This window comes from Novosphingobium sp., assembly GCF_040079535.1.
Classification (GTDB): domain Bacteria; phylum Pseudomonadota; class Alphaproteobacteria; order Sphingomonadales; family Sphingomonadaceae; genus Novosphingobium.
Map to the genome: position 1 here is coordinate 56,314 of NZ_JBEBKB010000004.1, position 52,623 is coordinate 108,936.

At 61.9% G+C, this 52,623-nt stretch carries 53 protein-coding genes (1 of these 53 only partly in view); 31 read left to right on the forward strand and 22 right to left on the reverse strand.

Annotated elements, in window-relative coordinates; all coding sequences use genetic code 11:
- Positions 1 to 30, forward strand: partial view of a type II CAAX prenyl endopeptidase Rce1 family protein gene (locus ABL914_RS02490; RefSeq protein ID WP_391561568.1) — the 3' portion only. It extends 681 nt beyond the left edge of the window; 30 of the gene's 711 nt are visible here — the last part of the coding sequence; its start codon lies beyond the left edge, outside the window; it ends in the stop codon at positions 28 to 30.
- Here ABL914_RS02490 and ABL914_RS02495 read toward each other — a convergent pair.
- The 4 genes from ABL914_RS02495 to ABL914_RS02510 are packed head-to-tail and all read right to left on the reverse strand — an operon-like array spanning position 27 to position 1,509.
- A complete protein-coding gene (locus ABL914_RS02495) occupies positions 27 to 527 on the reverse strand; it encodes an arsinothricin resistance N-acetyltransferase ArsN1 family B (protein WP_391561569.1) in 501 nt (166 codons plus the stop codon). The genes ABL914_RS02490 and ABL914_RS02495 overlap by 4 nt on opposite strands.
- Complete coding sequence (locus ABL914_RS02500) at positions 524 to 841, reverse strand: heavy metal-binding domain-containing protein (RefSeq protein WP_391561570.1); 318 nt, start codon at positions 839 to 841, stop codon at positions 524 to 526. The genes ABL914_RS02495 and ABL914_RS02500 overlap by 4 nt, the downstream gene beginning before the upstream one ends.
- Before the next feature lie 55 nt (positions 842 to 896).
- Entirely contained in the window at positions 897 to 1,133 is a 237-nt protein-coding gene (locus tag ABL914_RS02505) for a DUF2312 domain-containing protein (RefSeq protein ID WP_391561571.1), read from the reverse strand.
- 40 nt (positions 1,134 to 1,173) lie between these two features.
- Positions 1,174 to 1,509 carry a DUF1244 domain-containing protein gene (locus tag ABL914_RS02510; RefSeq protein ID WP_391561622.1) on the reverse strand — a complete coding sequence of 112 codons (336 nt, stop codon included), beginning with the start codon at positions 1,507 to 1,509 and terminating at the stop codon, positions 1,174 to 1,176.
- A 175-nt stretch (positions 1,510 to 1,684) separates the two neighbouring features.
- Here ABL914_RS02510 and pyk point away from each other — a divergent pair, with 175 nt between their 5' ends.
- From pyk to ABL914_RS02525, 3 genes are all read left to right on the forward strand, one after another.
- The gene (pyk, locus tag ABL914_RS02515; RefSeq protein ID WP_391561572.1) at positions 1,685 to 3,142 is read left to right on the forward strand and encodes a pyruvate kinase; all 1,458 of its coding nucleotides are present in this window, start codon (positions 1,685 to 1,687) and stop codon (positions 3,140 to 3,142) included.
- Positions 3,135 to 3,317 (forward strand): hypothetical protein, encoded by a 183-nt coding sequence (locus ABL914_RS02520; RefSeq protein ID WP_391561573.1) that lies wholly within the window; start codon positions 3,135 to 3,137, stop codon positions 3,315 to 3,317. The genes pyk and ABL914_RS02520 overlap by 8 nt, the downstream gene beginning before the upstream one ends.
- Positions 3,318 to 3,559: 242 nt before the next feature.
- A complete protein-coding gene (locus ABL914_RS02525; RefSeq protein WP_391561574.1) occupies positions 3,560 to 4,540 on the forward strand; it encodes a DUF4238 domain-containing protein in 981 nt (326 codons plus the stop codon).
- A 96-nt stretch (positions 4,541 to 4,636) separates the two neighbouring features.
- Here ABL914_RS02525 and ABL914_RS02530 read toward each other — a convergent pair whose 3' ends face one another.
- From ABL914_RS02530 to ABL914_RS02540, 3 genes are all read right to left on the reverse strand, one after another.
- Positions 4,637 to 4,963: a GIY-YIG nuclease family protein gene (locus ABL914_RS02530; RefSeq protein ID WP_391561575.1), complete on the reverse strand. Its 327-nt coding sequence runs from the start codon at positions 4,961 to 4,963 to the stop codon at positions 4,637 to 4,639.
- A gap of 85 nt (positions 4,964 to 5,048) precedes the next feature.
- The gene (locus ABL914_RS02535) at positions 5,049 to 6,773 is read right to left on the reverse strand and encodes a class I adenylate-forming enzyme family protein (protein ID WP_391561576.1); all 1,725 of its coding nucleotides are present in this window, start codon (positions 6,771 to 6,773) and stop codon (positions 5,049 to 5,051) included.
- 47 nt (positions 6,774 to 6,820) lie between these two features.
- Positions 6,821 to 7,483, reverse strand: coding sequence for a YggS family pyridoxal phosphate-dependent enzyme (locus ABL914_RS02540; RefSeq protein ID WP_391561577.1), 663 nt, complete (start codon positions 7,481 to 7,483; stop codon positions 6,821 to 6,823).
- Between ABL914_RS02540 and ABL914_RS02545 the strand changes: the two genes are divergently transcribed.
- Positions 7,482 to 8,009 (forward strand): thiamine phosphate synthase, encoded by a 528-nt coding sequence (locus ABL914_RS02545; protein WP_391561578.1) that lies wholly within the window; start codon positions 7,482 to 7,484, stop codon positions 8,007 to 8,009. The genes ABL914_RS02540 and ABL914_RS02545 overlap by 2 nt on opposite strands.
- Positions 8,010 to 8,095: 86 nt before the next feature.
- Positions 8,096 to 10,447: a DNA translocase FtsK 4TM domain-containing protein gene (locus tag ABL914_RS02550; protein ID WP_391561579.1), complete on the forward strand. Its 2,352-nt coding sequence runs from the start codon at positions 8,096 to 8,098 to the stop codon at positions 10,445 to 10,447.
- Between the two features lie 125 nt (positions 10,448 to 10,572).
- On the opposite strand, the gene ABL914_RS02555 is transcribed toward ABL914_RS02550, so the two are convergent.
- Positions 10,573 to 11,313: a kinase gene (locus ABL914_RS02555; RefSeq protein WP_391561623.1), complete on the reverse strand. Its 741-nt coding sequence runs from the start codon at positions 11,311 to 11,313 to the stop codon at positions 10,573 to 10,575.
- Between the two features lie 372 nt (positions 11,314 to 11,685).
- Here ABL914_RS02555 and ABL914_RS02560 point away from each other — a divergent pair, with 372 nt between their 5' ends.
- From ABL914_RS02560 to ABL914_RS02570, 3 genes are read left to right on the forward strand one after another with little or no spacing between them, the layout of a single operon-like run.
- Positions 11,686 to 13,203 (forward strand): DUF4153 domain-containing protein, encoded by a 1,518-nt coding sequence (locus ABL914_RS02560; RefSeq protein ID WP_391561580.1) that lies wholly within the window; start codon positions 11,686 to 11,688, stop codon positions 13,201 to 13,203.
- A 31-nt stretch (positions 13,204 to 13,234) separates the two neighbouring features.
- Complete coding sequence (locus ABL914_RS02565; RefSeq protein WP_391561581.1) at positions 13,235 to 13,963, forward strand: response regulator transcription factor; 729 nt, start codon at positions 13,235 to 13,237, stop codon at positions 13,961 to 13,963.
- Positions 13,964 to 14,001: 38 nt separating this feature from the next.
- Positions 14,002 to 15,573: a sensor histidine kinase gene (locus ABL914_RS02570; protein ID WP_391561582.1), complete on the forward strand. Its 1,572-nt coding sequence runs from the start codon at positions 14,002 to 14,004 to the stop codon at positions 15,571 to 15,573.
- Between the two features lie 14 nt (positions 15,574 to 15,587).
- Here ABL914_RS02570 and ABL914_RS02575 read toward each other — a convergent pair whose 3' ends face one another.
- On the reverse strand, positions 15,588 to 16,046 hold the full coding sequence (locus ABL914_RS02575; protein WP_391561583.1) for an Lrp/AsnC family transcriptional regulator: 459 nt from the start codon (positions 16,044 to 16,046) through the stop codon (positions 15,588 to 15,590).
- A gap of 135 nt (positions 16,047 to 16,181) precedes the next feature.
- On the opposite strand from ABL914_RS02575, the gene ald reads away from it, so the two are divergent.
- Both ald and ABL914_RS02585 read left to right on the forward strand, forming a co-directional pair.
- Positions 16,182 to 17,297, forward strand: a complete 1,116-nt coding sequence (ald, locus tag ABL914_RS02580) for an alanine dehydrogenase (RefSeq protein ID WP_391561584.1) — start codon at positions 16,182 to 16,184, stop codon at positions 17,295 to 17,297.
- 87 nt (positions 17,298 to 17,384) lie between these two features.
- Positions 17,385 to 19,121 (forward strand): diguanylate cyclase, encoded by a 1,737-nt coding sequence (locus ABL914_RS02585; RefSeq protein WP_391561585.1) that lies wholly within the window; start codon positions 17,385 to 17,387, stop codon positions 19,119 to 19,121.
- On the opposite strand, the gene ABL914_RS02590 is transcribed toward ABL914_RS02585, so the two are convergent.
- The 4 genes from ABL914_RS02590 to ABL914_RS02605 form a co-directional block, all read right to left on the reverse strand.
- Entirely contained in the window at positions 19,118 to 19,537 is a 420-nt protein-coding gene (locus ABL914_RS02590; RefSeq protein ID WP_391561586.1) for an acyl-CoA thioesterase, read from the reverse strand. The two genes, ABL914_RS02585 and ABL914_RS02590, sit on opposite strands and share 4 nt — an antisense overlap.
- Positions 19,534 to 19,719 (reverse strand): hypothetical protein, encoded by a 186-nt coding sequence (locus ABL914_RS02595; protein ID WP_391561587.1) that lies wholly within the window; start codon positions 19,717 to 19,719, stop codon positions 19,534 to 19,536. Before ABL914_RS02595 ends, ABL914_RS02590 begins: the two co-directional genes overlap by 4 nt.
- Positions 19,720 to 19,787: 68 nt before the next feature.
- The gene (locus ABL914_RS02600) at positions 19,788 to 20,081 is read right to left on the reverse strand and encodes a hypothetical protein (protein ID WP_391561588.1); all 294 of its coding nucleotides are present in this window, start codon (positions 20,079 to 20,081) and stop codon (positions 19,788 to 19,790) included.
- Between the two features lie 25 nt (positions 20,082 to 20,106).
- The gene (locus ABL914_RS02605) at positions 20,107 to 22,173 is read right to left on the reverse strand and encodes a S9 family peptidase (RefSeq protein WP_391561589.1); all 2,067 of its coding nucleotides are present in this window, start codon (positions 22,171 to 22,173) and stop codon (positions 20,107 to 20,109) included.
- A 38-nt stretch (positions 22,174 to 22,211) separates the two neighbouring features.
- On the opposite strand from ABL914_RS02605, the gene ABL914_RS02610 reads away from it, so the two are divergent.
- The 5 genes from ABL914_RS02610 to ABL914_RS02630 all read left to right on the forward strand — a co-directional run bounded on the left by ABL914_RS02610 (position 22,212) and on the right by ABL914_RS02630 (position 27,430).
- Entirely contained in the window at positions 22,212 to 24,038 is a 1,827-nt protein-coding gene (locus tag ABL914_RS02610; protein ID WP_391561590.1) for an aminopeptidase P family protein, read from the forward strand.
- A gap of 42 nt (positions 24,039 to 24,080) precedes the next feature.
- Entirely contained in the window at positions 24,081 to 24,449 is a 369-nt protein-coding gene (locus ABL914_RS02615) for a VOC family protein (RefSeq protein ID WP_391561591.1), read from the forward strand.
- Between the two features lie 180 nt (positions 24,450 to 24,629).
- Positions 24,630 to 25,256: an EF-hand domain-containing protein gene (locus tag ABL914_RS02620; protein WP_391561592.1), complete on the forward strand. Its 627-nt coding sequence runs from the start codon at positions 24,630 to 24,632 to the stop codon at positions 25,254 to 25,256.
- Between the two features lie 28 nt (positions 25,257 to 25,284).
- Positions 25,285 to 26,013: a response regulator gene (locus ABL914_RS02625; protein ID WP_391561593.1), complete on the forward strand. Its 729-nt coding sequence runs from the start codon at positions 25,285 to 25,287 to the stop codon at positions 26,011 to 26,013.
- Positions 26,014 to 26,089: 76 nt separating this feature from the next.
- The gene (locus ABL914_RS02630) at positions 26,090 to 27,430 is read left to right on the forward strand and encodes a sensor histidine kinase (RefSeq protein ID WP_391561594.1); all 1,341 of its coding nucleotides are present in this window, start codon (positions 26,090 to 26,092) and stop codon (positions 27,428 to 27,430) included.
- Here ABL914_RS02630 and ABL914_RS02635 read toward each other — a convergent pair.
- Positions 27,427 to 30,102, reverse strand: a complete 2,676-nt coding sequence (locus ABL914_RS02635) for a M1 family metallopeptidase (RefSeq protein WP_391561595.1) — start codon at positions 30,100 to 30,102, stop codon at positions 27,427 to 27,429. The two genes, ABL914_RS02630 and ABL914_RS02635, sit on opposite strands and share 4 nt — an antisense overlap.
- 100 nt (positions 30,103 to 30,202) lie before the next feature.
- The gene (locus ABL914_RS02640) at positions 30,203 to 31,777 is read right to left on the reverse strand and encodes a helicase HerA-like domain-containing protein (RefSeq protein WP_391561596.1); all 1,575 of its coding nucleotides are present in this window, start codon (positions 31,775 to 31,777) and stop codon (positions 30,203 to 30,205) included.
- A 115-nt stretch (positions 31,778 to 31,892) separates the two neighbouring features.
- Here ABL914_RS02640 and pabB point away from each other — a divergent pair, with 115 nt between their 5' ends.
- Genes pabB through arfB form a run of 4 tightly spaced genes read left to right on the forward strand, consistent with a single transcriptional unit; the run spans position 31,893 to position 35,920 of the window.
- On the forward strand, positions 31,893 to 33,692 hold the full coding sequence (pabB, locus tag ABL914_RS02645; protein WP_391561597.1) for an aminodeoxychorismate synthase component I: 1,800 nt from the start codon (positions 31,893 to 31,895) through the stop codon (positions 33,690 to 33,692).
- On the forward strand, positions 33,689 to 34,855 hold the full coding sequence (locus tag ABL914_RS02650; RefSeq protein ID WP_391561598.1) for a pyridoxal phosphate-dependent aminotransferase: 1,167 nt from the start codon (positions 33,689 to 33,691) through the stop codon (positions 34,853 to 34,855). The genes pabB and ABL914_RS02650 overlap by 4 nt, the downstream gene beginning before the upstream one ends.
- Complete coding sequence (locus tag ABL914_RS02655; protein ID WP_391561599.1) at positions 34,852 to 35,520, forward strand: RluA family pseudouridine synthase; 669 nt, start codon at positions 34,852 to 34,854, stop codon at positions 35,518 to 35,520. Before ABL914_RS02650 ends, ABL914_RS02655 begins: the two co-directional genes overlap by 4 nt.
- On the forward strand, positions 35,501 to 35,920 hold the full coding sequence (arfB, locus tag ABL914_RS02660; protein WP_391561600.1) for an alternative ribosome rescue aminoacyl-tRNA hydrolase ArfB: 420 nt from the start codon (positions 35,501 to 35,503) through the stop codon (positions 35,918 to 35,920). Before ABL914_RS02655 ends, arfB begins: the two co-directional genes overlap by 20 nt.
- A 13-nt stretch (positions 35,921 to 35,933) precedes the next feature.
- Here arfB and ABL914_RS02665 read toward each other — a convergent pair whose 3' ends face one another.
- The gene (locus ABL914_RS02665; protein WP_391561601.1) at positions 35,934 to 36,155 is read right to left on the reverse strand and encodes a hypothetical protein; all 222 of its coding nucleotides are present in this window, start codon (positions 36,153 to 36,155) and stop codon (positions 35,934 to 35,936) included.
- Positions 36,156 to 36,240: 85 nt separating this feature from the next.
- Entirely contained in the window at positions 36,241 to 36,453 is a 213-nt protein-coding gene (locus ABL914_RS02670) for a hypothetical protein (protein ID WP_391561602.1), read from the reverse strand.
- Between the two features lie 164 nt (positions 36,454 to 36,617).
- On the opposite strand from ABL914_RS02670, the gene ABL914_RS02675 reads away from it, so the two are divergent.
- Genes ABL914_RS02675 through metH form a run of 5 tightly spaced genes read left to right on the forward strand, consistent with a single transcriptional unit; the run spans position 36,618 to position 42,697 of the window.
- Entirely contained in the window at positions 36,618 to 37,592 is a 975-nt protein-coding gene (locus tag ABL914_RS02675; RefSeq protein WP_391561603.1) for an ArsR/SmtB family transcription factor, read from the forward strand.
- Positions 37,592 to 38,521, forward strand: coding sequence for a methylenetetrahydrofolate reductase [NAD(P)H] (gene metF / locus ABL914_RS02680; RefSeq protein ID WP_391561604.1), 930 nt, complete (start codon positions 37,592 to 37,594; stop codon positions 38,519 to 38,521). Before ABL914_RS02675 ends, metF begins: the two co-directional genes overlap by 1 nt.
- Positions 38,518 to 39,564 (forward strand): homocysteine S-methyltransferase family protein, encoded by a 1,047-nt coding sequence (locus ABL914_RS02685; RefSeq protein WP_391561605.1) that lies wholly within the window; start codon positions 38,518 to 38,520, stop codon positions 39,562 to 39,564. Before metF ends, ABL914_RS02685 begins: the two co-directional genes overlap by 4 nt.
- On the forward strand, positions 39,564 to 40,097 hold the full coding sequence (locus ABL914_RS02690; RefSeq protein ID WP_391561606.1) for a GNAT family N-acetyltransferase: 534 nt from the start codon (positions 39,564 to 39,566) through the stop codon (positions 40,095 to 40,097). Before ABL914_RS02685 ends, ABL914_RS02690 begins: the two co-directional genes overlap by 1 nt.
- Positions 40,094 to 42,697 carry a methionine synthase gene (metH, locus tag ABL914_RS02695; RefSeq protein WP_391561607.1) on the forward strand — a complete coding sequence of 868 codons (2,604 nt, stop codon included), beginning with the start codon at positions 40,094 to 40,096 and terminating at the stop codon, positions 42,695 to 42,697. The genes ABL914_RS02690 and metH overlap by 4 nt, the downstream gene beginning before the upstream one ends.
- Positions 42,698 to 42,834: 137 nt before the next feature.
- On the opposite strand, the gene ABL914_RS02700 is transcribed toward metH, so the two are convergent.
- Positions 42,835 to 43,839: a DUF4424 family protein gene (locus tag ABL914_RS02700; RefSeq protein WP_391561608.1), complete on the reverse strand. Its 1,005-nt coding sequence runs from the start codon at positions 43,837 to 43,839 to the stop codon at positions 42,835 to 42,837.
- Positions 43,840 to 43,980: 141 nt separating this feature from the next.
- Here ABL914_RS02700 and ABL914_RS02705 point away from each other — a divergent pair, with 141 nt between their 5' ends.
- The 6 genes from ABL914_RS02705 (at position 43,981) to ABL914_RS02730 (ending at position 49,328) form a co-directional block, all read left to right on the forward strand.
- Entirely contained in the window at positions 43,981 to 44,775 is a 795-nt protein-coding gene (locus ABL914_RS02705) for a hypothetical protein (protein WP_391561609.1), read from the forward strand.
- On the forward strand, positions 44,772 to 45,974 hold the full coding sequence (locus ABL914_RS02710) for a serine hydrolase domain-containing protein (protein ID WP_391561610.1): 1,203 nt from the start codon (positions 44,772 to 44,774) through the stop codon (positions 45,972 to 45,974). The genes ABL914_RS02705 and ABL914_RS02710 overlap by 4 nt, the downstream gene beginning before the upstream one ends.
- Positions 45,975 to 46,000: 26 nt before the next feature.
- Positions 46,001 to 47,791, forward strand: coding sequence for a DNA helicase RecQ (gene recQ, locus ABL914_RS02715; RefSeq protein ID WP_391561611.1), 1,791 nt, complete (start codon positions 46,001 to 46,003; stop codon positions 47,789 to 47,791).
- Positions 47,792 to 47,880: 89 nt separating this feature from the next.
- A complete protein-coding gene (locus tag ABL914_RS02720) occupies positions 47,881 to 48,792 on the forward strand; it encodes an SPFH domain-containing protein (RefSeq protein WP_391561612.1) in 912 nt (303 codons plus the stop codon).
- Between the two features lie 7 nt (positions 48,793 to 48,799).
- Positions 48,800 to 49,012, forward strand: coding sequence for a toxin-antitoxin system HicB family antitoxin (locus ABL914_RS02725; RefSeq protein ID WP_391561613.1), 213 nt, complete (start codon positions 48,800 to 48,802; stop codon positions 49,010 to 49,012).
- Positions 49,005 to 49,328: a hypothetical protein gene (locus ABL914_RS02730; protein WP_391561614.1), complete on the forward strand. Its 324-nt coding sequence runs from the start codon at positions 49,005 to 49,007 to the stop codon at positions 49,326 to 49,328. The genes ABL914_RS02725 and ABL914_RS02730 overlap by 8 nt, the downstream gene beginning before the upstream one ends.
- Here ABL914_RS02730 and ABL914_RS02735 read toward each other — a convergent pair.
- The 4 genes from ABL914_RS02735 to ABL914_RS02750 form a co-directional block, all read right to left on the reverse strand.
- Positions 49,325 to 49,834: a GNAT family N-acetyltransferase gene (locus ABL914_RS02735; RefSeq protein ID WP_391561615.1), complete on the reverse strand. Its 510-nt coding sequence runs from the start codon at positions 49,832 to 49,834 to the stop codon at positions 49,325 to 49,327. The genes ABL914_RS02730 and ABL914_RS02735 overlap by 4 nt on opposite strands.
- Positions 49,831 to 50,904, reverse strand: coding sequence for a GTP cyclohydrolase II (ribA, locus tag ABL914_RS02740; RefSeq protein WP_391561616.1), 1,074 nt, complete (start codon positions 50,902 to 50,904; stop codon positions 49,831 to 49,833). Before ribA ends, ABL914_RS02735 begins: the two co-directional genes overlap by 4 nt.
- 22 nt (positions 50,905 to 50,926) lie before the next feature.
- Positions 50,927 to 51,718, reverse strand: a complete 792-nt coding sequence (locus tag ABL914_RS02745) for an exodeoxyribonuclease III (RefSeq protein ID WP_391561617.1) — start codon at positions 51,716 to 51,718, stop codon at positions 50,927 to 50,929.
- A gap of 292 nt (positions 51,719 to 52,010) precedes the next feature.
- Positions 52,011 to 52,623 (reverse strand): outer membrane lipoprotein carrier protein LolA (locus ABL914_RS02750; RefSeq protein ID WP_391561618.1); only part of this gene is annotated, 613 nt, incomplete at its 5' end.

The following is a 52,623-nucleotide window of genomic DNA, read 5'->3' on the forward strand; positions in this document are numbered from 1 at the left end:
ACGATTGGACTGGCGCTGGCGTTTGGTTAGAGCAGCCTCTGCCACCAACCGACATCACGCCAACTGCCAAGCTTCCAGCCCACCTCACGGTAGACCCCCAGAGCCGTAAATCCCATGGCTTCGTGCAATGCGATGCTCCCAGGGTTGGGCAGGGCGATCCCGGCAAATGCGGCGTGGAACCTGCGATCCTTGAGCCAGGGCAACAAGCTGCCGTAAAGTGATCGCCCCAATCCCCGGCGCGCAAAGGCGGGGTCAATATAGACCGCGACATCGGCTGAAGAGGCATAGGCCTGGCGCGTCCGGTGGGGCGATCCATAGGCGTAGCCGGCTATCTGCCCGCCTACTTCCGCCACCACCCAGCCGTGGGTGGTGGCATACGATTCTATTCGCCCGGCCATTTCCGCAGGATCGGGCGCGGTTAGCTCAAAACTGGTCCAGCCATCAGTAACAAACGGAGCATAGATTTCGGCGCAGCGCGGTGCATCGGCGGCTGTAGCGGCGCGAATTTGACCCGCGCCGTGGGTCACACAAGCACGGCCGTGCCTGAAATGCTGACCATCAACATCGAACCGGCTTTGCCCAGAACTTCATAATCGATATCGACCCCGATCACCGCATTGGCCCCCATCGCTGCGGCCTTAGCCTGCATCTCGGCCATTGCCTCGTCACGGGCGCGGGCCAGAACTTCTTCGTACTTGCCAGAGCGGCCGCCGAAAAAGTCTGAGAACGAGGCAAAGATATCGCGCACCACATTGGCCCCTGCGATGACTTCGCCGGTGATAATGCCAAGATATTGCTGAACCGGACGCCCTTCAATCAGCGTAGTGGTGGTGACAATCATGGATGATCCTTTCGGTTGGGCTTGGCGTCACACACTAAGGCGATCGGGATCTGGATCAACCCAGTCCCAGTGCCGCTTTGTAGAGATCAAGGATTGCTTCCATTTCGGCGCGGTCGTCGGGCTTCATCTTGCGCAGGGCAACAACCTTGCGCATGATCTTGGCATCATAACCAACCGCCTTGGCTTCGGCATAGACGTCCTTGATATCATCACCGATGCCCTTTTTCTCTTCTTCGAGGCGTTCGACACGCTCGATCAAAAGGCGCAGGCGGTCGTCGGTGGCATCGGCCATGTGGGGTCACTCCGGTGAGATGAGAATCGGTTGCCCGCTCTTAGTGGGCGGGGGCGTTCAACTTCAAGCTCTCGGCCATACGATCAAGCTGTTCCTGGGTCGCTTCCCTGTGGAAACGTGCTTTCCATGTCGCGCTGGGCATCCCGTGGATCAGTTCGCGCGCGGCTTCTTTGTCAAACGGCGCACCGGCATCACGGATCCAGTCGGCCAGGCAATTGCGGCAGAACCCGGCCAGCCCCATCAGTTCGATGTTCTGGGCGTCATGGCGGTGGCGCAAATGCAGGACCAGGCGGCGAAACGCCGCCGCCGCGATGGCATCATCGAGCGATTCAAGCGGATCGCCAGCAGTCACATTCGTATTTTCAGAGCAACTCATCGGTGATTCCTTGGGTTTGTCATGCAACTTTGCCATAGAGCGTTTGCAGTTTCCACTGACGTGGAGATGCAACACCGGTCCGCTCCCCCGGACCGACCGTCCTCAGGGTACCATTGACGGGTGGTTGGTCCGGGGGAGCGGGCCGGTGTTGCCCACAGAATACAAAGAGGCAACAGTGGCAAAGATTGATCCGCGCGGACGCAAAGTCAAAATTCTGGCCACCTTGGGCCCAGCCAGCCGCACGCCCGAAATGATCGAAAAGCTGCTGCGCGCCGGGGCCGATGCGTTTCGCGTCAACATGAGCCACGGCGATCACGAAACCCACGCTGCCACGATCGCCGCGATCCGCGAGGTGGAAAAGGCGGTAGGCCGCCCGGTTGCGGTGTTGTGCGATCTGCAAGGGCCCAAGCTGCGCGTTGGCCAGTTCAAGGATGGCAAAGCCGTCATCCGCCATTCTGGCCACTTCACCTTTGACCGCGATCCTGCGCTGGGCGACGAAAACCGGGTCTGCCTGCCGCACCCAGAACTGTTCGGCGTGCTCCACAAGGGGCAGCGCCTGCTGATCGACGATGGCAAGCTGCGGCTGCGGGTGATCGAGGCCAGCCCGGACAAGATCCTGTGCAGCGCCGAAGTGGGCGGGGTGATTTCAGACCGCAAGGGAGTCAACGTTCCCGATGCGGTGGTGCCGATCCCGGCCCTGACCGAAAAGGATCGCCGCGATCTGACCTTTGCGCTTGATCAGGGAGCAGACTGGATCGCGCTGTCATTCGTCCAGCGGCCCGAAGACGTGGCCGAGGCGCGCAAGCTGATGGGCACTTCGCAAACCGCGCTAATGGCCAAGATTGAAAAGCCCGCAGCGGTTGAGCGGCTGGAAGAAATTATCGAACTGGCCGATGGCATCATGGTTGCGCGCGGCGATCTGGGGGTTGAATTGAACCCTGAGGAAGTGCCGCCGATCCAGAAGCGGATCGTTGCGATCACCCGGCGCAGCGGCAAGCCGGTGGTGGTCGCCACGCAAATGCTCGAATCGATGATCGAAAGCCCCGCACCAACCCGCGCCGAAGTGTCAGACGTGGCCAATGCGGTTTATGACGGCGCCGATGCCGTGATGCTCTCGGCTGAAACCGCCAGCGGGGCCTGGCCGGTCGAAGCGGTTACGATCATGCACCGGATCGCCGCCCAGGTGGAAAGCGATCCGGGTTATTCGGAACGGATCCACTTCACGGTTGTGCGGCCTGAGGCAACCACCGCCTCCGCGCTGGCCCAAGCCAGCGCCGCGATTGCCGAAACGATGACCGTTGCCGGGATCATCATCTTCACCGGATCGGGCAGCACCGCCCGCCGCGTGGCGCGCGAGCGCCCGCGCGTGCCGATGCTGGTGCTCACCCCGTCGCAGCGGATCGCCCGGCGGCTGGCCCTGCTGTGGGGCACCCACGCGGTAACCACCAAGGATATCGGCAGCTTTGAAGAAATGATCGCCAAGGGCAAGCGGATGGCGCTGCGCCAGGGGTTCGGCCAGGCCGGCTCAAAGCTGGTGGCACTGGCCGGGGTCCCGTTTGGCACGCCCGGATCGACCAACCTGCTCCATGTGGTGACGCTGAGCGGGGATGAGCTGAGCAAGCACGGTGACTGATAACGGTTCCGTTCAGAACGGCGATGCCTGCGAAGTGATCGCGGGCACCCACAAGGGGCGGTGCGGCACGGTGGAAGACTGGAAACTGAGCAAGACCGGCCACGCCACGATCACCGTGCGCGAGGCGAGCGGCGAGCGGTTCAAGACCTTGGCGCGGAATGTGCAGGGGGTTTGAGTCTCAAATTCCAGATTCCAGAACTCCAAATCCGCTCGTCCTGAGCTTGTCGAAGGACTGCCCTTTTCTTCAAGCGTCACCGCGCGCGGCACGAAGAACAGGACAATCCTTCGACAAGCTCAGGATGGGCGGAATGGGGGAGGGGATCTTTTCGGTTGAGTTCGCAGCCTCAGAAATGAAGGCGGGCAATTTGGACTGAACAACATTGCGGACGTACCCGCTGCCAGTCTAACCTTGGATACATGCCGCTCGATCATTTCGTTTCCCAAGTCCACTTGAAACGCTTCTACGCGTCAGACCTTGGCGGGAAAAAGATGCACGCCATTCGAAAGACGGATGGGCGAAAGTTTCCTTGTGGTTCCGAGGATGTGTGTCGGATCGAGGACGGCAACACTAATACCTTTTTGTCCGAGCCACGAATGATCGAGGAGTTCGCAAAGCTGTTTGAGCCTAAGTACAACTGGGCTTGCGCGGCCCTGGAAGAAGGCCAAGTTCATCCCAACGTGGTGTTCGTCATTGCGGGCTTCGCGGCCTTTGTGATGTGCTGCTCGCCAACAGGCATGCGGCTTGGAAGTGCGCCGCTCGAAGCACTAGTGCCGATTGAAGCGCAGTTGATGGACCGCATGGGACTATTTGACATTGTACCGCCGGAGCTCGGCGAGAAATCTGTGACAGAACTGATCAATGAGGGCTCGCTTGTATTCGACATAGACGGTCGTTACCCGCAGGCGATCGGCATTCGCAATATTGTTGATCATGTCACCGCATTCGGGAATTTTCATTGGGATATCCTCATAAACAAGCATGCTGATACCCCATTTTTTACGAGCGACTTTCCGGTTGCAATTGAAGAGAATAGCGACCCTCGCATTGCCAATCGGATCGTTCCTCTGACGCCTTGGCTTGCCATTAGAATCTGCCCTCGTGTCGAATTGTCGGGAAAGAAACTTGAGCCGACCTTCGAGCATTTCAGCTATACGGCGATGACCCCGTCGCGTCACGAAATCCTGACCCTCAATCGGACGATCGTTCGATCAGCTGAGACGATTGTATTCTACCCGCTGATCGCGCCGTGGGTTGAAGGGTTTGTCCGCAAGCATGCTAAATTTAGAGTGGAGATCGAGACCACAAACATTGGCATTGGCACCGGATTTCTAAGCACGTCGCGAACCGTGGTGCGACCGCGCAACGCGCCACCCAAGCCAGACCCATTGGTTGCGTAGGACGCCTGGTCATCGAAGTTCGGACAGCTGCCCTCTGAATCGCTGCCTGATCACAACAAAAAACCCTCGTCGCCCCGTGCTTGCCACGGGGCTTGGCTACCTTTCGGCCTCGCCGCCTGGCCCCTGCCCCGCCGGATACCACTGTTCCCACAGGTCCAGCCATTCAGGGTTATCCGTCTCGATCAGCGCGAACTTCCATTCGCGGCGCCATTTCTTGACCAGTTTCTCGCGTGCAATGGCGGGTTCGATTTCTTCGTGGCGTTCGGCGTAGACCATCATGGTCTTGTTGAAGTCGTTGACGTGGGCCGAGCCTTCGCCTTCGCGGTGCTGCCACACGCGGCGAATCAGATCGGAGGTTACGCCGACGTACATCCCGCCGCGATAGCGGTTCGCCATGATGTAGGCCCAGCCGCCCTTTTTCATTCTGCCTTCATGGCAAACGTTAGGCCGCAAGGAAAGCCAAGCCCCGTGTCAAGCACGGGGCGACGGGGTGGGTTATGGGGTTGCCCTACCCAAACAACCCCCGCAGCTCCTTCTTCAAGATCTTGCCATTGGCGTTCCTCGGCAAAGTCTCTGCCAAAAACAGCACCTTCACCGGCACCTTGAACTTGGCCAGCTTGCCCCGCACCAGAGCCTGCAATTCCGCCTCGCTCGCCTCGGTCCCGGGCTTTAAATACACAACCGCCGCCGGTTCCTCACCCAAAGTCCGGTGCGGGATACCCACAATCGCAGCGTCCATCACCGCCGGGTGTTCGTAAAGTACGTTCTCTACCTCAGACGAATAGATGTTCTCACCCCCGCGGATCACGATGTCCTTGGCGCGGTCGGCGATGTGACAGAAACCTTCCTCGTCCAGCCAGGCCAGGTCGCCGGTGCGGACCCAGCCATCGATGAAGGTTTCGGCGCTGGCCGCGGGGTTGTTCCAGTAGCCCGCGACGATCATCGGGCCGTTGGCCCACAGTTCGCCCACTTCGCCCTGCGGCACTTCATTGCCATCGGGGTCGGTGATCTTGAGGCGCGATACCGGCACCGGGGGGCCGGCGCTTTCAGGACGGTTGAGGTAATCCTCGGCGCCGTGCTGGGTGACGGTGGCTGTGGTTTCGGTCATCCCCCAGCCATTGCCGGGCAGCGCGCCGAACACTTCGCGGATTTTGCGGACCAGTTCTGGCGCGCTGGGTGCGCCGCCATAGCCGATCGATTCGATGCTGGAGAGATCGTAGCTTTCGCGGGCTGGATGCTCGATCAGCTGCCAGGCGATGGTCGGCACGCCTCCCGTGGCGTGGACCTTTTCGCGCTCGATGATCTGGAAGGCCTTTTCCGGGTCCCACTTGTACATGAAGATCATCGTGTGCCCGCCCGCCAACGCGCCCATCATCGTCGCGCTGCAGGCGGTGGCGTGGAACAGCGGGATCACGGTCAGGATCGTGCGCGGCTCGGGATCGGGCAAAGCCTCGCCCCGACGCAACACACTCCGCGCGGCGGTGTAGCCCGATGAGAAGATGTTGCTGAGGAAGTTACGGTGCGTGCCCAGCGCACCTTTGGGATTGCCGGTGGTGCCGCTGGTATAGAGGATTGTAGCGGGGTCATCGGTGGCGATCTCTACGGTGGGCAGCGCGCGTTCGGGCAAGGCGGCCCAGGCCGCGCTCTGTCCGATCACGTCTTCCAGGCGGCTGGTATCAGGCCGCGCCACGGCGAGCCGCGAGACTAGAATGTGCTCAAGCCCCGGCAGTTCGGCGCGGTGCGGCAGGATCCGGTCAAGCCGTTCGGCATCGCAGACCAGCAGCCTGGCGCCCGAATGCTCCAGCCCATAGGCCAGTTCCTGCCCGGTCCACCACGCGTTAAGCGGTACACAGATCGCGCCCAGCGTAATCGTGGCAAAAAACACCACCGGCCATTCGGGCAGGTTGCGCATGGCCAAGGCAATCCGGTCACCCTTCTGGATGCCCAGTTCCTCGAAATGCTCTGCCAGCGTCGCCACGGCGCGGTACCACGCATCATAGCTGATCCGCTCATCCTCATAGATCGTGAACAGGCGATCGCCGTGGCCGCGCGCCAGTTCAACCAAAGCGGAAAGGTGCGGCGGCGCATTCTTCCACACGCGGGTCGGCACACCGCGAATCTCGACCGTCTCAATCTCGAATTTGCTGCCGGGAATGCAAAGCGCAGCTTCACATTCGGGCAATGTCATCGCCGGCCAACCAGCCGGGATCCATTCCTTGAAACTGTCGCCCATCATCTCTCCATGGCCGCCTGTGTGCGCGCCCTGGAGCCGAACCTATGCTAGCCGCGCGCGCCGAACAAGGCCGAGCCGACGCGCAGATGCGTTGCGCCCATCATCACCGCCGTTTCGAAATCGTCTGACATTCCCATCGAACGTCCGGCCAGCCCATGATCGGCCGCCAGCTTGTCCAGCAGCGCAAAAAACGGAGCGGCTTCAAGATCGGCTGGCGGAACGCACATCAGCCCGCTAACCGGCAGGTTGGCGCCGCGCGTTTCGATCAGCAAGGCGGGCAGATCGGCAATCGCGCAGCCACCCTTCTGGTCCTCGGCCCCGATGTTGACCTGGATGAAACAGGGCACCTGCCGCCCGGCCTTGTCCATCGCCTTGGCCAATGCAGTGACCAGACTGGGCCGATCAAGCGAATGGATGCAATCGAACAGCGCCACTGCTTCTTCAGCCTTGTTGGATTGCAGCTGGCCGATCAGGTGGAGTTCGATTTCGCGATGCTCAGCGCGCAGGGCGGGCCATTTGCCCTGGGCTTCCTGCACCCGGTTTTCGCCAAAAATCCGCTGCCCGGCCCGGATCAATGGCTCGATTGCGGCGGCGGCGTGGGTCTTGCTGACGGCGATCAATGCAATCTCGTCCACTTGCCGCGCTGCCACTTTTGCGGCGTGGGCGATACGGGCGTTTATGGCTGCGAGGAGTTGGGCTGGATCGGTCATGGCGCGGTGCTATAGCGGTCCGGTGCCGCGTTTGAAGCCCCTGCCTGCAATCTGGCTGTTTTCCGATGCCCGCAACGCTGCGGGGCTTGCTGCAGCCTTGCGGGCATTGCCGCGCGGCAGCGGGTTTGTGTTCCGCCATTATCATCTGGATTCGGTTGATCGCCGGGCCGAATATGATCGGCTGGCACGGCGCGCACGTGCGCACGGTCATTTGGTGGTGCTGGCCGGTAGCAGGCCCTTGGCCCGCCGCTGGGGGGCGGATATGGCCTATGGCCCGCGCAGCGATCTGGTCCCGGTCCATTCGCTGCGCGAGCTTGCGCGGGTCGGCGCGGGGCAGGTCGCAGTGCTCTCACCCGTATTCCCAACCCGCTCGCATCCCGGCGCGGCCAGCCTTGGCCCGCTGCGGTTCCGCCTGCTGGCGGCCCGCGCACCGGTCCCGGTAATTGCGCTGGGCGGGATGAATGCAAAAGTGGCGCGGCGGCTGAACTGGCCGATCTGGGGCGGGATAGACGCTTTTTTGCGATGAGCCGTCACGCTGATTCCCAAGGATTCTTGACGCGGAGTCGACCCAAGGCGCATAACGCCTGACCAGACTAGGGGAGCATCAGGCAAATGGCCACCAGACCATCTTCGGCCAGCCATCGCGGCGCGCGCGTCAATTGGCGCGCCGCGATGAAGCGCGCAGCGCGGCGCAGCGCCGAAATCGGCGGTGCAGTGCTGCTGTTGGCGGCGATGGCGTTCTTTGCCCTGGCCCTGGTCAGCTATCACCAGACCGACCCCTCGGCCTCGACCGCGGCCGGCGGACCGGTACAGAACTGGATGGGCGGGGCTGGGGCCTGGCTGGCCGAGCGCGCATTCTTCCTGTTTGGCTGGATTTCGGTGCTGTTCCTGCCGCTGTTCTATGTCTTTGCGCGCAAGCTTTGGCGGCTGGTCGAGGAAGAAGACCACGATCTGGAGCATGCCAATCACGCCTGGTGGCGCCCGATCGGCTTGTTGCTGTTCGCGATGGCGTTGATTTCCACCACGATCGCAATTGTGGTTCCGCAAGGCGGTGATGCCTATCCGGCCGGGTGGGGCGGGATCGCCGGGCTGCTGGGATCGGGCGCCGTGCACTGGGTGGCAGGCAGCATGCCTGACGGGTTTGGCTGGATTTTCACCACCTTGGCGGCGCTGATTGCACTGGGTGCAGGCGCGATCATAGCCGGGCGGATCTTTGCGATCGATTGGGCCAGCCTGCTCACTTTACCGCGTTTCATGCTGCGCGAACGCCGCACTGCTGCGGATGACGGCAGTTTTATTTCAACTGCCCCGGCCCGTACCAAACGGGATCGTGCGCAGCCGCCGCAATTGCTGGGCGAACCACGCAAAGCGCCTGAAATCACCGATCCGGCCCGCGCCGCCCGGCCCGCACCGCCGGTTGGTCCGGGCCGTCAGCGCGATCGGTTCGACGCCTCTACGCTGCCATCGCTTGATCTGCTGCGCGATCCGCCCCCGGCTTCGCTGCAAAAGATCGACAAGCTGGCGCTGGAACGCAACGCCCGGCTGCTGGAAACCGTACTGGATGATTTCAACGTCAAGGGCACGATCGATGCGGTCCGGACCGGCCCGGTGGTGACCATGTACGAATTGGAACCCGCGCCCGGCACCAAGGCCAGCCGGGTGATCGGCCTGGGCGATGATATCGCCCGCAATATGAGCGCGATTTCGGCACGGATCTCATCAATTCCGGGCCGAACCGTGATGGGGATTGAACTGCCCAATGCCGATCGGCAAATGGTCAGCTTCAAGGAACTGGTCGCCTGCGAAAAGTTTGCCAATTCAAAGGCGCAACTGCCGATCATTCTGGGCAAGGATATTGCCGGCGAACCGATCGTGGCCGATCTGGCTACCATGCCGCATTTGCTGGTGGCGGGGACCACCGGATCGGGCAAGTCGGTCGGGCTCAACTGCATCCTGCTCTCGCTGCTCTACCGGCTGACCCCGGCACAGTGCCGGATGATTCTGGTCGATCCCAAAGTGCTTGAACTCAAAAGTTATGACGATATCCCGCACCTGCTTTCTCCGGTGGTTACTGAACCCGCCAAGGCGGTCCGCGCACTCAAATGGGCGGTGGAAGAGATGGAGCGGCGCTATCGCCAGATGAGCGAGCTTTCGGTGCGCAATATCACCGGATTCAATGAAAAGGTCACCGCCGCGATCGCCAAGGGCAAGCCGCTGGGCCGGCGCGTCCAGATTGGCTTTGATCCCGAAACCGGCGGCGAACTGTTTGAAGAAACCCAGCTTGATTATCAGGTGCTGCCGCAGATTGTGGTGATCGTCGATGAACTTGCCGATCTGATGGTGACAGTTGGCAAGGAAGTCGAAGTTCTGATCCAGCGGTTGGCCCAAAAAAGCCGTGCGGCCGGGATCCACCTGATCATGGCAACCCAGCGCCCCTCGGTTGATGTCATCACCGGGGTAATCAAGGCCAATCTGCCAACCCGGATCAGCTTTGCCGTAACCAGCAAGATCGATAGCCGCACGATCCTGGGCGAACAGGGCGCCGAACAGCTGCTGGGCAAGGGCGATATGCTCTACAAGCCCGCCAGCGATGCGATCAAGCGGGTCCACGGTCCGTTCGTTTCAGACGAGGAAGTGGAAATGATCGCCGATTTCTGGCGCGGACAAGGCACTCCCGAATATGTCGATAGCGTCACTGAAGAGCCAGAGGACGGCGGCTTTGGCTTTGACGATCTTGATGGGGCCGCCAGCGATAGCCCGGATGAGCGCAAATACCGCCAGGCCTGCCAGATCGTGTTCGAAAGCCAAAAGGCATCAGCCTCGTGGCTTCAGCGGCAATTGGGCGTGGGCTATAACACCGCCGCCAAATGGGTTGAACGGATGGAAGCTGACGGGTTTGTTGGCCCGGCCAACCACGTCGGGCGGCGCGATATCTACCGCGATAAGGACGGGAGCCCGCTTTGACAGGCTCCCGCCGGATCAATCTCAGCTAAACGTATCGGCAGGATCGCTGCCCAGTGGATCGGGGCCGTACTGGTTGAAAACGAATGTTCCGCCGGGCCCGGCAAGGTTGATGCACTGCTTCCAAATCAATCGGCTGAACCAACTTTCAAGACCTCACGCGCCGCACCCAGCCGCACCACCAGATCGGCGCGGGCGGGCATTTCGGCCAGGATCCAGCGCGTCAGCCGCTGATAGTGCTGAATAAAGCGGGCCAGCGCGGCGCGGTCCATCGCGCGGGCCGCGCCGCTGCGGCGCAGCTTGTCTTCAGCCTCCTCGCGCCAGCTGGCCACCACATCCCAGCTCGGCGCGGCCAGCAGCACCAAAAGGTCAATCCGCGCGAACAGGGTCTGGTATGGGCCGGCCAGCGCGGTGTTGGCATGGGTTCGCCAGACCGCACCCGGATCCTCATCGGCCTCCAGCGCGTTTACCGGGGCGGCCAGCGCGGCACCGGGCTGGGGTGCTGCGCCCAGGCACCAGCCTTCAAGCAGCAGCACCTGCGTGCGCGCCGGGGCATGCGGCCATGATTGCGGCGGAGCGCGATCATCGGTGCCTTTGTCAAACCGGGGCAGCGGCGCAGGCTGTTTGCGGTCAAGCGCGGCGATCACTGCCAGCCCCAGCGCGGGATCGTGGGTGCCCGGCACTCCGCGGGTGCAGAACAGCGGGTGGACTTGCTGGGCCAGCGCCTGCCGCTCGGCCAGAGTCAGGTATAGATCATCAAGCGATAGTGTGGCGGCGGCCGCGCCCTGTGCGGTTAGTGCGGCTTCCAGCGCCGCGCACAGCGTGGTCTTGCCGCTGCCCTGCGCGCCGCAGATGCCCACCACCAGCATGCCGCCATCAGCCGGAATGGCCGCGCAGATGCGGGTCAGGAGGAGGCCGAGCAGTGCGGGATCGGGTGCGGACACGGGGACTATATCGCACAAAGACACAAAGATGCGATGCTGATTGGCGCATGAAGGGGTTTCACCATCCGCGTCATCCCCGAGAAGGCTGGGACCCAGTGTTGGCCCGCCCTGGGTCCCCGCCTTCGCGGAGATGACGAGATGGGGGGGGTGGCAAAACGGACCACCAGCTTTGTGTCTTTGTGCGCGGCAATATGAATGCACCGCCTCTGCACACAAACCCCACTGCAACGGCACCCCCGCACCCAAACGATTTTCACCGCAACGTCACAAACCCCCCGCAACAAGGAGGCAAATCTGATGGCATTGTTAGGCAAGACCCGTTGGCACGGTTCGCTGGCACTCAAACTGGCAATGGCGGCGCTGGTGGTGATGCTGGGTGATCTGGTGTTTTGGCAGTGGAGCCAGGCGATGGGGGTGCAGGGGCTGTTCGGCTTTGCGCTGGTGGCGGCGCTGTTTGCGGCGCGTCCGGCAGTGCGGCAAGACAAGCGCGCGTTGATCGCGCTGGCTTTCGCCGCGCTTTATGCAGCGGCCCAGCTGTGGGATCCCAGCCCGCTGGCCTTCGCCCTGTTCTGGATCGCGATCGGCACGGCTACTATCCTGCCCGGCGTCGCCCGGTTTGGCGATGGCTGGGGCTGGTTCCAGCGGCTGATTGTCCATGGCTTCAAGGCGCTGGTTGGCCCGCTGATCGATTTGAACATTCTGGGCAAGGTCCGCCGCAAGCGCCCGGCCGGTCAAACCGGATTGCGCCGCGTGATCCCGCTGATCGCCTTGCCGCTGGCCGGCGGTGCGGTGTTTGTAACACTGTTTGCCCAGGCCAACCCGGTGATCGCAGAGCTGCTGGCCCGGCTTAGTCTGCCCGCGTTCGATTGGGAGCTTTTGCCACGCCTGATTTTGTGCGGATTGTTCTTCGTTATGGCCTGGGTTGTGCTACGGGCCCGGCCGCCGCGCCGCCTGGCGGCCACGCTGGATGCCACCGGCGATGTCGCCTTGCCGGGCTTTTCGCTTGGTTCAATCACGCTTTCATTGATCCTGTTCAACGCGCTGTTCGCAGTCCAGAACCTGATGGATTTCGCCTACCTGTCCAGCCTGATCGCCTTGCCGCCGGGGATCACTTTGGCCGACTATGCCCACCGGGGGGCCTATCCGCTGGTGGCAACGGCACTGCTTGCCGCGCTGTTTGTTCTTGTCACCTCACGCCCCGGATCGAGCACTGCAGCCAGCCCGCTGGTGCGCCGGTTGGTCGCCGGCTGGATCGCGCAGAACGTGGTGCTGGTGCTTAGCGCGGCCTGGCGAACGTGGGATTATGTTGAAGCCTATTCGCTAACAACATTGCGGATTTCGGCCCTGCTGTGGATGGGGCTGGTGGCGGCGGGACTGATCCTTGTGCTGGTTCGGATGCTGCAGGCCAAAAGCCTGGGCTGGCTGATCAACGCCAATCTCGCCAGCGCCGGCTTGCTGCTGACCGCGGTCTGCTTCATCGATCTGGGCGCGGTATCGGCCAGCTGGAATGTCCGCCATGCCCGTGAGATCGATGGCGATGGGGCGCAGCTTGATCTGTGTTATCTGAATGAGCTTGGCGGATCGGCCTTGCTCCCATTGATCGAGCTGGAGGGCCGCAACTTGGCCGAACCGCTCAAAGGCCATGTCCGGGCCACCCGCCACTATCTGTTTGAACGGTTGAAACACCAGCGCGATGATGGCGGCTGGACCTTGCTGCTCGATACCAGGCTGGCCCAGGCCACCCGTTTGTCAGGATCGCAATCCCAAACCCCGCCAGCCGGTGAAAGGCCTTGCTATGGAAGCTATGATGATTGACGCGGGGCCAGAAATCGCGCCATCTAGCCCAATGACCCGCACTGTCCTTTTGGTTGATGATGATCCGCATATCCGCGAGGTTTTGGCGTTCGCCTTCGACAAGGCCGGCTTCGCAGTGCGCACGGCCGCGGATGGTGAAGCTGCTCTGGCCGATGTGGCGGCCCAACTGCCCGATCTGGTGGTGCTGGATATCAACATGCCGCGGATGGACGGGCTTGAGGTCTGCCGCCGCCTGCGCGGATCCGGCGATGTACCGGTACTGTTCCTGTCCAGCCGCGACGATGAATTTGACCGGGTGCTGGGGATTGAGCTGGGTGCGGACGATTATGTAGTCAAGCCATTCTCCCCGCGCGAAGTGGTGGCGCGCGCCAATGCAATCCTGCGCCGATCTGCCCGCAGCGTTTCCGCCCCGGCGGCAGGCGCGGCATTGGAAAAGGGCTTGCTCAGCCTGGACACCGACGGCTGGAGCGCACGCTGGCAAGGCCGCGAAGTGGCGCTGACGGTCAGCGAGTTCAATCTGGTTCGCGCGCTGGCCGCCGCGCCTGGCCGGATCCTGAGCCGCGATCAGTTGATCGATCAACTTCATGGCCCCGGCTTTGCGATTACCGATCGAACGGTGGATAGCCATATCCGCAACATCCGCCGTAAGTTCGCCGAGGCTGACGCGCATGATGTGATCGAAACGCGCGCCGGTGTGGGCTATCGGCTGGGGCCCTGCAACGGATCGATCGGCAGCGGGGGCGCCAAATCCGGCGGCTGATCGCCAATTTCAGGCGCGCCGCACGGGCGGCCTGGCCGGTGCCGCGGCTGCGCTGGTTGTTGCTGGCAGTTCTGCTGTTTGCCGCAGCGTTGCCCGGCGTTGCCGCGCTCAGCCTAAGGGTCTATGAAAACGCGCTGGTCCGCCGGACCGAGGCTGAGGTTTCGGCACAGGCCGCCGCAATCGCCGCTGCCGCCGCGCTGGTCTGGCCGGGCAGCCCGATCAGCAGCGCACCACCGGCAGACAGCCAGATCCCGCAAGAGGCGAGCCGGCTCGATCCTTATGCCGCCGCTGCTGCAACCGGGATTGATTTGCGCTCCACCCCCATTCTGCCCGAACGCCCGCTTGCTGCACAGGCGCTGCTGCCGTCCGATCCTGCCGCGCTCGAGATGGCCCGCCGGATCGCCCCGGCACTGGCCGAAACCAAGCGCGCGACCCTGGCATCAATCGTCTTGCTGGACCGCGAGGGGACCATGGTCTCGGGCAGTCAGATCGGCCTGTCGCTGGGCACCTTGCAGGAAGTGCGGGCGGCGCTTGCCGGGGGATCCATCACAGTGATGCGGCGCAATTCCAGCTATGGCCGGGGCTGGCTGGTTCATTGGCTTAGCCCCGCCACCGATATCCGCCTGCACCACGCGCGCGCGATCAGCCTGAGCGGCAAGGTGGTTGGTGTGGTCCTGGTTTCACGCTCACCCAGTGCATTGTTCAGGGGGATGTGGGAGGATTGGGGCAAGATCGCGTTTGGGGTGGTGACGATTTTTGGCTTGCTGCTGATGATTGCTGCGGTGCTGGCCCGCGCTATTGTGGTTCCGGTTGAGCGCCTTTCCGCTGCTGCGCGCGCCCTGGCCCAGGGCCGCAGTGCCCGCTTGCGCAGCCCAACCCTGGAAGTGCGCGAGATCCGCAGCCTCAACGCCGATTTTGCGGCCATGGCCGAAGCGATCAACCGCCGCAGCCGCTATCTACGCGATTTTGCTGCCAGCCTCAGCCACGAATTCAAGACTCCGCTGGCCGGGATCAGGGGCGGGATTGAGCTGTTGCAAGATCACGGCCCCACTATGAGCGAAGCTGAGCGTGCGCGGTTCCTTTCCAACATCGAAGGCGATGCGGATCGGCTTGCGCGTTTGGTCAGCCGCCTGATGGAATTGGCCCAGGCCGATATGGGCACCGGGCATACGCGCGCAGGTGAACACGCCAGTGCCGATCTGCAGGCGGTTCTGGCCCGGCTGACGCTGGCCCACTCTGTTCCCGGCTTTGTCGTTACTGCCACGCTGGAGCCCGATTATCCGGTGCTGGCAATCGAAGCCGAAGTGCTTGAAACCGTCCTTGCCACCCTGATCGAAAACGCCCGCCAATCTGGCAGCAGTGCGTTGGCGATTACCACTGGCCATCGCGGAAGATTCGCCAGTATCGCCCTTACCGACAACGGGCCTGGCGTACCCGAAGCAGACCGGGTCAAGGTGTTCGACCCATTCTTTACCTCGCGCCGCGAAACTGGCGGGACCGGGCTTGGCCTGCCGATCGCGCGCGCGTTGGCCGAAGGGCGCGGTGGATCGCTGGAACTGGGCGATGTCAGTGCGGGGGCTTGCTTCGTACTGACTTTACCAGTGGGCTAGGGCGTGCGGTATCACTATCCCCGAAGTGGATACCCGCGCCAGCGCTTGATCCGGCGGATCGCGAAGGCTGAGCGCATCGATGAGACGCCGGGCAGTGCGGCCAGGCAATCGCGGTGGATGTGGTCGTATTGCTCAAGATCTGTGGCGGCGATCCGCAGCAGGTAATCGGCTTGGCCCGCCATCAGGTGGCAATCGAGAATTTGGTCAAACCGGGCGACCGCACTTTCAAACCGTTCCATCGCCTCGCGGCTTTGGCTGGTCAGGGTGATCTCAACAAAAGCCTGCAATTTGAGACCCAGCGCGTGGGGATCGATCTGCGCAGCATAACCGGTGATCACACCGCTGGCTTCCAGCGCCTTGATCCGGCGATGACAGGCCGAGGGCGAGACGCCCGCCAGTTCAGCCAGCTCAGCAACCGAGCGCGAGCTGTCTTTCTGAAGCGCCTCCAGGATCAGCACATCGTTGCGGTCCATGGTGAAATATTCCGTTTTAGAGCTTGCGAAAGGGAAATATCACCGATCAAGGCGGTTGAACAGGCAAACTTTGGTGAAACATTTGCATAGCGCTGGCGTATCCTGCAGCCAACAGGCAAGCTTAGGAGAGGCTCTATGCGCGTTGGTACCGTCAAGGAAATCAAGAACCACGAATACCGTGTGGGTCTGACCCCGGAAAGCGCGCGTGAGCTGGTGGCGCATGGCCACGAAGTATGGGTTGAAACCGCGGCCGGCAACGGGATCGGGGCTTCTGATGCCGATTACGTTGCTGCCGGAGCTTCGATCCGGGCCACAGCGGCAGAGATTTTCGCGGGATGCGAAATGGTTGTGAAGGTCAAGGAACCGCAGCCGGTGGAACGCGCGCAGCTGCGCAAGGGCCAGGTGCTTTACACCTATCTCCACCTTGCCCCCGATCCAGAGCAAACTGCCGATCTGGTCAAATCAGGGGTCACTGCGATCGCCTATGAAACTGTGACCGGGATCGACAATTCCCTGCCGCTGCTCAAACCGATGAGCCAGGTCGCTGGCCGGATGTCGATCCAGGCCGGGGCAACCGCGCTGGAAAAGGCCAATGGTGGACGCGGCGTGCTGCTGGGCGGCGTGCCGGGTGTGCTGCCGGCCAAAGTGGTCGTGATCGGTGGCGGCGTGGTGGGCTTCAATGCGGCACAAATGGCGGTTGGCATGGGCGCCGATGTGACCATCCTCGATCGCGATCCGGCCGTGCTGGAGCGGCTCGACAGCCATTTCCAGGGCCGTGCCCGCACGCTCTATTCGGGCCGCGCGGCATTGGCAGCCGAAGTGGCTGCGGCTGATCTGGTAATTGGCGCCGTGCTGGTTCCCGGTGCGGCAGCACCCAAACTGGTGACCCGCGACATGCTGAAGACGATGAAGCCCGGCGCGGTGCTGGTCGATGTTGCGATCGATCAGGGCGGCTGTTTTGAGACCGCCAAGGCCACAACCCATGCCGATCCGACCTATGTGGTGGACGGGATCGTGCACTATTGCGTGGCCAACATGCCAGGCGCAGTGGCGCGCACCAGCACTTATGCGCTCAACAACGTAACCTTGCCCCATGCGCTCAAGATCGCCGATCTGGGCTGGAAGGCGGCGCTGAAGGCCAATCCGCACCTGGCGGCCGGGCTAAATGTCCACGAGGGCAAGATCACTTACGAGGCTGTGGCCCGCGATCTGGGCTATGATTACGTACCCCTGGTAGATGTACTTGGCTGAATGATCGGGAAATAGTCGGGACTTTTGCGCGAGCGTTAACCATGGCGCGTCATGAATTGGCATGGCTGTAACGCTAGAAGGCAGCGGATGAGAGCCGCGCCGGTTAATCTTAAACGTTTCTTGCTGATGCTGCTGCGGCTGCTGGCTGGCCTGTGGCTGGTGGCCGCAGCACCCGCTCTGGCCGGTCAGGCCGATGCTGATGGCCTGGCTCCGGTTTGCCATGGCTATGCCGAAACGGAGCAACAAGCCCAGGCGCTGCGTGATGGCAAAGCCGCATGGATTTGCGCCGATCGCGATTGGCAGGCCAATTCGCGCCATGCCTTGCTCCGCTTTGATCTGGGCAATGGCGGGTTGGTGCCAGCCCAGCTTGCTGTCCGACTTGGCCGCTTCGAGGCGGTCCGGATCGATATCACACAGCCAGATGGCACCAACGCAACCCACAGGTTCTTGCCGCGCGATTTTGCTCCGCAAGGCAACATGGGGGCGGCGCTGGGCATGCCTGATGCGGGCACTGCGGCGCGCCAGATCACTGTCGAGCTTGTCACTCCTACGGTGGCAGGAATGGTCGGCGGGGTTCGGCTGCATGCCAAGCCGCAGCCGCTGATCGGCACAGAGCAGTTGTGGATCGCGGTATTGACCGGACTGCTGCTGGTGCCACTATTCTTCAATCTTGCGCTCTACCGGGTGCTGCGCGATCGCTTTTTGCTGTGGCACGTCGGGGTTGTCGGCTTCATGCTGATGCATACTTTGGTGACCTCGGGCTTTGCTCCGCTGATCGGGGCTATTCCGGTCAATGTTCTTGCGCTGCTGGTAGCCTTGACATTCAGCGGCGGTGCGGCGTGTGCGCTGATGATGGCCAGCGAATTCATCGAAGCTGACAAGCTGGGTCCAAGGCTCCGTCTGGCGCTGCGTCTGGCGGCACTTTGGGTGGTGCTCAATGCCGGGTTCTATGTCTCTACCGTCGATTGGCTTCAGGGCCGCGGCTCAAGCATTTATCTTGGCAACTGGATTGTTGTGATCGCGGTTCTGGCTGCCGCGACCGGCAGTGCGGTGCTGCGTGGCAGCCGCTCTGCCAAATTCCTTGTCGCTTCGTGGCTGCCCCTGATTTTGACCGGCGTGTGGCAAATCGGGGAAAGCCTGCTTGGTGATCAAAGCGAACCGATGATCCTGTTCATAATCCAGCGCTTCGCAATCGGCGCCGAAGTGCTGATCACTTCGGTTGGCATTGCCGATCGCTTTATCCAGCTGCGCCGCGATCATGAAAGCCATCGTGCGCTGGCGAGCGAACTGACCCGTTTGGCAGAGCGTGATCCGCTAACCGGGTTGCTCAATCGCCGAGCGATCGAGGCGCGCTTTGCGGCGCTGCGGGCTGATGGATTTGCCACCTTGGCGCTGCTCGATCTCGATCAGTTCAAGTCAGTCAATGATCGCTTTGGGCATGCCACCGGTGATGCTGTGCTGCGGGCCGTTTCGGCTACCCTGCCTGAGGACCGCGACGCACTGGCCGTGCGAATGGGCGGCGAAGAATTTATGCTGCTTTTGCGGGGCAGGGACGCGGTGCAGCGCGCTGAACAGGTCCGTCAGGCGCTGACCGCGCGGGTCGCGCATGAGGTTGCAGGGCTGGATGGGCCGGTCACCGCGAGTATGGGCCTGGTCGAAATTCCATCTGAGGTAATGCCGGATGCCACTTTTGCCTCGATCTACGCCCGCGCAGATGGATTGCTATATCAGGCCAAGCGGGCCGGACGAAATCGCACGGTCCGTGAACGGATGACCATATTTGCGCGCAGCCCGGCAGCGCGGGGCAAGTCAGCCGCAGCTTAGCCTGCGGCATCCTCATCCGCGAAGGGTCGGAACGGCGCTGTCACTTCGGCCCGCACTCTGGCAAGCCGCCCGCTGGCGCGTTCGAGCATGGCCCAGGTGGTATTGGCTGCGACAATCACCTTGCCAGCGGCATTGTGGAAATCGACCCGCCGATCGAACCGCGCGCCGGTCGGCGCGTTGGGGATGAACGTCTCGGCAGTCACGCGCTCGCCCACGCCGACATTGCCGCGATAGTCGATCTCGTGCCGGGTCACGACCCAGAAATAGGCTTGCTGGTGTTCGGGGCTGGCCACGCTGGTCCAGTGGGCGATCGCCACCTGCTGGATCCAGTCAACCCAGACTGCATTGTTGACATGGCCCAGCTCGTCGATGTGCTCGCTCTGGGCGGTGAAGGTCAGGCTGTGGCGGTTGGTCACAGGCAAAATCCGCGTGCGCATTGGACGAACAACGTGGCCCACATGCCCAGCGGCAGCACCATTGGCAGCGCAAAGATCAGCAGCCACCATCGCCGGGTCTGCCAGATAGACCAGGCCAGGCAGGCCAAGCCAAGCAAGTGCAAAGGAAAGAATCCCAGTATCAGCTCGAAACGGCCCGTCATGAGGAGCAATGCTGAGGCCAAGGCGCACAGCATTCCCCCGATTGCGGCCCAGCCTAGATCCTTGATGCTCATCGCGGGCCCAGTTCGAAGAATCCGGTGGCGACCGCGATCATGGTGCCGATCAGCATCGCGGTCGAGCCAAGCAAAAGCTTATCGCGGTAACGGTCTGGAAAAGCCCCGCGCAGCCCATAGACGCTCCACAGGATCAGTCCGCTGACCAGCGTGAGCGGGAAGCCGATAATCATCGCTGCTAACTGGGCATAGGATTCGCCGCTGCGCGGCTGCGACCAGAACATTACCATCATCAGGATCATGACGGCCGCCTGGGCGACCAGCAGGGCCAGGCCCAACCAGCCCTTCAAGGCTGCCTCCCCGCCGAAAGATGTTTCATCCCGCCACCTCCAGTTGCCACAGGATAAAGGCAAATTCCTCAGCTGTCTCGCGCAGGCTTTCAAACCGGCCGCTTTTGCCGCCGTGGCCCGCGCCCATGTTGGTTTTCAAGAGCAGTTCGTTGTCGCCGGTTTTAAGCTCGCGCAATCTGGCGACCCATTTCGCGGGCTCCCAATAGGTCACGCGCGGATCGTTGAGGCCGGCGGTGACCAGCATCGGCGGATAGTGTTGCGCCTTGACCTGGTCGTAGGGCGAATAGCTGCGGATCAGTTCGAACGCCGCCCTGTCTTCAATCGGATTGCCCCATTCGGGCCATTCGCCGGGCGTCAGCGGGAGGCTGGCGTCCAGCATGGTATTGAGCACATCGACGAACGGCACGTGCGCCGCGACCGCACCCCACAGGCCGGGATCGGAATTGACCACAGCGCCCATCAGTTCGCCGCCAGCCGATCCGCCCGCAATCGCAATATTGCCAGCTTCGGTCAGCCCGCGATCAATCAGGCCTTTCGCCACATCGACGAAATCCTGGAAGGTATTGGTGCGGTGCTCCAGCTTGCCGGCTTTGTACCAGGCCCGACCCAGATCATCGCCGCCACGGATGTGGGCGATGGCATAGGCAAAACCGCGATCGACCAGGCTAAGCCGGGTGGTAGAAAAGCCCGGCTCCATTGCGATCCCGTAAGCGCCATAGCCATAGAGATAAAGCGGGCCGCCGCCCACCCGGTCCTTGCGCTGCATGATGGACACCGGGATCATCGTGCCATCGCGCGCGGCGATCTCCACGCGCTCGGTAATATAAAGCGAGGCATCATAGCCCGACGGGATCTCTTGGACCTTCAGCGTGGTCATCGCCTTGCTGGAGACGTCATAGTCGATCACCGATGCCGGGCTGACCATGCTCTCATAAGACAGCCGCAGCACATCCATGGCCCATTCGGGATTGTCACCAAGGCCTGCTGAAAAGCTCGCTTCGGGGAACCGGATCGGCTCGATCCTGGCTGGATCGTCATAGTAACGCACCTCAACCCGGTCGAGCCCGCGGACCCGCCCTTCGATCACGTAGAAATCGCGGAACAGGTCAAACCCGGTCAGGTAAAACTGGTCACTGCCCTCGATCAGCGTGGTCCAGATGCCCGGATCTGACATCGGCGCGGTGGCGAGGCGGAAGTTTTCGTGGGTATCATTGGTGTGGATGAAGAGCGTGCTTTCATGCAGATCTACATCGTATTCAACACCGCTTTGACGGGCGCGGACCAGCACCTGTCTGGCAAGCGGATCAGCGGCAGGAACCAGCCGGATCTCGCTGGTTTCATGATCGCCGGTGGACAGGATCAGCCATTGCTCATTGGCCGAAAGCCCGGCGCTGGCGCGAAAGCCCTCGTCATGTTCGTGGTACAACTCAACATCGCTTGATCCTGATTGGCCAATCCAATGCAGACAGACCTTGTCGGTGCGCCACTGCTCGTTAGCTGGGGTATAGACCAGCCCGGTATCGCCGGCGACCCAGACCAGCGAGCCGATTGTCCCGGTAATCTCATCAGTCAGCAGCAAGTCGGTATCAAGGTTCTTGATCCGGGCGGTGAAGCGTTCAGAGCCGTTGTCGTCAAACGAGTAGGCCAGATGATGGCCGTCCATCGAGATCGAAAAGGCTTCGAGCCGGAAGTATTCTTTGCCCGCTGCCAGTGCGCCTTCATCCAGGATCAGCTGATCTTCGCCTGCATCGTCTTTGGCCGTCACGGGCCGCCGCCACCATTTCTTGTATTCGGCACCTTCCTCGAATTCGATCCAGTAGAGGTAGAGGCCGTCTTTTTGCGGGACCGACCGGTCGGCCTCTTTGATCCGCGCACGCATTTCCTTGAACAGAGCATCGATCCGGGCCTGCTGCGGGGCCATCCGGCTTTCAAACCAGGCATTTTCAGCATTCAGATGACCCAGCACGGCCGGATCGGTAACTTCGGGATAGCCCGGATCGCGCAGCCAGGCGTAGTCATCGCTGACCGCAATCCCGTGGTGGGTTTCGACGTGCGGCTTTTTGGGTGCGACGGGGGGAGTGGTAACGGCCATTGGCTCGCTCTATGGTGCGCGCAGAAGGACTGCAAGCCATGCTGATGAACACCCATGAAGCGCGCCTTGATGCGCTGCGCAAAGAATTGAAAGCCCGGGGGCTGGACGGATTTGTGATTCCGATCTCGGATGAACATATGAGCGAATATGTGGGCAGCTATGCCCAGCGGCTGCACTGGCTTACCGGATTTGGCGGATCGGCTGGCAGCGCGGCGGTGCTGGCGGATCGAGCGGCGGTTTTCGTTGATGGGCGCTATACCATCCAGGTTCGCGATCAGGTTGATGGACGGCTGTTTGAACATCAATCCAGCCTGGTAACCTCGGCTGGGGCCTGGCTGGCACAGCATGCCGGCGAAGGCGCAAGGATTGGCTTTGATCCATGGCTGCATGGCCGGCCTTGGGCCGAACAGACCAGAACGGCCTTGGAAGCCCAGGGGGCCGAACTGGTTCCAGTCGATGGCAATCCGATCGATGCGATCTGGTCCGATCAGCCAGCGCCATCCCCGGCACCGGCGGTGGTCCACAACAGCATCCTGGCGGGGCAGGCAAGCGAAGCGAAGCGCAGTGCTGTGGCAGAGTGGCTGGCTGCCAAGGGGCTTGATGCGGCGGTGGTTTCTGCGCTGGATAGCGTCGCCTGGTTGCTCAACATTCGCGGGGCAGACGTTGATCGCACGCCAGTGGCGCTCAGCTTTGTGCTGGCCCATGCCGATGGCACTGCCGAACTGTTCATCGCAGAGGAAAAGGTAACGCCTGATCTGCGTGCGCATCTGGGCAATGCTGTAACCATCCGCCCGCGCGAGGCGTTTGTTCCGCAGTTGCAGGCACTGGCCGGCAAGAAGGTGGCGGTTGATCCGGATCGCACCGTGCAGGCGGTGTTCGCGGCATTATCCGGAGCGGGGGCAACAATCGTGGAACTCACTGATCCAACCATTATGCCCAAAGCGATCAAGAACTCTGCTGAGCAGGCCGGACAGCGCGCATCGCAGGCCCGCGACGGGGCGGCAGTCGCAAGGTTTCTGCACTGGCTGAGCGTTGAGGCCCCACAGGGCGGGCAGGATGAACTTTCGGCGGCGGCACGGTTACAGGCTTTCCGTGCGGAAAGCCCCGAACTGCGGGATCTATCGTTCGATACCATTTCTGCCGCCGGGCCCAATGGCGCGCAGTGTCATTACAAGGTTAGCGAAGAAACCAACCGGAAAATTGACCCCGCATCAGTCTATCTGGTCGATTCGGGCGGGCAGTATGCCGATGGCACCACCGACATTACCCGTACCGTCTGGATCGGGACGGCTGATGGACTGGGGGCGCCAAGCGCAGAGCACAAGGATCGCTTCACCCGTGTGCTCAAGGGCCATATCGCGCTGGCCATGGCGCAGTTTCCCAAGGGCACAGTGGGCGCGCAGCTCGATACGCTGGCGCGGATGCATTTGTGGGCCGTCGGGCTCGATTATGCGCACGGCACAGGCCACGGGGTTGGCAGTTTCCTGTCGGTCCACGAAGGGCCGCAGCGGATCGGCAAGCTGCTGGGCGGACAGGCTGGAACCGCCACCGAACTGGCAACAGGCATGATCCTTTCGAACGAGCCTGGCTATTACAAGGAAGGCGAATACGGCATCCGGATTGAAAATCTGGTGCTGGTTGAGCGCCGCGAAGCGCCCGGCCAGGAAGGCGAGTATTTCGGCTTTGAAAACCTGACCTGGGTGCCGATCGACCGGACATTGGTGGATACCGGGCTGATGACCCGTGATGAGCTGCGCTGGTGGGATGATTATCACGCCAGGGTTGAGGCGATCCTGGCCCCGCAGCTGGACGGCGCGGCGCTGGATTGGCTGAAAGCTGCCTGCGCGCCCTTGCCAGCTTTTTGATGTTCGCTTAATGTTCCGCTTCGAATCGGATGGAGAAAAGCAATGATCGGATATGTAACCGTTGGCACCAACGATCTGCCGCGCGCCGCAAAGTTCTATGATGCCCTGGCTGCTGAAATGAACACCCCGCGGATGATGGAATTTGAAACTTTTATCGCCTGGGGCACGCCCGGCGGCAGCTGCGGGATCGCCGCAACCAAGCCATTTGATGGCCAGGCAGCTTCGGTCGGCAATGGCGTGATGGTCGCGATTGAGGCGCGCGATCAGGAACAGGTCAATCGGCTCTATGCCATAGCGCTTGAAAACGGCGGCACCGATGAAGGCGCGCCGGGGCCGCGCGGCGAAGGGTTCTACGCCGGCTATTTCCGCGATCCCGATGGCAACAAGCTCAATGCTTTCGTGATGGGGTGATTGCGCGGCGATGAACCGATCGCCCCAATTGCGACAATTGGCGACAATTCTCAGGCTTTGCGGCATAAGTATGCGACATGGCGGGGGTAGTAGGGATCACGGAAGCCGCGCGGCAACCGATGCTCCCCCCTCCCCACCGGCCCGCGCGGCTTCTCGCCATTCCAACCTGGGAGTATCCCGATGAAAAAGACGATCCTTGGCCTATCATTGCTCGCTCTGGGCCTTGCCGGCACAGCCTATGCTGCAAACGAGGCCCGTGCGGCCGATCCGATGGGCGATAAGACCATCACCAAGGCTGAATTCCTGACCCAGCACGGTCTGATGTTTGACAAGCTCGACGCCAACCGCGACGGCAAGCTCGATCCCGCCGATCACGCGGCGCATATGGGCCAGATGTTTGATGCGGCTGACAGCGATCACAATGGCTCGCTCTCACGCGATGAATTTGCCGCCGCTCATCAACGCGGCCCGCAAGCCGGCGAAAGCCAGGAAAGCGATGACCAACGCGGTGGCCAGCGTCGCGGACGACATGGCGCAAAGCGCGGCGGCCAGCACGATGGCAGCAGGGCCATGCACATGATCAAAATGGCCGATACCAACAAGGACGGCACGGTAACGCGTGATGAGTTCATGGCCATGTCCGGTCAGCATTTTGACAAGATGGACGCCAATCATGATGGCAAGCTGACCAAGGAAGAACGCAAGGCCGCACATGCCAAAATGAAGAGCATGCGCCGCGGCGGACCTGGCGGGCCGGGCGATCATTCCGGGCATATGCCGCCGCCGCCGCCTGCGCCAGCCAACTGACCCCGCAAGCGGCGACGGTTGCCAGACAATGGAACGGACTGACCCGATCCGCCTGCTGCTTGTCGATGACGAGCCGGCACTGCGTGAACCCCTGGCCGCGTATCTGACGCGCCAGGGGTTTGCGGTGCGCGAAGCGGCCAGCGCGGCTCAGGCGCGCAGCCTGATCCGCGATGAATTGCCCGAACTTGTCCTGCTCGATATCATGATGCCGGGTGAGGACGGGCTTTCGCTGTGCCGCCATCTGGCCGAAACGCACAGTGTGCCGACCATCCTGTTGACCGCCAAGGGCGAAGCAACTGACCGTATCGTCGGGCTGGAAATCGGCGCGGACGATTATGTAGTCAAACCATTCGAACCGCGTGAACTGGTGGCCCGGATCCGTTCTGTGCTGCGCCGCAGCGCCAAAGGCGGCACACAGCCGCTGCTCGAAGACGAAAATTACCTCTTCGAAGGCTGGCAGCTTGATCCGCTCAAACGCCGCCTGATCGATCCCGCCGGCACATTGGTGCCGATCTCCTCGGCCGAATTTCGGCTGCTTTTGGCATTTCTCGATCATCCGCGTCAGGTCCTTGATCGTGACCGGCTGCTCGATATGGTTCAGGGCCGCGAAGCGCATCTGTTTGATCGCGCGGTTGATAACCAAGTCAGCCGTCTGCGCCGCAAGATCGAAGTAGACAACAAAACACCAACCATGATCCAGACCGTATGGGGCGGCGGCTATATGCTGGCCGCCGAAGTGCGGCGGGTCAGATGTTGATTGGGGCCAGCCCCTGATGAGGCCGCTTTTGGGGGGGATTTGGCCAAAAAGCCTGCAAGGACAGCTTTTGCTGGCGGTGGCGCTTGCCCTTTTGCTGGCGCAGGGGATCAGCGCCGCATTGCTATGGCGCGCCCAGGCAGAGCGCCGCGAGGCGGCACTGGTTCACACCGCCGCGATCCGCCTGTTTGCGGCCACACGCGAACAGCGGCTGGAAGGCCGCCACCCGCCTGGGGCGATTGAAGCGGCACGGCAGCTGCGGGTAGAGACCGCTGCAGCATCGCCGCTCAAACCCGAGGATCATCGCAACAGCCGGGCTGAGCGTGAACTGCAAGAGGTGCTGGCCGGGCAGGGGCTGACTACCAAGGCTGTGCTGGTGTTTCGCCGCGGGGCTCAGGAATATCCAATGCTGTCCCGCCGCGCCGCGCGGCGGGCCAAGGTTCTGGGTGATCGCGCCCCACCATCGCCGCGCGAAGTGATGGTTGCCGCTGTGGAACTTGCGCCGCAGGGCTGGATGCTGGTCCGTGTGCCGATCCCGCGCCCGGAACGCGGCTTGCTGGCAACTTTGATCGCGCAAACGCTGTTGCTTTATGGCCTGCTGTTTGGCGCGATTGCGCTGATCGTGGGCCAGATTACCAAACCCTTGAAGGCACTGACCCGGCGGCTGGAGCAATTCGCCCAGACCCGCGATGCCCAAGGCCAGCTTGAACCCCAGGGCCCCGATGATATGCACCGCCTGATCGTGGCGCACAATGCGATGGAAGCCCGGCTGGCTTCGCTGCTGGATGAAAAAGACGTGATGCTGGGCGCTATCGGGCATGATCTGAAAACCCCGTTGGCCGCACTGCGGGTTCGGATCGAGGGCGTTGAAAATCCAGCCGAACGCGCAAAAATGGCGGCGACGATTGAGGATATCACCCGCAGCCTAGACGATATCCTCAGCCTGGCCCGGGTTGGCCGTCCCAGCGATCCGCTAGAGGTGACCGATCTTTCAGCGCTGGTGGCCGGGGTTGCCGAAGAGTTCGAAGACATGGGCGAGCCGGTGGAATTTTTCGGCGCCCAGCGCACCGTGCTGGCGCTGCGGGCAACCTGGCTGCGCCGCGCCGTGCGTAATCTGGTGGTCAACGCGCTGCGTTATGGCCAGACTGCCCGGATCGTGCTGACCAGCGAGAACACGCACGCCGTGATCCGGATCGATGATGATGGGCCGGGCATTGCTGCCGATCAGATCGAACGGATGCAGGAACCATTCACCCGCGGTGAGCCTTCGCGCAACAGCATCACTGGCGGGGCGGGGCTGGGCCTGACCCTGGCCCGCGCGATTGCCGAGCAGCATGGTGGATCGCTGCGGCTGGAGAACCGCCGCGATGACGCCGGGGATATCACCGGCCTCACCGCCACGATCAGACTGCCGCTTTAGCTAGCAACCTTGGCAAACACCGCTGAAAGCTCTGCGCTGCGGGCCTGCTTCAGAATACCGCAACTGCGTACGCGTTCGATCGTGCGTTCAAGTTCAAGCGAGCCGGTTTTGCCTTGCAGCTGCGGGCGGAGCAGCGCCGCGATCTCGTCGGCGCGCTCGGCCGAACAGAACCCGCCCACCATCTGCGGCAACCGCGATGCCATGAAGATTCCATTGTTGCCGCCAAACAGTTCACCGGCATGCGCTTTGACCCAATCGAAGGCCATATCGCGGGTTTCGCGGGCGCCGGCCACGCCGCCGATCAGGCCGAAGCGTTCGCTGCGGCGCAGGCGCAGATCATTGAAATCGTTCAGCACCCAGCGGCCAACATCGGCATTGCCAGAACCACCGATTGCGCCCAGCGCGGCCGGGCGGAATAGCGGATCTTGCGAGGTCAATGCCTGTTCAGCAAGCGCCTTGGCCGCTTCCACACCGCCCTGCTCGATCAGGATCCGGAACGCTGCATCAAACCAGGCTGGATCCAGCGCCATACTGTTGCCAGCCAGATAGGCGCTTGCGGCCTTGCCCAATTCAGTCCGGATCGCGGGTTCACGTGCGGTCATCGCCAGGCGCCACACCGCTTGCTCGCGCAGCTGCGACTTCTCAGGGTCTTCGGCGGCATAAGCACCTGCCTGCAGATCAAAGCCCATGGCCTTAAGACGCGGCGCATAGATTGCGCCAACAAAGCGGCGGTAGCCGGCTTCGCTTTCAGTGCTGACCATACCGGCGTTGAACAGGCGCGCCAGGCTGTCAATCCCGGCATCGCTGGCATAGCTATCGGGATTGTGGCTAAGCTTCTCAGCCGAAGTCAGCAGCTGCGCCGCACTGGCGCGGCCAGCCTGAAAGCTGGCAAACAGCGAATCGTCCATTGCCAAAGCCTCGCCGCCGGGCAGGGTGCCGGCCAGCGCAATCAGCTTGTCCCATTCGGCCGCGGGCAGTTCGAACCGGTAGTAACCCGTGCCGCCCGCATTGGGGATCAGTGCGCCTGCGCCCGGAACGGAAATTGCAGTGCTGGCCTGATCGATCAGCTGGCATTGGCGCTGGCCCGCGCTCGCCCGCAAGCACAGGGGAATGCCCCATCGGGTGACCGGGGCGGTGCTGCCAAGGCGGGCGTACCGGCTTTGGCTGACAGTATAGCCGCCTTTGCCATCAGGATCGAAGGTGACCAGCGGGACGCCCTGCTGGTCGGTAAAGCTCTGCATCGCAGGGATGATCCTGGGATCGCCCGAAACCTTGGCCATGGCAGCGAAGAAATCAGTGCTGGTGGCACTTCCGTTCTTGTGGGCGGCCATATAGCTGCGCACCCCATCGCGAAACTTGGTATCGCCCATATAGCCCGCGATCATCGCCACCACATGGCCGCCCTTGCCATATGTGATGGTATCAAACGCTTCGTCGATCTGTGCATTTGTGGCGATTGGCTGGTGGATCGCCCGGCCGGCGACAAGGGCATCGGTGCCCATCGCGTTGAACCCTTCGGCCAGTGCGCCTGCCTTGATGTTAAGATCGGGGCGCCATTCATCGCCGATCCGGAAGCCCATCCAGTTGGCGAAGCTTTCATTAAGCCAGATGTCGTCCCACCAGGCAGGCGTAACAAGATCGCCAAACCATTGGTGTGCCAGTTCATGGCTGACCACCATGCCGAAAGTACGCTTTTGCCCAGTGGTTGCTTTGTCATCCATGATCAGGATCGGATCGGAGTAGAGATCGGCTCCGGCATTTTCCATCGCGCCGGGCATGATTGGCGAGGTAATCTGATCCAGCTTTGGATAGGGGAAGCCCTGGCCGAAGTAGTTCTCCAGATGTTTGACAATGCCTTTGGTGCCGTCGAGCGCGAAAGTCATCTGTCCGGCGTTTTGCTTGGTTGTAATGATCCGCACCGGCAGCGGCCTGGAGCGTTGCGGGGTGGCCGGAACTGTCCCCGAAACCGAGCTGAACGGACCCACCATCATCGCCACCAGATAGGTCGGCAGCGGCAGGGTTGGCGCAAACCGGTGAACCTGCCAGCCATCTTCGGTTCTGCTGGAAAGCTCGGGCGCGTTGCTGACTGCCATCTGGCCGGGCCGGGTTCGCAAAGTAACGGTAAAAGGCACCTTGAAGCCGGGCTCATCAAAGCCTGGGAATGCGGCGCGGGCATCGATCGATTCGAACTGGGTCCAGCTGTACCATTCATCGCCCACTTTCACGCGGAACATGCCCGATGCGCTGCCTTGGAACGGCGCATCGTAATCGAAGCTCAATTTGATCGGTCCGGCGGGCAGCGGGCGATCAAACACCAGCCGGGCGACACCGCTGGAATCAAGCTCAAACCAGCGTCCAATATAGGTCTTGCCGCGCACAGTGGCCACGGCCCGCTGCATCCCCAGACCGCGGCCATGCAGATCGATAAAATTGCTGCTCTTGGCCAGAACGGCATCGATTTCGACGTGACCGGAAAAACGTTCCCTGCTCGGATCGACCTTGATGTCGATCCGGTATGCCTTGGGCCGAACCGCGCCGCTCAGCTTTCCCGGTGGCACCGGCGCCAGCGCAGCAGCGGCGCCTGTTCCGCCATCCGCCGCAGGGGTGCCGGCAGGAACCTGGCCGGCAATCGCCAGCGAAAGCAGAGAGGCGGCAATCAAGTGAGGGCGCATGGATTCTTCCTTAGCGTATACGGTTGCGCCGCCTAAGGGCCATGCCGCTTTGCTTTGCAAGCGCACCCTTCGACGAAGCGCGATCCCTGCCCGACCAGCGTCAGCGCAGCAATCCGCCCAATAGCCCGCGCGCAAACCGGCCCAGCATTGCCCCGCCCAGCGCAGTGCCAATCGCGCCCGCCGCCGCGCTTGCGGCAGAGGCAACGGGTGACGCGCTCGATTTGCGTCCGGTCATCTTGCGGGCAACCATTGTTCCCGCCGAAGCTAACGCTGCGCCAAACGCGGCCTTGCCGGCCCTTTCCCACATGCTGGGATTGGCGCGGGGCTGGGCTCGCTGGGCTTCTGCGCCGTGCTCTTCGACAACGCGCGCAGCCGCCGCCGCATCGTGCGCTTTTTGTACCAGGACTTCTTCAGCGCTCTCCCGATCAACGGGCGTGTCGTATTTGTCTCCGAACGGACTGATTGACTGGATGATCGCGCGCTCCTGGTCGGTGATCGGCCCCAGCCGGCTGCGCGGGGGGACGATCAGGGTGCGCTGCACAACAGTTGGCGCGCCATCGCTGTCCAGGGTCGAAACCAGCGCTTCGCCAACTTTCAGTTCGGTTATGGCCTGTTCGACATCAAGATCCTGATTTATCCGGAAAGTTTCAGCCGCCGATTTGATCGCCTTCTGGTCGCGCGGGGTATAGGCCCGCAGCGCATGCTGGACGCGATTGCCCAGCTGCCCGGCGATCTTTTCGGGAATATCGATCGGATTCTGGCTGATAAAATATACACCCACCCCTTTGGACCGGATCAGGCGAACAACCTGCTCAACCTTGTCAAACAAGGCTTTGGGCGGATCATCGAACAGCAGGTGCGCCTCATCGAAGAAGAACACCAGGTTGGGCTTTTCGGGATCGCCCACTTCGGGCAGGGCTTCAAAAAGTTCGCTCATCAGCCACAACAGAAACGTGGAATAAAGCTTGGGGTTGCGCATCAACTGATCGGCAACCAGCACATTGATGATGCCCTTTCCGCCCTCGTCGCAGCGCAGAAAGTCATTGATTTCAAATGCGGGTTCGCCAAAAAACCGGTCTGCACCCTGGCTTTCAAACGACAGCAACTGGCGCTGGATAGTGCCGATGCTGGCCTTGGAAATATTGCCATAGGCCGTGGTCAACGTTGCGGCATTATCCCCGCAGGTCATCAGTACCTGTTGCAGGTCATCAAAATCGAGCAGCAGCAGGCCATTGTCATCGGCCCATTTGAAACAGACCGTCAGTACGCCTTCCTGTGTCTCATTAAGATCAAGCAGGCGGGCCAGCAGCAGCGGCCCCATCTCGGAAATTGTGGTACGGATCGGGTGGCCCTGCCGGCCATACAAGTCCCAGAAAACGGCCGGATTATCGCGATATTCAAACGGATCGATCCCCAATTGGCGGGCCCGGGCCTTGATCGCATCGGCATGGGCAAAGCTATCACTGCCCGCCACCGCGATGCCGGAAAGATCGCCCTTCACATCAGCTACGAACACCGGCACTCCGGCGGCGCTGAACTGTTCGGCCATGGTTTGCAGGGTCACGGTCTTGCCTGTGCCGGTGGCCCCTGCAATCAGTCCGTGGCGGTTGGCCATGCCCAGTTTGAGAAACTGCTTCGCGTCATTGGCACCCAGACCAAGGAAGATGTCGTCCATAGTGCAGCAAATCCACGTTAGATTGTTAAGGCTTCCCCAACAGATAGACGCCGCCAAGCCCATGCGCGAGAGGCTTTTTGCAAGTCGCGCAGGTCCCCGCTAGAAGCGCGATCAAATGACCGATCCATTCATCCTGCTTGACGATGCCCGGCCGCAAGGTGCCAGCCCTGCCCGCCTCTATGAGCGACCGCGCGAAGTGGTAGTGGCGCGGCGCGTGGATGAGGTTCTGCCGGCGCTGGATCGGATCGCCGCATTGCAAGCGCAAGGTGCGCAGCTGGCTGGATTTTTCGCCTATGAAGCCGGCCTTGCGCTGGAACCGCGGCTGGCCTCGCTGGCGGCAACGCGCAGCGGCGCCGCCGGGCCACTGGTGTGGTTTGGGGCGTTCGATTCCTGCACGGAAATCGCGGCCGAAGATGTGCCCGGCTGGCTTGCGGCACGGGCTGAAGGGACTGCGCAGGTGGGGCCACTGGATCCGGCACTTTCGCCCGGCGGCTATGCCAGGGCCTTTTCCGAATTGCAGGAACGGATTTCGGCGGGTGATATCTATCAGGCCAACCTGACCTTTGCGCTGGCAGGATCGTTTCGCGGCGATCCGCTGGCGCTTTATGCCGCCGCGCGTCCGGGTGCCAACGCCGGATATGGCGGGGTACTGTTTGATGGAACCCACTGGCTTTTAAGCTTTTCGCCAGAGCTGTTCTTTGACGAACGCGATGGCACAGCGATTGCCAAGCCGATGAAGGGCACGCGCCCACGCGGGCGCGATCCGGCACAGGACGCCCGGCTGAAGGATGAACTGGCGGCATCTGAAAAAGACCGTGCCGAAAATCTGATGATCGTTGATCTGATCCGCAACGATCTTTCCCGGGTCGCCAAACCCGGCAGCGTTCGGGTCGATTCCCCGTTTGCGATCGAAAGCTACCCTACTGTCCACACCATGGTCACCACGGTGCGCGCCAAATTGCAGGACCGGATGGGCGCCGTCGATATGCTGCGCGCGCTGTTTCCGTGCGGTTCGATCACCGGTGCGCCCAAGATCCGCGCGATGGAACTGATCGATGCGGTGGAACGCGATGCGCGCGGGCCCTATTGCGGCGCGATCGGACGGATCGATGCGGCCGGGCCCGATGGCACCAGCGAGGCGGCATTTAATGTCGCGATCCGGACATTGCGGCTTACTCCTGGTGAAAACCAGCGGGGCCGCGCGGTTTTGGGCGTGGGCGGGGCAATTGTTGCCGATAGCGAAATGATGGCTGAATGGCGCGAATGCCTGATCAAGGGCGGGTTCGTGCGGCTTGTTGCTGGCGGCGCCGATCTGATCGAAACCATGCGCTTTACGCCGGAAGATGGCACCCCGCTGCTTGAGCTGCATCTTGAACGGATCAAGGCCAGCGCCGCCGAGCTGGGCTTTGCGTTTGATCGCCATGCGGTGCGCAATGCGATCCAGGCGCTGTGCTTTGAAGCCGATGCGCCAGCGCGGCTGAGGTTGATGGTTGCGCGTGGCGGGGCCTACAGCCTGGAACTGGGGGCACTACCCGCACCCATGGCCGAGCCGGTTGATTGCGTGGTGCTGCCGATCCCGGTCGATCCGGGCGACTGGCGATTGCGCCACAAAAGCAGCGACCGCGATTTTTACGAGCTGGGGCTAGGGGCAGCCCATGCCGCCGGAGCCGGAGAGGCGCTGTTTATTCGCGATGATGGCCTGATCACCGAAGGCTGCTGGACCAGCATCTTTGTAGAGCGTGACGGGCAGCTTCTTACCCCTGCGGCATCGCTTGGGCTGCTGCCCGGGGTGCTGCGCCGTTCGCTGATCGAAGCTGGCCGGGCGATCGAAGCCGAACTTACACTTGATGATTTGAAGCACGGATTTCTGATCGGGAATGCCCTGCGCGGGTTGATGAAAGCGAAACTACGGTGATACTCAGCCAGGCCCTGTCGCGGATCGCTCCTTCCAGCACGGCGGCGATGTCCGATCGCGCTTTTGCCCTGCGCGAGGCCGGCCGCGATATCATCTCGCTTTCCGTGGGAGAGCCAGATTTCGCCACGCCAGCGCATGTTATCGCCTCGGCCAAGGCGGCGCTTGATGCGGGCGATACCAAATATACCGCGGTTGCCGGCACGGCTGCCCTGCGCAAAGCCGCTGCGCTGCATTACGCGCGGGATCTGGGAATAGCGGTGCCGCCCGATCGGATCATTGTCAGCGCGGGGGGCAAACAGGCAATTTTTCATGCGCTTGTTGCTACTCTGGATCCGGGCGATGCGGTCCTGATCCCAGCGCCGTGGTGGGTCAGCTATCCCGAAATCGTCCGCTTTGCCGGGGCCAATGTGGTGCCGCTGGAAACTTCGCCTGCTGGCGGATACCGGATCACGCCCGATCAGCTTGAAGCCGCCATTACCCCCAAGGTCCGTTGGTTGTTGCTGAACAGTCCGGGCAATCCCACCGGCGCCGTCTATTCGGCTGCGCAGCTGCAAGCGCTGGGTGCGGTGCTGGCGCGGCACCCGCATGTGCTGATCCTGTCTGACGATATCTATGCTCCGCTGCGCTATCTGCCTGGCCGCCATGCAACCATCGCAGCCGAATGCCCCGATCTGGCAGACCGGGTGCTGACCGTTTCGGGCCTGTCAAAAAGCCATGCAATGACCGGCTTCAGGATTGGCCTTGCGGCTGGGCCCGAATGGCTGGTGAAGGCGATGGGCAAGTTGCAATCACACTCTATGGGCAGCCCGTCCACCCCCAGCCAGGCGGCGGCGGTAGCGGCGCTTGAAGGGCCGCAGGATTTTCTGGCAGATTGGTGCGCCGTAATGCGCCGCCGCCGCGATATGGTGGTCAGCGCGGTCAATGCCATACCCGGTTTGTCCGCCCCGGTGCCCGATGGTGCTTTCTATTGCATGGTTGATGCCGCGCCGCACATGGCCCGATTTGGTGACGATCAGGCGCTGTGCCTGCACTTGCTTGATGCCGGTGTGGCGGTTGTTCCTGCTTCCGCCTTTGGCGGACGGGACGGTTTTCGGATCAGCTTTGCAGCAGCCGATACAATTCTAGAAGAAGCCTTGCGGCGCATTGCAGGAGCCGTGGCATGACCCAGATTCCAATTTTGTTCGAAGACGCTGAAGCACTTGTGATCGATAAGCCGGCAGGCTTGCCGGTTGATCGTCCGCGCAGCGGCGCGCGCAGCCTTGAGGATTTTCTGGAGCAGCTGCGGCTGGGATTTCAGCGGGCGCCGTGGCCGGTCCACCGGCTCGATCAGGATACCTCAGGATGTCTGTTGATGGCGCGCAATCCCAAATCGCTGAAACGGCTTTCGGCCGCGTTTGAGGCGAAGGTGGTGGACAAGCTTTATCTTGGCGTGGTTGCCGGACCAATCGCGGAAGATGCTGGCACTATCGAGCTGTCGCTCAGCAAGATCAGCAGCGCCGAACAGGGCTGGCGGATGATCCCGGCCCGGAAAGGCAAGCCGGCGCTCACCCACTGGCGTAAACTGGCGGTGCGCGGCGAACTGACCCTGGTTGAATTTCGGCCTGAAACCGGACGAACTCACCAGATCCGCATTCATGCGCTGGCCGGGTTGGGTGCGCCGCTGCTGGGCGATCCGGTCTATGGCGATGGCAAAGGGGCTCCGCGCACGATGCTGCACGCCCGCGCGATCAGCCTGCCGCGCGAAGGCAAAGAGGCCATCAGCGCGGTAGCGCCGTTGCCGCGGGATTTCCTGGCGCTGGGATTTGGCGATGACGATCTTAGCGGATGATACAATTGCCCGCGCGCTGGCATTGGTCAGCGAAAGCTTTGTAACGGCATCGGGTCCGGGTGGACAAAACGTCAACAAGGTCGCAACCGCGGTGCAGCTGCGGCTGGATGTCTATGCACTGCGGCTGCCGATCGAAGTGTTCGCGCGGTTAAAGCTGCTGGCTGGGAGCCGCATGACCAGTAAAGGCGAACTGCTGCTTATCGCCCAGCGCCACCGGACCCAGGAAGCCAATCGTCAGGATGCCCGCGTGCGGCTGGGTGAATTGATCGAGGAAGCCTTCAAGATCCCCGAAAAGCGGGCCAAAAGCCGGCTCAACCGGATCAACAAAACCCAGCGCCTGGAAGGCAAGAAGCTGCGCGGGTCAGTCAAGGCCGGACGCGGCAAAGTGCAGATGGATTAGGACCAGGACCCTCTTAACCGGCGGGTTTTGTTGTGGGCTGCGGTTTGGGCGCGGGCTGCACCGAAGGCGTCCCCTGGCCTTGCGGCACTGCGCCAGCGGGCAGGCGTTTATCCTGCAACATTTCCGCCGCCTCTTCCAGCGCGCGGGCTTCATTGGGGGTAACCCCGCCCGCACTGCGCTCCTCACTTGAGCAAGCGGCCAGGAGGATCAGCGGGAGCAGGGCAAAATTTCGCATCGGCCTATCATAGCGTACGATGCAAAAAGGAAAAGGCGGACGCGGCCGTGTGGCCGCATCCGCCTGTTCCCAAGCGGTGCCAGCCCTATTGCTTTTCAGCAGGAGTATCGGCGGCTTCGGCACCAGCGCCCGCTGAAGCATCCGCTACCGGGGCGCTGACATCATCGGGAATGGCTTCTTCGGCCGGCATTTCAACGTTTTCGGCCTGCGCTTCTTCCTTGGCGCTTTCCGCGCTTCCGCAGGCAGTCAGGGCCAGGGCGGCACCCGTTGCCAGGGCCAAGGCGGCAAATTTCTTCATCAACAAGCCCTCTCGATAAAATTGCGACCAACGGCCTGATTGCCGTCCATGCTCGCGATTCTAGCCCTCGCGGAGGGTGCTGCCAACCGGCAATCACCGCCAAATTCGACATTTCCACCATGAGGTGTTGATAGGATATAAAGATTTCTTTATATGATAGGGCAATGCGGATCGAATTCACCTTGCGGGCCCTTGCCGACCCTACCCGATTACGGATCATGCGGCTGCTAGCCGCGATGGAGCTGGCCGTGGGGGAATTGGCACAAGTCCTTGGGCAAAGCCAGCCGCGCGTCTCTCGCCATGTCAAGATCCTGTGCGATGCGGGCCTGGCTGAACGCCGCAAGGAAGGCAGCTGGGTGTTCTTGCGCAGCGCAATCGGGGTGACCCGTGCACCGCCGCTTGGCGCAGCAGCAGCCCGGTTGCTGGCTGTTTCGGAAGAGGATGACGCGCAGTTCGCCGCACGCTGCGCTGAAGATCGCCGCCACCTTGCCGCAATCCGCGCCGCGCGAGAGGACAGCGCAGCGCAGTACTTTGCTCGCCACGCCGCCGAATGGGACAGTCTGCGCAGTCTTCATTCGCCCGATGGCCCGGTAGAAGCCGCGCTGCAGGCGGCACTGGGCGATGCGCTGGGTGATCTGCTTGATATCGGCACCGGAACCGGGCGGATCGCGCAATTGCTAAGCCCGCATAGCCGCTCGGTCACCGGGCTCGATAACAGTCCGGAAATGCTGCGGCTGGCCCGCGCCCGGTTGCAACACCTGCCAGCTGATCGGCTGGATTTGGTCCAGGGCGATTTTTCTGGCCTGCCATTTGCCGATGCCAGCTTTGATACAGCGGTGTTCCATCAGGTGCTGCACTATGCGCAGGCCCCCGAGGCAGCCCTGGCCGAAGCTGCGCGGGTCACCCGGCCGGGCGGCACGATCGCGGTGGTCGATTTCGCTGCGCATGATCGCGAGGAGTTGCGTACGGCCCATGCCCACGCGCGGCTTGGTTTTACCGACGAACAGATGCTGGCACTGCTGGCCGGGGCTGGCTTTGCCGCGGCCCCGCCGCGCGCGCTTCCGGGTAAGTCGCTAACCGTAAAAATCTGGACCGCACGGCGCCACACCGGCCCGGTCAATGCAAAGGTACGCGTTTGATGCCCCCCAGCTTTGATGCCCTGCGTGAAGCGCGAACCGCGCTTGATACGCCGCTGTTTGCGGGGCTGCCCGGCGATATCGGGGTGAGCTTTGAGTTCTTCCCGCCCAAGACCGATGCGCTGAGCGAGCAGTTGTGGAACGTGGTGGAGACCCTGGCCCCGCTTGAACCGCGTTTTGTTTCGGTAACTTACGGCGCCGGCGGATCAACCCGCGACCGGACCCACGCCACCGTTTCACGGATCATCGCCGAAGCCCGCCTGCCTGCTGCAGCACATCTGACCTGCGTTGATGCCAGCAAGGACGATATCCGCAAGGTTGCCGAGGCCTATTGGCAGGCGGGTGTGCGCCACGTGGTTGCATTGCGGGGCGATATGGGCGCACCCGGAGTGCCGTTTACGCCGCACCCCGAAGGCTATGCCAATGCGGCCGAACTGGTTGCAGGGTTAAGGCAGATCGCTCCATTTGAAATTTCGGTTGCGGCCTATCCTGAAGTCCATCCTGATGCCGCCAGCGCGGCGGCAGATATTGACAACCTTAAACGCAAGCTGGATGCCGGGGCCAGTTCGGCGATCACCCAGTTCTTCTTTGAACCCGAAGTGTATTTCCGCTTTCGTGATCGGCTGGCCGCAGCCGGGGTCGATGCGGCGGTCTATCCCGGGATTTTGCCGGTTACGAATGTCGCTCAGGCCCGCAATTTCGCGAAAGCCTGCGGGGCGGCGATTCCGGCCTGGATGGACGGCCTGTTCGAGGGACTTGATCAGCGCCCTGCCAGCCGCCAGCTGGTTGCCGCCACGGTTTGCGCCGAATTTTGCCGCCGGCTCTATGCAGGCGGCGTGCGCGATTTCCATTTCTACACGCTCAATCGGGCTGAATTGAGCTATGCGATCTGCCATCTGCTCGGCCTGCGTCCCAAGGAACCCCGCCCATGACACCGCGCGAAATTCTGCTGGCCGAAGCGGCCAAGGCGATCCTGATCAAGGATGGCCCTTATGGCACCGCGATCCAGGCCGAAAAACTGGATGAAGCGGCCTATCGCGGAACAACCGGGCTGGATCGCGATCAGAAGGGCAACAACGATCTGGTCAACCTGACCCAGCCACAAGTCATCCGCAAAATATGCGATAGTTACATTGCGGCAGGCGCGCGGGTGCTGGCTACCAACACGTTCAACGCCAACCGGATCAGCCAGGCCGATTACGGGGCCGAGCATCTGGTTGGCGAGATCAACCGGTCTGCCGCGCAGATCATCCGTGCGGCCTGTGCTGAAGCAACGGCGAGGGACGGCCTGCCGCGCTTTGTGGTGGGCGCCGTGGGGCCAACCAACAAGACGCTGTCGCTTTCACCCGATGTCAACGATCCGGGTTACCGCGAGGTCGATTTTGATCTGGTCAAGGATGTTTACCGCGAACAATCGCGCGCACTGGCTGAAGGCGGGGCGGATTATATTCTGGTCGAAACGGTGTTCGATACGCTCAATTGCAAGGCCGCGATCATGGCGGTGAAAGAGCTGGAACGCGAGCTGGGCCGCGAGCTGCCGCTGATGCTGTCGATGACGCTAACCGATCTGTCGGGCCGCAACCTTTCGGGCCACACGGTTGAGGCGTTCTGGCATTCGGTGCGCCATGCCCGGCCCGTCACGATCGGGCTCAATTGCAGCTTTGGTGCATCGCAATTGCGCCCGCATGTGCGGCTGCTCAGCGGGATCGCCGATTGCCTGTTGATGGCCTATCCCAATGCCGGTCTGCCCAATGAACTGGGTGAGTATGACGAGCTGCCGGAAACCACATCGGCACTGGTCCGCGAATGGGCAGAGGCTGGGCAGGTCAACATTCTTGGTGGGTGCTGCGGCAACACGCCAGCGCACATTGCGGCGATGGCGCGGGCGGTTGCCGGATTGCCCGCGCGGGCGATTCCAGCGCAGCAGCCAATGACCCGCCTTGCCGGGCTTGAGCCGTTCGTGATGGCCGCCTGATGGGGATCGACGGATTTCTCGAAGCCCGGATTCGTGTTGCTGGGCCCGATGATGCGGCCGCGCTGGCGCTGGTTGCGCAGGCGACGTTTCTTGAGGCCTATGCGGGCCTGGTGCAGGCCGCCGATATCATTGCGCACTGCGAAACGCAGAACAGCGCGGCGGCGTTTCGCAAAGCGCTGGCCGAAGGCGCCCGCGCCTGGCTGGTTGAGGCAGTGAAAACAGCCGCGCCGCTTGGCTTTGCACTGCTGACCAGATCGGCTCTGCCTGATCCGCAAGACGGCGATATTGAACTTAAGCGGATCTACCTGCTCGATCGCTGCAAGGGACAAGGCCTGGCGGGCGACTTGCTTGACACGGTTATCGCCGGAGCGGCCGGGCATCGCCGGCTGGTGCTGGGTACCAACCGTGACAACGAACGCGCGCTGGGCTTTTACCGCAAGAGCGGGTTCGAGATCATCGGCACCCGCAATTTTACAGTCGGCACTGAAACGTTCGACGATTACATCCTCGCCAAACCTTTGGAACAGACATGACCGCCGCCAATTCCGCCCGCTTCGTCAATGTCGGCGAACGTACCAATGTGACGGGCTCTGCCGCGTTCAAGAAGCTGATCCTTGCGGGTGATTATGCCCGCGCGGTAGAAGTGGCGCGCCAGCAGGTGGAAAATGGCGCACAGATCATCGACGTCAACATGGACGAAGGCCTGCTCGACGCGGTCTTCGCGATGACCACATTCCTCAAGCTGATCGGCGCAGAACCCGATATCGCCCGGGTGCCGGTGATGATCGACAGTTCTAAGTGGGACGTGATCGAAGCCGGGATTAAATGCGTTTCGGGCAAGCCGATCGTCAATTCGATCTCGATGAAAGAAGGCGAGGCCCAGTTCCTTGAACAGGCGCAAAAATGCCTGGATTACGGCGCCGCGGTGGTGGTCATGGCGTTTGATGAAAAGGGCCAGGCCGACACCCGCGACCGCAAGGTCGAGATCTGCGAGCGCGCCTACAAGCTGCTGACCGGGATCGGCTTTCCGGCCGAGGACATCATCTTCGATCCCAATATTTTCGCGGTCGCGACCGGCATGGAAGAGCATGACCGCTATGCACTCGATTTCATCGAGGCGGTGGCCGAGATCAAGCGCCGCTGCCCGCACGTCCACACCAGTGGCGGGCTTTCGAACCTGTCGTTTTCGTTCCGCGGGAATGAGCCGGTGCGCCGGGCGATGCATTCCGTGTTCCTCTATCACGCGATCCAGGCGGGCCTGGATATGGCGATCGTCAATGCCGGGCAGATCGATATTTATGATACGATCGATCCGGCGCTGCGCGATGCCTGCGAGGATGTGATTCTGGCCCGGCGGGATGATGCCACCGAGCGTCTGATCGCGATGGCTGAAAGCTTCCGCGGCACGGACGTGAAGGCCCAGAAGGAAGCTGAAGAATGGCGCAGCTGGGATGTGGTGCGGCGGCTTGAACATGCGTTGGTCAAAGGCATCGATGCGCATGTTGTCGATGATACCGAAGAAGCCCGCCAGCTTTACCCGCGCCCGATCGAGGTGATCGAAGGCCCGCTGATGGCGGGGATGAACACCGTTGGCGATCTGTTTGGGGCGGGCAAGATGTTCCTGCCGCAAGTGGTAAAATCAGCGCGCGTGATGAAGAAGGCCGTCGCCCACCTGATCCCATTCATCGAAGCAGCCAAGGAAGCCGGCGCACGGCCCAAGGGCAAGATCGTGATGGCGACTGTGAAGGGTGACGTCCACGATATTGGCAAGAACATCGTTGGCGTGGTGCTGCAATGCAACGGCTATGAAGTGATTGACCTTGGCGTGATGGTGCCGTGGACCAGGATCCTTGAAACCGCGATTGCAGAAGATGCCGATATTATCGGGCTGTCGGGTCTGATCACCCCCAGCCTTGATGAAATGGTGACCGTGGCAGAGGAAATGCAGCGGGCTGGCTTCACCATGCCGCTGCTGATCGGCGGGGCCACTACCAGCAAGATCCACACCGCGCTGCGGATTGATCCGGCCTATGATGGCCCGGTGATCCATGTGCTTGACGCCAGCCGCGCGGTTGGGGTCGCCAGCCAGCTGCTTTCCGATACCCAGGCACAGCCGTTCATCACGGCGACGGCCGAAGATTACCAGCATGTCCGCGATGTTCGTGCTGGCAAGGATCCCTCGATCTTGCTGAGCCTGGATGATGCCCGCGCCAACAGCTTCAAGGCCGATATGAGCGACAAGGCGCCGCCGCCCGAACAGCCGGGCCTGCATGTGTTTGCCGATTGGGATCTTGCCGATCTGGTGGAATGCTTTGATTGGACCCCGTTCTTCCGCGCCTGGGAGCTGGCCGGAACCTATCCTGCGGTGCTCAGCGACGAAGTGGTTGGTGAAAGCGCCCGCGCGCTCCATGCCGATGCGCTGACAATGCTGGACAAGATCGTCAGCGAAAAATGGCTTACCGCCAAAGGGGTCGCCGGTTTCTGGCCCTGCGCGCGTGAGGACGATGATGTCATGCTCTATCTGACCGAGGAAGAGCGTCATATCCGCATCCCCTTCCTGCGCCAACAGATCCGAAAGAGCCGCGACCGGGCGAATTATTGCCTGGCCGATTTCATCGATCCCGATGGCGATTGGATTGGCGGATTTGCCGTGGGCATCCACGGGATCGAACCGCATCTTGAACGGTTCCGCGCTGACCACGATGACTATTCAGACATTCTGCTGAAAGCCTTGGCGGACCGTTTTGCCGAAGCCTTTGCCGAACGGCTGCACAGCCATGTGCGAACCACATTGTGGGGCTATGCGCCGGGCGAACAGCTGACCAACGAGGCGCTGATCCGCGAGCAATACCGAGGGATCCGCCCGGCACCAGGCTATCCTGCCTGTCCCGATCACAGCCTCAAACCGATCCTGTTCGAACTGCTGAATGCCGGTGAAAACGCCGGGATCGTGCTGACCGAAAGCCAGGCCATGCTGCCCACAGCTGCGGTATCTGGGTTCTATTTCGCGCACCCAGAAAGCGCGTATTTTGGAGTTGCCCGGATCGGCCGCGATCAGCTTGAAGACTATGCCGCGCGGCGCGAGATGGAGCTGGGCGTGGCCGAGCGCTGGCTGCGGCCTAATTTGGACTAGAGTTTGTTTCAGTTGGACTGAAACAACACAACACCGGCCCCCTCCCCCTCCCGGCCACCCATAGGTTGCCCTAGAATTGGGTGGCCGGGAGGGGGAGTGGGCCGGTCTTGTTTCCACGTAAGTGGAACAGACTTTGATCAACCCTCGATGCTGGGCCACTCGACGATCAGGATCTTGAGATCGCCTTTGGGTTCAAAGTTGCGGCGGCGCACTTCGAACTGGGTGGGTGAGATCTTTTTGACCCCGGACATGCAGAAGCTGACCAGGTTTTCAGGCTTGCCCTTGTCCACCACCAGCCGAAAGTCCTTGATCGGTCCGCGCCAATTGCGGCCGCTGGACAAGACATAGCCGATCCATGTTTCACTATAGGCCATCGGCGCGTCCGGCCTGCCCATACGCTCTGCCACTTTTCGGTCGAAGGCCGCCAGGAACGGTTTGTCGATGCAATAGGTCTTGAGGATGCCGGTCTCGGTCTTGCGCACTGATGGGAAAAGCGAACCGGCCACCGATCCGCCGATCATCGGGGCATAACGGTGCGTCACTTCAATTGTGCGGTGCGCCGGAAAGATCTGTTTGCGGGTGACATGTGTGACCAAATCCCAGCTGGGCCATGCCGTTCCGGCACTGTCGCGGCGCAGCAGCCCGCCGGCCACAAACCGGGCGGTCTCACCGGTTGTCAGCCGTTTGACGAATTGCGGTTGATCACCAGAGCCGGTGATCCATTCGATCGGCCAGCCCAGGTTCTGCACTTGCGCCGTAACATCGCGGCCTTTCACCTCGGCCCGCTTGACGATCTGGAATTTCACCGGCTTGCCGTTCACTTCGGTGTGAAATTTCAGAGCCGCGAAATCGGGGATCATCCGATCGCCATAAAGCGCTTCTTCGTCTGCCTTGATCACGGGCAGCGGGAAAGAAACGGTCAATTCCTGATCGCGATTCGAATGGTTGGTATAGCGATAGCGAACCCTGACCACATCCGCAGAGATATAAAGGTCTTCGGAATCCATCGAGATCAATCGGTTTGCAACCAGCTCAATCCCGCCGATGCTAACCTCAGCCTCGCTGTCATTGCCCAGCGCGGGCACTGCCAGCGCCAGGATCGCACAGGCCAAAATCTGTGAAAGCGATGATGTATGGCGCATGGTTCAAACCCTCCGGCTTTGCAGCGCGCCCTTGATTGCACGATAAGCTGGCGCTGCCCAGCCCTTGGCGGCAGAGCATTTCCGGCTGGTCAATCGCGGTTGTGCTGCTAGATTCCCGTGCAACTTCAGCAGGGAGGCATCATGCAGACTTTCGATATCGGGCGAGCATTTTCGCGGACGTTTGGATTGATGCGCGATGGGATCGGCACCGTTGGGGTGTTCTTGCTGCTGGCCACGCTGCTGGGCCAGGGGATCGGTTGGGGCCTGCAATGGATGACTGTTCAGGGGCTGGCTGAAAACATGCCGGCCGATCCAAAGCTGGCACCGCTCGCGATGTTCGCTTCGGCCTGGTATTTGGCGTCGCTGCTGTTCTCCATGTTCGCTGGCGCCTTCAACAGCGCGGGATCGATTACCGGCTATCTTGATCTGGCCGAACAGCGTGACGTCAGCCTGGCTGGCTGCATTTCCGCAGGATTGGCCAAGTTGCTGCCGGTTCTTGGGCTGTCAATTCTGTGGACCCTGGGCATTATGTTTGGCTTCATGCTGCTGATCGTGCCGGGCGTGCTGATGCTGGTGATATGGTCTGCGGCGCTACCGGCGCTGATCGGGGAAGGGGCCGGGGTGTTCGGTGCCTTTCAGCGCAGCCGCGATCTGACCCGCGGTTCGCGGCTGTTGGTCTTCGTGTTTCTGCTGCTGCTGTGCGTGCTGATCTATGCCCCCTTGATGGTATTCGGCGGCGCTTTGATGAGCGGCGGGCCTGAACAGTTTGCCAAATTGAGCCAGGCCGGTTTCAGCCCGTTGTTGATCGCAGGTTCGGCGGTCTATGCCTGGGCGATTGCCATGGTGATCGGTGCGGGGCTTGTCGCGCTCTATCACGAACTGATCGCTGTGGAGGGCGCGGGGCCTTCTACCGGGCTGACCAGCGTTTTTGAATGAAGTTGCGCGGCGCGGTGTTGTTGCTGTTGGCGGCGTTCTGTGCCGCTCAGGCTCAGGCCGCGCCGCCGGCCAGGGTTGCGGTTGCGTTTGATCGCGCGTCGATCCGGCCCGTTCTGGTTGAAGGCGAGGCCGATCGGGCCGCGCATCGCCCCGCCACGGCAGACAGTCTCGTGCGGATCGCCTCGATCTCGAAGTTGGTCACAGCGCTGGGGGTGATGCGGCTGGTCGATGCCGGAAAGCTTGATCTTGATCGCGATGTTTCCGGCTATCTCGGCTACCCGCTGCGCAACCCGGCATTTCCTGATAGGCCGATCACGCTGCGGCTGCTGCTGTCCCACCAATCCAGCCTGATTGACGGGGATGATCTGTATCTGATCCCGTTTGGCATTTCCCTGCGCGAACGGCTGGCTGACCGCCTTGTTTGGGACACCAGCCATCCACCCGGATCAGGCTGGTTTCACTATACCAATCTCAATTTCCCGGTGATCGCCTCGGTAATCGAAAAGGCTACTGGCCAGCGCTTCGATGTGGCGATGCAGCACCTGGTGCTGGGGCCGCTGAAACTCGATGCCTGTTTTAATTGGGGGGCAGGCTGTTCGGCGGGCGCGGTGCGCCGCGCGGTGGTGCTGTACCGTTCAACCGGCGAAGTGGCCCGCGATGATCTGCACGGCACCTTCCCGGCCTGCCCGGTGGTGGCCGGGCCCGGCGGCAAATGCGATCTGTGGTCTTACCGACTGGGCGAAAATGGCGCGCTGTTCTCCCCCCAGGGCGGACTCAGGATTTCGATGCGCGATCTCGCCCGGATTGGCCAGGTGCTGGCTCGGCGCGGCAAGGGCTTTCTTTCGCCGCGCGCCTATGCCGTGCTGACCCGCCCGGCCTGGCGCCTTAGCGGCGCGAACGGTGTGGGTGAAAATGGCTTGCCGGATGGGTTTTTCTGCGCCTTCGGCCTGGCATTGCACACCATCGGCAGCGGCGGGGCAGGCTGCCACGATGATCTGTTCGGCGATGGTGTGCGCCGGATTGGCCATGCGGGCGATGCCTATGGCTTAAAGGCTGGACTTTGGCTTGATCCCAGGTCTGGCAAAGGGCTTGCCTTCTTTACAACTGCGGTGCCCGATGATGCCCCCAAGGGTCGCAGTGCATTTCTGGCGGCGGAAGAATCCATTGTGGAGAGAGCGGCCCGCGTGCCCTTCCGCTAGGCGGCAACTCTCGCTAGGCCAATTGGGTGACCACGCCCGATCTTCTTGAAACGCTCCACACCACTTTCGGCTTTTCTGCCTTTCGCGGGGTGCAGGACCAGGTGGTTGATCGGGTGATGGCTGGTCAGGGCACGCTGGCGGTGATGCCAACCGGTGCGGGCAAAAGCCTGACCTATCAATTGCCTGCGGTTGTGCTGCCGGGCACATGCGTGGTGATCAGCCCGCTGATCGCTTTGATGCACGATCAGCTGCGCGGGGCCGAGGCCAACGGGATTCGCGCCGCCAGCCTGACCAGCGCCGATGGCGAGGAAAGCCGCGAACGCGCTATCGATGCGTTTCGGACCGGGGCGCTCGATCTGCTGTATGTCGCGCCAGAGCGTGCCAGCCAATCGCATTTCCGTGAGCTGCTGAGCAAGGCCGAGGTCAGCCTGTTTGCAATCGACGAAGCGCACTGCGTTTCTGAATGGGGCCACGATTTCCGTCCGGACTACCGGCTGCTGCGGCCACTGATGGATTCGTTTCCCACCGTTCCGCGCCTTGCGCTGACCGCCACCGCCGATGCCCTTACCCGCGCCGACATCCTGGCGCAGCTGGGGATCGGTGAGGACGGATTGATCGTTGCCGGGTTTGATCGGCCCAATATCCGCTACAACGTGCGCCACCGCGACAATCCGGTTCGCCAGCTGACCGCGCTGATGGCAGAGCAACCCGGACCTGGGATCGTCTATGCCCAAACCCGCAAAAAGGTGGAGGATCTGGCAGAGAAGTTGGCTGCGGCCACCGGGCGCACGGTGCTGCCGTATCACGCCGGGCTTGATCCGCAGCTACGGCAAGCAAATCAGGCCGCATTCGTGGCGTCCGAGGATATGGTGATGGTGGCGACGGTCGCGTTCGGGATGGGGATCGACAAGCCAGATGTGCGATTTGTCGCCCATGCCGGGGTGCCCAAATCGATTGAGGCTTATTATCAGGAGACCGGCCGCGCCGGGCGGGATGGCGATGCATCGGTTGCACTGATGCTGTGGGCCGCTGATGATTTTGCCCGCGCCCGCCAGCGCCTGTCCGAAGTGGAAGAGCACCGCCGCGAGGGGGAGCGCAAACGGCTCGATGTGCTTGCGCTGCTGGTCGAAACCGCCGGGTGCCGCCGCGCACTGTTGCTGCGCCATTTCGGCGAAGATCCGCCGCCGGCTTGCGGAAATTGCGACAATTGCCTTGATGCGCCGGGCGTGGTCGATGCCACCCAATTGGCGCAAAAGCTACTCTCAGCAGTCTATCGCACCGGGCAGAGTTTTGGCTTTGGATATATCGAAAAGGTGCTGCTGGGACAGCCTGATGAACGGTCTGCCGGGCGCGGTCACGATCAGCTTTCGGTCTTTGGGATTGTAGGCAGTGATGAAGCGCATTTGCTGCGCCCGCTGGCCCGGGCGCTCCAGGCGCGGGGCAGCCTGCTGCCAACCGAACACGGCGGCTTGATGTTGGGCAATGATGCCCGCGCCATCCTGAAGGGTGAGGATGCCGTGCTGATTGCCTTGCCGCCCAAGCAGGAACGCAGCGCTGGCCGCAAACCGCGGCGCGAACGTAGCGGCGGGGTCAATCCGCAAGGTGATCCGCTGTTCGATGCCTTGCGTGAGCTGCGCCGCGATCTGGCCGCGCAGGCCGGCGTGCCGCCCTATGTGGTGTTCCATGACAGTACCTTGCGTGAAATGGCCGCCACGCGCCCGGCCAGCCTATCGGCACTGGGCGAAGTGACCGGCGTGGGCGCGCGTAAGCTTGAGGCATATGGCGACGCTTTTCTGACGGTGGTCCGGCAGTTCTGATCCGCCGATGCCACTCTCACAAGCGCGATTGAATTTGACAGTTCCCCAAAAATCGATATTAAAGTGATATCACATTTAGGGGAATATTGATGACCGATTCGCATCCTGCGATGAATTCCATTCGCGAAACCAAGGTCTGGAGCACCAGCGGCTATCTGATCTTTGTTGCCTTTCTGGCGCTGCTCATTCTGACCATCTGGCGTATCATTGCCTTTGCCGGATCGAACCCGCCTGATGAAGCCATTTTCGGCTTTGTCGTCTCGACCGGGCTTTCGGCAGTGGCCTTGGTGATCCTGTCCAGCGGGTTTTATATGATTCAGCCTAATCAGGCAGCGGCGATCACGCTGTTCGGTTCTTATCGCGGCACCGATCGCAACACCGGGCTGCGCTGGGTCTGGCCGTGGATGGGCAAGACCAAGATCTCGGTCCGTGCAAACAATGTGGTTTCCGAAAAACTCAAGATCAACGATCTGCGCGGCAATCCGATTGAAATTGCCACCAATGTGGTCTGGCGCGTCGCCGATACTGCGCAGGCGCTTTACGATGTCGATGATTACAAGGCGTTCGTCGAAGTGCAGATTGAGGCTGCGGTGCGCTCGATCGGTTCGCGCTATCCGTATGACGATATCGAGCATCACGAGGTGACGCTGCGCTCCAACCATGGTGAAGTGAATTCCGAGCTGCGCACAGAGCTTAACGTACGGCTGGGCCTGGCGGGACTAACGGTGGACGAATGCGGGCTGACGCACCTGGCCTACGCCCCCGAGATTGCCGGGGCGATGCTGCGCCGCCAGCAAGCCGAAGCCGTGATCGCGGCGCGGTCCAAGCTGGTGCTGGGTGCAGTTTCGATGGTCGAAATGGCGCTGCAACAGCTAAGCGAAAAGAACGTCGTTCACCTGGATGACGAACGCCGGGCCGCGATGGTTTCGAACCTGATGGTGGTTCTGTGCGGTGAGCGCGATACCCAGCCGGTGGTCAACACGGGCTCGCTCTACACATAGGTGATGCGTGGCAAGTCCGGGCAAAAAATCGTTCGCACTCCGTCTCGATCCAGCGCTCTACACGGCGCTGGAACGGGCGGCGGCGAGCGACTTCCGTTCGGTCAATGCCCAGGTTGAAGTGCTGCTGCGCGAAGCCTTGGCCAAGCGCGGGGTGAAGGTTGAGGCGGGCGAGCCAGCCAAGCGTGGCCGGCCGGTGAAAGAGGAAGACGCAGATGGCTGAGGAAGAAAAACCGTTCATCTGTTTCAAGAACGGCTGGAATATGAAGATCGAACCGCGCAATCGAAAGGGTTGGCTTTACCTGTCATTGTGGATGCTGGCGCTGCTGCCGATTGTCTTCACATTTACCTGGCTGATGAACCGCGAGCTCAGCACCGCGCAATCAGCAGCCTTTATCACTGGTTTCACCCTGGTTATGATCGGCTGGGGCTTTGCGATGTCGCGGTGGATGAAGGTCCGAAGCGAGGTTATCGATATGAACCTGATGATCGATTTCATGCGAGAGCGTGAAGCCCAAAAGAAACGCGGGCGGCGCTAACCAAACGCCGGGGCGTAGCGCAGCGTGCCGCTGGGCGGTTCACCGTTAAGCGCAATGGCCCGGAAATAGGGCTTGTCGTGATCCGAAAGCGGGACAAGGCCGGGGAATTGGGCAAACCCAAAGCGTTCATAATAAGCTGGATTTCCCACCACTGCCACGCCGCACGCACCCGCACTGCGCAGGCGTTCGATCCCGGCAGTGATCAGTGCGGTGCCAATTCCGCCCAGTTGCCGGCTGGGCTCGACCGAAACCGGAGCCATCTGGAACCAGTGGCAATGGGCAGCGTCAATCGTCACCGGGCTGAAGGCGATATGGCCGATGATCGTGCCGGCCGGTTCGGCGGCAACCAGCGAAAGGATCAGATCTCCATCGCGGCGCAGCGCATCGACCAGGTGCTGCTCGTCGCCATCACTGAACGGCATCGGGGCGAAGGCGCGCTTGACCAGATCGTGGATTGCCGCTTCATCGCCGGGGTGTTCAAGGCGGATCGCAAAACTGGTGGTCAAAGCAAATGCCCTGATCGATCGCGCTTGGTGGCCAGATAGCGGGCATTGTGCGGATTGGCCGGAAGCTGATGCGGCACCCGCTCAGCCACTTCGACACCGGCACTGGCCAGTGCCTCGACCTTGACGGGGTTGTTGGTCATCAACCGTACCCGGCGCACCCCCAACAGGTGAAGCATCCGCGCCGCCACTGGAAAATCGCGGGCCTCGTTCGGCAGGCCCAGGCGCTGGTTGGCATCGACCGTATCAAACCCCTGATCCTGCAGTTGATACGCGCGCAGCTTGTTGATCAGGCCGATCCCGCGGCCTTCCTGGCGCAAGTATAGCAATATGCCCCAGCCCGATCCTTCGCGTGCTGCGTGCGCCATAGCATGCAGTGCAGCGTCAAGCTGCGGCCCGCAATCGCATTTGAGGCTGCCCAACACGTCTCCGGTCAGGCATTCGCTGTGCAGCCGCACCAAGGGGGTCTGATCCCCGTTTTGCTTGCCGATGATGAGGGCGACATGTTCGCGCAGATCATCGCTGGAACGGAACGCGATGATCTCTGCTTCATCCAGCGCTTCGATCGGCAAGCGCGCCCGGCTGGCAATCATGATCTGCGCGCTATCGGAAAAAGCGGCAAGATCGGCGGAGTTCACTTCTTGCAATTCGCCCGCTGGAACGGGATCGATCAGGAATGCTGGCAGGATTCCGGCCAGCCGAGCCAGTTCCATGGCGGCGCGGGCGGCGGCGGGATTGGCCAGCGGCTCGGCAAGGAAGGGGCCTTTGAGCGGATTGGCCAGATCAAGCGCCGGATCGGCCAGCGCGCGTGCAGCGGCCAGACCAAATGGATCGGCCGCGCGCAGCTGCACGGGGGCTTCCGGGACTGCGGCGTCGAGCTGGTTGGCCAGTTTCAGGGTAACGGCCCGCGCGGCTGAAATCAGCATCTGTTCGCTTTGCGCTGTGCCCAGTCCGGTCTCGGCCGGCAGCAAGGTGTAGGCACCATCAATCCGGATTGGCCAACCGTGGCGCAAGGCGTCAATCGCCTGCGCAGCGCGGCGGCCGCCGCTGACTGTTCCGCTGGTCACAGCCACAGCGCGCTAGGCGCAAGCGCGCTCAAAGATCGAACTCGGTAATCAACGGGACGTGATCGCTGCATTGCTCCCAAGCCCGTGTTTCCTCGGCAATCCGGTGGCCGGTTGATGTCGCGGCCAAATCTGGCGAGGCCCACATGTGATCAAGCCGCCGCCCGCGATCCTTGCCCTGCCAATAGGTGCGGTAAGACCACCACGACCAGTTCCGCTCTGGTGCGGGGATGTGCTTGCGGCCCAGATCCACCCAGTCGTGCGCGGCCTGCAACCGGGCCAGCGTCTCAACCTCTAGCGGGGTATGGCTGACCACTTTGAGCAGGGCCTTGTGATCGTAAACGTCGCATTCCAGCGGAGCGACGTTGAAATCACCGACCAGCAGGGTAGGGCGGCCGAGCTGTTCGGACCATCTGGTCATCCGTTCAAGGAAGTCGAGTTTCTGGCCGAACTTAGGATTGGCTGCGCGATCGGGAATATCGCCGCCAGCCGGGATGTAGACGTTTTCGATCACAATGCCCTGCCCGGGACCAAGCAGCTCCACGCCGACATGCCGCGCCTCACCATTTGCCTGCCAGTCGTTGCGGCTCACTTCGCGCAGCGGGATCCGGCTGACCGTGGCGACGCCGTGATAGCCCTTTTGGCCATGCACCGCGCGGTGGGTGTACCCGGCGGCTTCGAAGGCTTCATGCGGAAAGGTCGCCTCGATCGTCTTGATTTCTTGCAGGCACAAGACGTCCGGCTGCTGCTCCTCAAGGAACCGAATGACCTGATCCACCCGCAGGCGAACCGAATTGATGTTCCATGTGGCAACTGAAAGCATCGTGGGGCTTTAGGTGGACCAGCGCGGTGCGGCAAGGGGTGGGCCAGCCTGCCTTGGACAAACAAAAACCCTCGGACCGGGGGCATTTGGTCCGAGGGTTCGTTTGTGCGTTCGTCACGCTACGACAGACCGGCCCGTGTGGAGGCATGGGCAACAGGGGGGAAACCCGCCTCAAAGCCGCGCTGTCGAACTAGGTTTTAGGCGGATTCGCCTTGCGCTGTCATGAACAATTGCAAGGTGGTTGTCGCAAATTGTCGCAACTCAGGCACGGCCCACGACGAGCTGAGCGCCCTCATCGACGAGTGGGCGTGCGCGGATCGTTGAACCGGAAAGTGTTGTCCGAAACCGCCAGTCCATAACGCTGATTCGATAGTGTCACGACCGTCCGTGCGTTCTGCGAGTCGAGCGTTGCCCAGCTCGACAGTTCAAGCCCGCCGGGTGCGCCGGCCTTGCGGATGAACACGAATGTTATCACGCCGTATTCGGGGTGCTTCTTGTCGCGCACTTCAACGCTGACGATCTGGCCGTTGGTGGCACCGGCCAGCCTGGCATATTGCATCGCATTGCCGCGCGGATTGAGCAGCGCGCCCAGCGGGCTGTTTGAGATTGGCCAGCGTTGCACCTGGCGGACTTTGTAATCGATGAAGGTCAGCGCCTTACCATCCGAGACGATCAGGATTGGCACGCTCTTTTCATATTGAAAACGGATCTTGCCGGGGGCCTTCAGGGTAAGCACACCGCGCAGCCTGCTGCCACGCAGGTCCGCCTGGACGAAATCGGCCTGCATCGTGGTGATCGCGCGCAAGGCGGCAACGGCATTCGCCAGATCGGCGCTTTGCGATTGTGCGGCGGCAGGCGCGGAAGAAACCAGTGCGACGGGCGCAGAAACGACAAGCGCCGCCGAA

Bases quoted from the DNA above. Each gene is read 5' to 3' on its own strand.
- ABL914_RS02500 (WP_391561570.1), bottom strand. From the start codon at position 841: ATGATTGTCACCACCACTACGCTGATTGAAGGGCGTCCGGTTCAGCAA.
- ABL914_RS02505 (WP_391561571.1), bottom strand. From the start codon at position 1,133: ATGGCCGATGCCACCGACGACCGCCTGCGCCTTTTGATCGAGCGTGTC.
- ABL914_RS02510 (WP_391561622.1), bottom strand. From the start codon at position 1,509: ATGAGTTGCTCTGAAAATACGAATGTGACTGCTGGCGATCCGCTTGAA.
- ABL914_RS02525 (WP_391561574.1), top strand. From the start codon at position 3,560: ATGCCGCTCGATCATTTCGTTTCCCAAGTCCACTTGAAACGCTTCTAC.
- ABL914_RS02530 (WP_391561575.1), bottom strand. From the start codon at position 4,963: ATGAAAAAGGGCGGCTGGGCCTACATCATGGCGAACCGCTATCGCGGC.
- ABL914_RS02535 (WP_391561576.1), bottom strand. From the start codon at position 6,773: ATGGGCGACAGTTTCAAGGAATGGATCCCGGCTGGTTGGCCGGCGATG.
- ABL914_RS02545 (WP_391561578.1), top strand. From the start codon at position 7,482: ATGGCGCGGTGCTATAGCGGTCCGGTGCCGCGTTTGAAGCCCCTGCCT.
- ABL914_RS02540 (WP_391561577.1), bottom strand. From the start codon at position 7,483: ATGACCGATCCAGCCCAACTCCTCGCAGCCATAAACGCCCGTATCGCC.
- ABL914_RS02550 (WP_391561579.1), top strand. From the start codon at position 8,096: ATGGCCACCAGACCATCTTCGGCCAGCCATCGCGGCGCGCGCGTCAAT.
- ABL914_RS02555 (WP_391561623.1), bottom strand. From the start codon at position 11,313: ATGCTGGTGGTGGGCATCTGCGGCGCGCAGGGCAGCGGCAAGACCACG.
- ABL914_RS02560 (WP_391561580.1), top strand. From the start codon at position 11,686: ATGGCATTGTTAGGCAAGACCCGTTGGCACGGTTCGCTGGCACTCAAA.
- ABL914_RS02565 (WP_391561581.1), top strand. From the start codon at position 13,235: ATGACCCGCACTGTCCTTTTGGTTGATGATGATCCGCATATCCGCGAG.
- ABL914_RS02575 (WP_391561583.1), bottom strand. From the start codon at position 16,046: ATGGACCGCAACGATGTGCTGATCCTGGAGGCGCTTCAGAAAGACAGC.
- ald (WP_391561584.1), top strand. From the start codon at position 16,182: ATGCGCGTTGGTACCGTCAAGGAAATCAAGAACCACGAATACCGTGTG.
- ABL914_RS02585 (WP_391561585.1), top strand. From the start codon at position 17,385: ATGAGAGCCGCGCCGGTTAATCTTAAACGTTTCTTGCTGATGCTGCTG.
- ABL914_RS02595 (WP_391561587.1), bottom strand. From the start codon at position 19,719: ATGACGGGCCGTTTCGAGCTGATACTGGGATTCTTTCCTTTGCACTTG.
- ABL914_RS02605 (WP_391561589.1), bottom strand. From the start codon at position 22,173: ATGGCCGTTACCACTCCCCCCGTCGCACCCAAAAAGCCGCACGTCGAA.
- ABL914_RS02610 (WP_391561590.1), top strand. From the start codon at position 22,212: ATGCTGATGAACACCCATGAAGCGCGCCTTGATGCGCTGCGCAAAGAA.
- ABL914_RS02615 (WP_391561591.1), top strand. From the start codon at position 24,081: ATGATCGGATATGTAACCGTTGGCACCAACGATCTGCCGCGCGCCGCA.
- ABL914_RS02620 (WP_391561592.1), top strand. From the start codon at position 24,630: ATGAAAAAGACGATCCTTGGCCTATCATTGCTCGCTCTGGGCCTTGCC.
- ABL914_RS02625 (WP_391561593.1), top strand. From the start codon at position 25,285: ATGGAACGGACTGACCCGATCCGCCTGCTGCTTGTCGATGACGAGCCG.
- ABL914_RS02635 (WP_391561595.1), bottom strand. From the start codon at position 30,102: ATGCGCCCTCACTTGATTGCCGCCTCTCTGCTTTCGCTGGCGATTGCC.
- ABL914_RS02640 (WP_391561596.1), bottom strand. From the start codon at position 31,777: ATGGACGACATCTTCCTTGGTCTGGGTGCCAATGACGCGAAGCAGTTT.
- pabB (WP_391561597.1), top strand. From the start codon at position 31,893: ATGACCGATCCATTCATCCTGCTTGACGATGCCCGGCCGCAAGGTGCC.
- ABL914_RS02655 (WP_391561599.1), top strand. From the start codon at position 34,852: ATGACCCAGATTCCAATTTTGTTCGAAGACGCTGAAGCACTTGTGATC.
- arfB (WP_391561600.1), top strand. From the start codon at position 35,501: ATGACGATCTTAGCGGATGATACAATTGCCCGCGCGCTGGCATTGGTC.
- ABL914_RS02665 (WP_391561601.1), bottom strand. From the start codon at position 36,155: ATGCGAAATTTTGCCCTGCTCCCGCTGATCCTCCTGGCCGCTTGCTCA.
- ABL914_RS02670 (WP_391561602.1), bottom strand. From the start codon at position 36,453: ATGAAGAAATTTGCCGCCTTGGCCCTGGCAACGGGTGCCGCCCTGGCC.
- ABL914_RS02675 (WP_391561603.1), top strand. From the start codon at position 36,618: ATGCGGATCGAATTCACCTTGCGGGCCCTTGCCGACCCTACCCGATTA.
- metF (WP_391561604.1), top strand. From the start codon at position 37,592: ATGCCCCCCAGCTTTGATGCCCTGCGTGAAGCGCGAACCGCGCTTGAT.
- ABL914_RS02685 (WP_391561605.1), top strand. From the start codon at position 38,518: ATGACACCGCGCGAAATTCTGCTGGCCGAAGCGGCCAAGGCGATCCTG.
- ABL914_RS02690 (WP_391561606.1), top strand. From the start codon at position 39,564: ATGGGGATCGACGGATTTCTCGAAGCCCGGATTCGTGTTGCTGGGCCC.
- metH (WP_391561607.1), top strand. From the start codon at position 40,094: ATGACCGCCGCCAATTCCGCCCGCTTCGTCAATGTCGGCGAACGTACC.
- ABL914_RS02700 (WP_391561608.1), bottom strand. From the start codon at position 43,839: ATGCGCCATACATCATCGCTTTCACAGATTTTGGCCTGTGCGATCCTG.
- ABL914_RS02705 (WP_391561609.1), top strand. From the start codon at position 43,981: ATGCAGACTTTCGATATCGGGCGAGCATTTTCGCGGACGTTTGGATTG.
- ABL914_RS02710 (WP_391561610.1), top strand. From the start codon at position 44,772: ATGAAGTTGCGCGGCGCGGTGTTGTTGCTGTTGGCGGCGTTCTGTGCC.
- ABL914_RS02720 (WP_391561612.1), top strand. From the start codon at position 47,881: ATGACCGATTCGCATCCTGCGATGAATTCCATTCGCGAAACCAAGGTC.
- ABL914_RS02730 (WP_391561614.1), top strand. From the start codon at position 49,005: ATGGCTGAGGAAGAAAAACCGTTCATCTGTTTCAAGAACGGCTGGAAT.
- ABL914_RS02745 (WP_391561617.1), bottom strand. From the start codon at position 51,718: ATGCTTTCAGTTGCCACATGGAACATCAATTCGGTTCGCCTGCGGGTG.